Below are 56723 nucleotides of genomic sequence, written 5' to 3' on the forward strand. Positions count from 1 at the left end.
GTTCGCGCCGTATTTCAGAAACCGGATTCGATTTTCATCGTCATCGATACCGGACAATCCAAGGATGGCGAGATCATCGCGACCGTACTTGCGACGAAGGGCTTTCAAAAAGGCAAATCCGTCTTCACCCGGCATCACATAATCGAGCAGTAGCAATTTGATTTGCGGATTTTCCTCAAGGATTTTTTGTCCTTCAACGGCGGAGGCCGCCTCGAAGGTTTGATATCGGTGCATTCTCAGCGCTCGGATGATGGACTCTCGCGCTGGTTTGGAATCGTCGATAACCAGAACGCCGGTTTCGGGATTGCTGCGCAACTGCTGGATCAGTTCGCCTAGATAGTCGAGGCTGCTCGGGCTATCCTTCACGATGTAGTCCATGATGCCTTTGCCATAGACGGACCTGCGAATGTTCGCAGCGTAGCGGCTGGTGAAGACAATTGTCGGAATGTCGTGAGATTTGACCAGATCAACAATCTCGCCATCACGGGCATCGGGCAGCGTTAAATCAACCAGAGCCAGAGAGGGACGCACCTTACCGGACGAAAGCAGGCCTTCTGCCTCCTTGTAACTTCGTGCAACGCAAACATCGGTTTCCTCGATGTTTTTCAAGGTCATCATGACCGCTTTTTCGAAGAACGAAGCGTCTTCGACGAGGAGGATACTGTGCATGGCACTCGACACCGATTGGTACTCAACTAACGCAACGGTATCTTAAAGAGGCAAACGAAAGGTTATTAAAAGCACCGAGAATAATATCGGTGCTTTGATTTATTGAATACGTTGATGCGCTCTAGAACTTGGACAGTTCCACACAGTCGTCGGCTGTATTTGCTGCCATGTTGTTGCAGGCTTCGCGCAGTTTGGACACAGTGTCTTCAATATTATCGGCCACCAGATAAGGGACTTCTGTTTCCGGTCGGATGAAGGCTTGAGCCCGCATGTGATCGAGGAGTTCCAGAAGTGGGGACCAAAAGCCGTGTGTATTTGCCAGGAGGACGGGCTTCTTGTGTTGCCCGAGCTGCGCCCAGGTCATCATTTCCACAACTTCTTCCAAGGTTCCTATGCCACCGGGCAGGGCGACAAAGGCATCTGCTTTTTGGAACATCAGCATTTTGCGCTCATGCATGTTCTCTGTGACGATCAAATCGTCGACCTCGCGCAACATCACTTCGTGCTCTTCAAGGAAGCGGGGAATGATGCCGGTCACCTTGCCGCCAGCATTAAGCGTTGCAGAGGCAACGGTGCCCATGAGCCCAATAGACCCGCCGCCATACACCAGCCGAATGTCGTTTTCGGCAAGGATCTGACCAAGTCTGACCGCTGTCGCCTCGTAGATGGGGGCTGCGCCTGTGCTTGAACCGCAATAGACGCAGATGCTTGCAAGGCGTTTTTGAGTGTTTTCTGTCATGAATCCTGTGTGGCACTGGCTGCGACAGCGGTCAAGATAGATCAGCAGTTGGTGACGGCTTCTGCTTTCTTGCTCAGGGTTTAAAAGGGGTTTATTGGTTTAGGCAGCTTGTTGAAATTTTGGATCTTCGGTGGCCATAGGCCATTGTGGAAAATGCGAGGAGGAGTGGAGCGCGCCGAATATGCTGACTGCGCATTCCACCGGGAATTAAATGATGAGGCAGAACGTAATCTGGGCACTTGGGATCGCGTCCGTTGTGGCTGTGGTGGCCATTGGAGTGGGGTACTTCAAGTGGCAAGACGGAACGCCAGAAGAAGTTGCCCTTAAAGCACCCTCGCAGACCGAGACTGTGACGGGTGAAAATTCCGCTGCTGGTTCTTCTGCTTCTTCCGATGGATCAACGTCTTCGAATACTGAGGTTGCAGCGAATTCAGACGGTCTATCCGCGGATCAAAGCGATCAGACTGATGGTGATGAGGCTGCCCCTCGCCGAGAAAATCAGGGCGATGCGCTTTCCTTTGATGTGGTGGGTGTTGAACCGACCGGAGAGGCCGTGATTGCGGGTCGCTCAGATGCAGGTGCAATCGTTGCGCTGAGGGCCAATGGAGACGTGGTCGGCAAGGGTGTTGCCAATAGTGCTGGCGAGTGGACCATAATTCTCGACAAGCCGTTGGGGCCGGGAGACTATGACGTCGCTCTGGAGATGCAGAGCGAAGACGGCGAGACAAAAGCCGCTTCATCAGAACGGTTGGTGGTGTCTATCCCTGAAGGGGGACAGGATCAGCCGCTGGTGGTTTTGAACTCACCAGACGCGCCGTCCAGCATTTTGCAAAAGCCTGAACAGCCGAACACCGCTGTTGCGGCTGCCGAGACGCCTGAGCCAAAATCAGCTGTTGTTGAGGCAGCTGAAGACCTTAAGGAAACTGTGGCGTCGGGTGTTGAGCAGGTCGAAGATGCTGCTGAAACCACCGTTGCAGCTGTTGAGGAGACCGTTGGAGAAGGTGCCGAGGCCGTGGCTTCAGAAGCTTCCAGCGCTGCTACGGATGTGGCAGAGAGTGTCGAAACTGCTGCTAATGGGGTTGTTTCGTCAGCGAAAGACCTTCTCGCCTCAAATGCGGTGAAGAGTGGTCAGGCTGACAGTCCCTCGCAAGGCGAGACCAGCGAGGTTGTGGCTGTTGATCCGGCTGCAATTCCGGCTGGTGGTGCAGTGACATCTGCATCCGGCGAAACAACTTCTAGCGAAACATCTGTTAATCAGACTGATAATGACACAGATGCTGCAAATGTTGAGGCAACTGAGATTGCAAACGCTTCCGGTCAGCCAGAATCCGGAGCGCCAAGTGAGAGTGCCGATCAGCCGCGGGTCACTGTGGAAGCCGTTGAATCCGAAAAGGGTAAGGTCTTTGTCGCTGGCACGGGCGAGCCGGGCTCCGAGGTGCGTGTCTATGTTGACGACAAGTTTGCCGGTGAGGCCGAGGTCCCAAGTTCTGGTCGTTGGTTGCTGGAAGGAACTGAGGACATTGCAGAAGGCAATGTGGAAGTTCGTGCGGATCTGGTGGAGCAGGGGGCAGACAAGGTTGAAGCCCGCGCCGCTGTAACGTTCGAGAAAGCAGCACCCCAGCAGATCGTTCTGACAAAAGTGATCGCCTCTGGTGAAGTGGCTCAGGAAGGCTCTGACGGGGCGCGTGTGACCAAAGCACTGCCGAACGTGATCATCCGCAAGGGGGATAACCTATGGCGGATTTCTCGCCGCCTTTATGGTGAGGGTATTCGCTATACGACCATCTATCAGGCCAATCAGGGACAGATCCGTAATCCCGATTTGATTTATCCGGGCCAAGTGTTTTTGACACCGGAAAACGATCTTCGCTGGAAAGAAAACAAAACGGACGAAACAGCTACACAATAGGCTTTCCGTACATGTCTTGTTTCGGGAGCGCGCATTGTTTGCGCGCTCTTTTTGTTTTGACCAAATTATTTATACCACGCCCTTGCCTTTGCGGAAATTCATCGCATATCTACGATGAATAACGATGAAGCGACCGTGGGAGAGGGCGCAGCATGGATGCGGGACTGCCAAGTTCTTGCACGGCAGGGTGCCTTGATAGTCCGCGTATAATGACCTTGCGCAGATTTACAGGGCTCTTGGGCATCCTGCCCGCCTTGCCATTTTAAGATGCCTGACTTCTCAAAACGGTGCCTGCTGCGGTGATATCGTCAATCGATTGCCGCTCGCTCAATCTACTGTCTCGCAGCATCTGCAGGTGCTTAAAGATGCGGGGCTCTTGATATGCCAATCTCAAGGCAGATCCTGCCAATACAGGTTGAACAACGACCGGCTGCGGCAAGTTGCCGGGTCATCCGCCGAATTTCTGAAAAGCGTTGCCGATACGGTGGATGTTTCGATGGCGGCAATAGATAGCAGTGACACGCCACCGGACCATATGAGGGAGATTGCGGTTGACTGACCGAACAGCATCGAACAAAGCCCAGTCAGATACAAACAAGGCTCAGTCTTCTCAAAACGGTGCGTCCGGGCAGAAAGTTGTCAGTGCTGATGAGGGATCGACGCTTCAGACCCTCACCAACCTCTGGCCATATATCTGGCCTTCCAACCGACCCGATCTCAAAAAACGCGTTCTTTTGGCCATTGCGGCGCTGGTTGTGGCAAAATTTGTCACGGTGCTGTCGCCCTATTTCTTTGCCTGGGCGTCAGATGCGCTGACCGGCTCAACTGCGGGTTTGCCACCTTATTTGGTGGCGCCGGTTATGTTGGTGCTGGCCTACAATCTGGCACGGGTTCTGGCTGTCGCCTTCAACCAACTTCGGGATGCGTTGTTCGCGCGGGTTGGGCAACATGCCGTGCGACAGCTATCGATCCTGACCTTTCGCCACTTGCACCAATTGTCGCTGCGTTTTCACTTGTCGCGGCGAACCGGAGGGCTGAGCCGGGTCATCGAGCGTGGTGTCAAAGGCATTGAATCGATTGTCCGATTTACGATTCTCAATGGCATCCCGACGATCCTCGAGTTTGCCATTATGGCGGCGGTGATCTCTTATCAGTTCGGGTTCAGCTATCTGGTGATCGTCACATTGATGATTGTCGCTTATGTCTGGTTCACCATAAAGGCATCCAATTGGCGGATTGCCATTCGGAGGGAGATGAACCAAAGCGATACGGACGCGAATTCAAGAGCCATCGATAGCCTATTGAATTTTGAGACGGTTAAATATTTCGGCAATGAGGACATGGAGGCCCGCCGGTTTGATGTCTCCATGGCACGATATGAAAAGGCTGCGACCAAAACATGGACCTCGCTGGCCTGGCTCAATCTTGGTCAGACAGTCATTCTCGTTATCGGTATGGCCGCCTGTATGGTGTTGTCCGCACGGGCTGTAATGGCCGGGGAGCAGACCATTGGTGATTTTGTTCTGATCAATGCGCTCTTGATGCAGATTTCTATCCCGCTGAACTTCATAGGCTTCTTGTATCGGGAGATCCGGCAGGGATTGGCCGATATCGAATCCATGTTCGATTTGCTGGGGGTTCCGACTGAAATTGAGGACAAGCCGGATGCGCAGCCCTTAAAGGCCGTTGAAGGCCGCATTCAGTTTCAGAATGTCTATTTCCATTATGACGTGGATCGGCCAATTCTGAAGGGTGTTGATTTTGAAGTGCCTGCAGGCAAGTCGGTCGCTATTGTCGGGCCATCAGGTGCGGGCAAGTCGACAATCTCGCGCCTGTTGTTCCGGTTTTATGATGCCACGGGCGGCGGGGTGTTGATTGACGGGCAGGATGTGCGCGATGTGACACAAAAGAGTGTGCGTGGAGCCATTGGGATGGTGCCGCAGGACACTGTGCTCTTTAACGACACCATTGCTTACAACATCCGCTATGGTCGCCCGGATGCCACGGACGATGAGATCCGTGAAGCCGCGCGTATGGCGCAAATCCACGACTTCATTGAGGCGTTGCCGCAAGGCTATGACACGGAAGTGGGGGAGCGTGGTCTGAAACTCTCGGGCGGCGAGAAACAACGTGTCGCCATTGCCCGGACGATTTTGAAAGCCCCGCCCATCCTCATACTGGACGAAGCGACTTCTGCGCTCGACACCCATACCGAACGCGAAATTCAGACAGCACTGGATCAAGTTTCCAGAAACCGCACCACGTTGGTGATTGCACACCGTCTTTCCACTGTGGTCAATGCGGATCAAATCATCGTGTTGAAAGACGGCGAAATCGCCGAACGGGGCACGCACTCAGAGCTACTGGAGGCTGGCGGGCTATATGCGTCCATGTGGACACGCCAACGGGAAGCTGACGAGGCAGAAGAACGCCTCCGGGCCGCAAAGGAAAGCGATGATATGGGCATCGTGACCCGCGGACCGAAGGCGGACACGACCTTTTCCTGACGGATCAGGCCGCGAGCGGCGAAGAAGTTGCCAACGTGCTGTCGTTGCATGGCTGGCAGAGTTGTGTGCTTGCAGGCTCTTCTGTTTTCTGCGACTGGGCGCGGAACAACGACCAGAACGACTGGCTTCTCAGCGTGCGGGCGCGGGTATCATAGTGGGCTAACAGCTCTGGGGTCAGGGTGATCGGTGTGTCGTTCAGATTTGTCATCTTCGAGCTCCGTTGTTTGGTTGAGCTGAATATGGCTCTTTCCGATCTTTCGAAGAATTGGGCTTGTCTTGAAGTCACCTTTCGATAATTTGGAAGAATGAGACTTGAAGATCTGAACTTTTTTACTCGTGTTGCCGAACTGGGCAGCCTCTCTGCAGCCGGACGGGAGTTTGGCCTGTCACCATCTGCGGCAAGCAGCCGATTGACCAATCTTGAAAAGGAATTGGGCAGTCAGCTAGTGGCCCGCACCACCCGACAGGTGAGCCTGACGGAAGCAGGCAAGATCATGTTAGAACATGCCCGGGCTGCGCTTTCGGAAATAGACCAGGCACGCTCGACGATTGACGCCGCACAAGATGCCCCGCGCGGTGTGTTGAGGATCTCGGCGAATGTGTTTTTCGGAAGAAAACACATTCTGCCCTATTTAGGGGAGTTTCGTCAGCTTTACCCGGATTTGAAACTCGACATCGACATGTCGGACCGTTTGGTTGATTTGGTCAACGAGGGTTACGATGTGGCTATCCGCGGAGCGCCGTTGCCTGATTCCAGCTTGATGGCACGTAAGCTTGGCGGGAATCCGCGCGTTTTATGTGCAAGCCCTGACTACATTGCGCGAAAAGGCGCACCTTGTTCTCCTGATGACCTGCGGAACCACGATTACATTGGCTTTGATCCAATGCCGGTTTGGCATTTCTCTGGGCCAGACGGGGAAATCGCGTTTAACCTCGATGATCCGGTCATTTCGGGCGACAGCGGCGACTTTGCCTATGAGGCGGCGCTGTATGGCCTCGGCCTAACCGTCAAATCCTCTGCTCATGTATGGGAAGACCTGCGTGATGGCCGCCTTGTCGAGGTTATGATGGATTACCCGATTACCCGAACCGGTAACATCTATGCGGTTTATCCGCCGGCGAAATTTCTCGCCCCCAAGGTCAGTGCTTTTGTTGATTTTTTGATCTCGAAATACGGGCGTCCGCCATATTGGGAGACGGACTATCGCCTTGCGCGCAAGAGCGCAGTTGTTGAGAGTGCGGCAAAATCAGCATAATGCCCGCAAAAGGTGTTCTCAGCGGCATGAAAAGCCACTAGAAGCGAGGGAAAGATCAAGCGCACGCGCTGCGTAGATCCCATTGTTATCGGGCAGCGTTGCCGTGAACCTTCGCAACTGTTGCCGCTTGCAGGACTGTGAAATGTCGATCGTCGATTCCGTTACCAAGGCCTTTGTTCCAATTCACCGTGAAGGTTGGCCGTTCATTGCCATTGCATTTGTTGCAACCATCGTTGTTGGCTGGTTCATAGACCCGCTGTTCTGGATCGGTTCGGCGCTGACCGGATGGGTTTGTTACTTCTTCCGCGATCCGCCGCGTGTGACGCCCATTGGTGACGGTTTGATCATTTCACCGGCTGATGGTGTCGTCAGTCACTGTGGTCCGGTTTTGCCTCCCAAAGAACTGGACCTCGGCGACGAGCCAATGATGCGCGTTTCTATTTTCATGAATGTGTTCAACGTGCATGTGAACCGCGCGCCGATGGATGGCAAAATCACGCGGATTGCCTATATTGCCGGAAAGTTTCTGAACGCAGAACTGGACAAGGCGAGCGAACACAATGAGCGCAATGGCCTTGTGATCGAAAATGGCGATCAGAAGATCGGTGTTGTCCAAATCGCAGGGCTTGTTGCACGCCGGATCGTCTGTTTTGTGCGCGAAGGGGAAACCCTGTCGGCGGGTGAGCGTTTTGGCCTGATCCGCTTCGGCTCCCGCCTTGATGTCTATTTACCAGAAAACGTCCAGCCGAAGGTTTTTCTTGGTCAGACCATGATTGCTGGAGAAACCATTTTGGCCGACTTGAACGAGACAAAGTCAGACACCCAGCCAGTCACACGGGTGGGGTAAGGATTAGAAGGTGAGCGCTTCAACAGAACAGGCCAACAACAAAAACGCGAGCTCGCAAGGTGCGCCTTCGGACAAGCGCCGACGTCGGTTTGGCAAAGTGCCTATTCGAGTAATCCTGCCGAATATGGTGACATTGTTGGCCCTGTGTTCAGGACTCACAGCCATCCGCATGGCGTTTGAAGGACGTTGGGAGTTTGCGGTTGGGGCAGTTCTGGTTGCAGCTGTTCTGGATGCGGTCGATGGCCGTGTTGCGCGGCTTTTGAAGGGAACATCGCGTTTCGGCGCCGAGCTCGACAGCCTTGCCGACTTTGTCAATTTCGGTGTGACTCCTGCGATCATGCTCTATGTCTGGATTTTGCATGAGATGGGCAATCTCGGCTGGATCGCTGCTCTGGTCTATGCCATCTCCATGTCGCTCCGCCTTGCCCGGTTCAATGTGGCGCTTGATGATCCGAACAAACCTGCTTGGGCGGCAAATTTCTTTACAGGCGTTCCAGCCCCGGCTGCCGCGCTGACCGTATTGGTGCCACTTTATCTCTCATTTCTCGGCTTTCTGCCGCAATGGCCCGAGTTTGCTGGGCCGATAGCAATTTACGTGTTGCTGATCGGCTTTTTGATGGTCAGCCGAATTCCGACCTATTCTGGCAAAACGCTGGGCACGCGCATTCGCCGCGATCTCGTCCTGCCACTGATCGTGCTCACTGTTTTGATCGTCGCACTGACCGTTAGTTATCCGTTCAAGGTACTCGCGGTTTGTTCGCTGGCCTACCTTGTATCCATTCCGTTTGCCTGGCGAGCGCACCGCAAATGCGTCAAAGGCGAGGATTGCGCGGTTTGCGAAGCTGATGAGGACGACGGAGAGGAAGTGGACCTCGACAGCATTGGTGAGCGTAACAAGGGTGATGATGACTGACTGTCTTTTTGAGGGGCAAACATGAGCGACTTTGACATTCGTTCGACCAATCCAGCGGATATTGAAGCGCTGGAAACGCTTTATCTGGCAGCTTTTCCAGAAGAGGACTTGGTATCGCTGGTTCGTGAATTGGTGGGTGGGCCAACGCCGGTCATCTCTCTTGCGGCAGCTAAAGACGGTCAAATCGTCGGCCATGTTGTTTTCACACCCTGTGGCGTGAGTGGAAGCGATGAAAAAGCTTCATTGCTCGGGCCGCTTTGTGTAACCCCGATGCTTCACAAACAAGTTATTGGATCTGCCTTGATCAAGGCTGGGATGGAAGAAGCGCACAAGAGTGGTACGCGCCAGGTTCTCGTTCTTGGTGACCCAGCATATTACGCTCGATCCGGTTTTAAACCTTCTGCCGCTATCGAAGCGCCTTACCCATTGCCCGAAGAGTGGCTGGCTGCTTGGCAATGGCAAATGCTAGATGACGGGGAGCCACTTACAGGCCAGCTTGTTGTGCCCGGCCCGTGGCAATCGGCAGCCCTTTGGGGCGAGTAAAATGCGCGGGCTTAAGGCCGTTTACGTACGAATTTTTGCTCCGTGACGGCCTTGCCCCACTGATCACCGGCATACTCGTCTGCCAGCTCAAATCCGTTTTTCTCATAAAGCGTGCGCGCAGCGTCGAGCCCTTTTAAAGTCCAAAGGTGGATTTCGTCGAAGCCATGATGGTCACAATGATTGAGCGCTTTGTGCAGTAGTACGCGACCCCAACCACGGCCACGCAGTTTCTCAGACAGAATAAACCAGCGCAAATGCGCTATATTTCCCTTTAGGTCTTCGCCATCAATACTGATGGACCCGATGACCTTAGAGCCATCCAGGAGGCTCCAGCTGTTGTTTGTCGTATTTTCAATGCGAGTCATGAATTCAGCCATTGCAGCTGAAACGACGCTTTCAAATGTAGGCCCCATGCCGATGATCGGGCCATGTGTTCGCGCATGTAGGGCTGCAATATCGCCAATCATGCCGGTCTGATAGCCTTCAACGATTGTGTTATCCGTTGCCATTAACTGTTCGGTCGTCTTCGGCATCAAGGCTTCTGAATAGGCGGTGAGGGCTTCCGCAACAGCTACAGGAGACGGATCATCCAGAACACTCAGGGCCCGTCGTACTTGATCGTCCCCAAATGCGTCGATTTCAGAAAAGAGGAGGTGCCCCTCATTGCTGAGGTGTAGTGCTTGCGAGCGACCATCACTTTCAACAGCCTTTACAATGAGCGCACCGCGCTTATCGAGGCCTTTTAGCATCCGGCTGACTGTTGATTTTTCCAGCTTGAGGCGCTCACCAAGCTCACGCGCTGTCAGTCCGGGTGTAAGCCCAATCTCCAATATGGCGTGAACCGAAGAGGCAGAGAGGTCCGTTCCGGCGATCGTCTTGTCCAAGAAGCCCAGCCCGCGAACCAGATGGCGCGAGGCTGCACGGATGTTAGAAACAATGGTGTCAGAAACAGCAGACATGGTGAATTACTCATTTAGTTGTATAATGCAACTATGTGAGTAGCGATTAGCTGCGATGGCCGCAACAAAAAACCGCCGGAGATATCCGGCGGTCTCGATTTTCTTTTTCTGAAGTTATTCAGCAGCTTCCGGAAGTGAGCTTGGCGGCTCCTTCGGTTTTGCCGGTTTGGTCATCTGAACCACCTCTGCAGAGGGGCGTTCGCCTCCACCTGTTTTTCTTACGTCTTCTGGGGCGGGTGTTTCTGAGGTGGCACCTGTATCTGAATGACCTTCTTCTTCGGATCGGATTTGCACTCCAGGTGTTGTTTCGGCTGCTTCGGGAATGGTTTCTTCAACCGGTGCAATTCCCTCAATATCTGCCTCGTTCATAACTACGGCAGCTCCAGCAACAGCAAGTTCAGAAGACCGGTTCTGGAAGTGTGTTTGGAGCCAGTTCCAAACTGCTCTGAACAACCTTAACCAAACGCTTGGCATCGCAATGGCGACTGGCACTACGATCAGCGTCAGGAAGGTGGAGAAGGCCAAGCCTGCAATGACAGCCGTCGACAACTGAACCCACCAGACCGCTGTGATCCCGCCATAGGCTGTGACCTGATTGAAGAAATCAAAGTTGATCTTCGTTGCCATCGGGATCAAGCCAGCGATGGTGGTGACGGTCGTCAGTAGAATTGGACGCAGACGCTGACTTGCAGTTTTCAGGATCGCATCCAACGGTTCCAGCCCATCCCCGCGGAAGCGGTTATAGGTGTCGATGAGAACAATGGCGTTGTTCACCACGATACCGGCCAGTGCCACGACACCCGTTCCCGTCATGATGATGGAGAATTTCTGACCAGTCAGAAGCATGCCAAGCAGAACGCCAAAGACTGACAGCACCACCGTGGAGAGGGTGAGGAATGTCTGGTAGAAGGAGTTGTACTGCGTCAGCAAAATCAGGAACATCAGGAAGAGCGATGCGACCATCGCCTTTATCAGGAATTCACCTGATTCCTTCTGATCTTCATCAGCGCCGCGGAATTGCAGGAACACATTCTCCGGCCAGGTTTGCGTGTCGAGCCATGCTTGCAGTTCCTTCACCTTGTCATCCGGAGTAGCTCCAGATGTCGGGTCGACACTGGCTTTCACCATCATGGAATACAAGCCGTCGCGGCGAACGATTTCGGACACTTTCTGCGCTGGACTACGATCGACGAAATTTGCCAAAGGCACGAGCCCGAGCGGTGTTTGCAGGCGCAGCTGATCGAAGCGATCAACGCTCCGCTGGTCTTCCGGTAGACGAACGCGGATATCGACTTCGTCCTCGGAGTCGGATGGGCGGTATTTGCCAATCATAACGCCGTTTGTAACGAGCTGAACCATGTTGCCGACAGAGGCAATATCCGCCTGAAAACGAGCAGCTTGTTCGCGGTCAATATCCAGACGCCACTCGATGCCGGGCAGGGGACGGTCGTCCTCCTGATCCATCAAGCCTTCCATCTGGTCTAGATGCGCGCGGACACGAGCAACGTTTTCAACCAACGTGTCGTAATTGGTGGATTTCAGTTCCAGCTGAACGTCCTTGCCGGTCGGAGGGCCGCCTTCGATCTTGCGCGGCTCAACCTTTATGCCGGGCAGCGAGGCGGTCAGCGTCCGAATATCTGCAGCAATTTGTTTGTACTCGCGGCGACAACAGAAATCGGCGAGCTCCAGCTGCAGCTCACCAATGACATCGCCGGGCTTGTCCTGAACGCCGCCAAGGGACACGCCACCGCCACCACCACCGGGGGCTTTGGCAACAGTTACGACGTTTTTGATACCTTCAATGTTGAGAACGATTTTTTCAACGTCCTGCACAATGGCAAGGGATTCAGCGGCTGAGATGTTGCCTCGACCGGACACAAGCACGACGGCCTGATCAGGCTCTTCATCCACGAAGAACTCAACGCCCGTTGGGTTGGCCATGAAGGCTTGAACGATGGACATACAGCCGACAACCAGAAGCCCAAGGGCGACCAAGTTGCCAACCGGGTTCCGGGCCAAAAGGTCCAGTCGGCGGATGTAGTAGCCGGTCGCTCCCGGCACTTCCAGCGGGTTGAAGTGCCAGGCCTTGTCTTTTGCAGGGGCTTTTGGAGTGCGTCCGAACAATGAGGCAATCTTGTTGCCAAGCCATGCAAATACGGTCTCCAGAAGCCAGACAACCGGTTTGAACAGGACAACGAGTGCCCAGATTGTTGCCGCCACGGTCAACGCGATCAGGAAGTATGTGAAGATGTCGCCCACGATAAGCGGCAGCTGTTTTCCGTTTTGACCAATTGCGGCGTTGATGAGGTTGAGGGTGCCAGTGGATGTGTTGCTCAAAAGCGCCGGGGTCTTTTCAAGCAGTGAGAGGCCGAAGAATACGGCGAGCACAACAGCCAGGATCTCTGATGCAAAGCTGACAAAGGTTGCGCGCTTGTAGAGTTTAGCCGGGCGAGCTTCTTCTTCCTCGATCTTTCGAGCAGCGGCACGTTGACGCCAGCGCACGAAGGGACGCAGGACGAAGAAGGATCCAATTCCCGCGATCAGGAAGGCGGCAACGGTGGCCAGAAGACCGATGATCGAGAACGTTTCTGGCAGGGCGGTTGCAGGAGCAGTGATACCGGCAACAGCAGCAGCTGTAACAAGGGCCAGCAGCCATGTTGCGTTCCTCTGAACCCACTTGGTAGTGAGGGCCATTACGCCGCCTGTGACCGGGATGAACACCATGGCAGTCACGAGCGAAGCGGTCAGAACGATGATCACCATAATCGGCAGATAGCTCATGAACTCCCCGGCGACACCCGGCCAGAGCAGCATGGGCAGGAACGCCACGAGCGTCGTCGCCGTAGATGAGACAATCGGCCAGAACATGAGCTTGGCTGCGCGAATGTACGCTTCGCGGTCTTCCATGCCGTCCTGAACCTTGCGGTCAGCATATTCGGTCATCACGATTGCGCCGTCGACCAAGAGGCCAACGGTTAGCACAAGGCCGAACATCACCATGATGTTGACCGTGTACCCAATGCCCCCAAGGATCAGGAAGCCGACCATGAAGGACGTTGGAATAGCAAGGCCAACCAGCAAGGCAGATCGCAATCCAAGTGCGGCAAGCACCAGGATCATAACAAGGAAAATCGCGGTCAGAATGGAAGATTGCAAGGAGCCGAGAATCTCGAAAATGTTCGAGGACGAATCCAGCATGATGTTGACGTTGATTGAGTCGGGCCAGTCCTTGGACGCGTTTTCGACAACGGCGCGGACCGCATTGTTGTTTTCGATGATGTTGGTGCCGATGCGCTTGGTGATCTGCAGCGCAATTGCCGGCTCGCCATTCACCCGTGTGTAGGCGCTGGCATCTTTGAAGGTTCTGCGAATGTCAGCAATGTCGGAGAGCGTTACAACGCCTTCACCGCTTTGCTTGATGGGCAGAGAGTAGATGTCTGCAGCTGTTTCGACAAGACCAGGAACCTTGACGTTAAACCGGCCCGTGCCACCATCCAGAAAACCGGCAGGAACCAGTCGGTTGTTGGCGGTCAGCGTGTTGAACAGTTCTGCTTGAGTGATCGAGTAAGCTTCAAGTTTCTGTGTGTCGATCAGGACTTCAAGCATCTCCTCGCGGTGACCTGAAAGGTCTGCAGAGCGAACCGTATCAACGGCTTCGATCAGGTCTTTCAAACGGCGTGCATGCTGATAAAGGGTTCGTTCTGGAACATTACCAGAGAGTGAAACCCACATGACCGGAACAAGTGCGAAGTTTGTCTCCGAGATGGTCGGTTCTTCCGCATCTTCCGGCAGTTCGCCTTTTGCTTGATCCACTTTGTCGCGGACATCCGCCAGCGCCTCGTCCTTGTTGAACGAGATGTCGAATTCCAGAACGATCCCGGCATGGCCTTCAGAGGCTATTGCCGTGATTTCTTTCAGCCCATCGAGACCGCGAAGTTCTGTCTCCATGGGGCGAACGAGAAGGCGCTCCGCGTCCTCAGGCGAAATGCCCTGCTGTGCAATGGAGACGTAAAACACTGGGACATCAATGTCCGGGTCACTTTCCTTCGGGATGGAAATATAGGTCATGACGCCAGCGGCAATCAGCGCCAGCATCAAAACGAAAACAGTTTTGGGACGTCGCAGGACGTCTTCAAGCATCGATATCATTGGGCCACCTCGGCCATTTCAAATACAGGAGAGACCTTCTGGCCGTCCTTGACATAATCTTGTCCGACAACGATGGCGGTGACTTCTTCCGGAAGTCCGCCAATCCACGTGCCGTCTGGCTCTCCGCCAAGAATTTCAACGGGGTAGAACACGGTACGGTCATTTTCATCAACGGCGCGAATTCCGACCTGCCCATTATCATTAAGTGTCAGGAAGGCCGGTGTGATCTTGTGGGCGCGCTGTGCGGGAAGGGGCAATCGGGTGGTCGCTGTCACCCCATCACGCGCCTTGCCGTCTTCATTCGGCAGTTCCACCTCAATGCGGAAGGTGCGTGTGTCTGCGTCAGCTGCTGGCGAAATGTAGCGCACCTTGCCTTGCATCTTTTGGCCGGTAATCAGTTCAACATCGGCTTCCATGCCAACGGAAATGCGAGCGACATTGATTTCGGATACCTGACCTATCGCGATCAGCGGGTCGGATTTCACGACGGTCGCGCAAACGTCGCCGCCTTGTAGATAGTCACCGACATTCGCCATTGAGCTTTGGACCGTGCCTGTGATGGGAGCGCGGATAATTGTCCGGTCAAGTTCCAATTTCGCTTCCTTGACGCGGGCATGAGCTGCGTCGAGTTGAGCCTTCACGGCTGCAGCTCTCGTTTGCGCTGTGAAGCCTTTCGTTACCAGCTGGCTGGCCGCGTCATGGTCCAGTTCCGCTTGAGCCAGATTGGCTTTGGCTTCCAGCAGTTTGGCTTCGCGGGTGCCCTTGTCCAGCTGGCATAGAATGTCGCCTGCTGCCACTTCGGCGCCCTCGGTTGCCGGGCGGTGAACCACGTTGCCTTTGGTTTCCGCACGAACGGCAACCATCGCTTCAGCCTCAGTTCGGCCGCGGATTTCCAACACAGCCTTGCGATCTTGTGCCGTCAGCTTTTGAACTTTCACCCGAAACAGATCAGCCTGTGTCTCTTGTGCCCGCGCTGCGGGCGGCGGTGTTGCATGAGCGCTGTCGCCGACGCCGCCAATCACAACTTCGCCGCTGTACATCCAATATCCAATTCCGACAGCAAGACCGGCTGCCAGCACATATGAAAAATTCAAACGCATTTGTAACTCCGGTAGATATCTCGGCTATTCGGCAGCTTCTTGCTGAACATCGCCTTCACCGCTTGCGATGCGGATGAGGTGTTCACCATGCTTGTCCAGATAAGCCAGAGTGAATGTCATGTAGGCGCGACCGTAATCGCGTATCCAGTTTGATCCCGGGTGCGGCGGCTCATCGCCGCAGTCTTCCAGCATCTTCAGTTCTGCAAGCACTTGCTCTTTACGGCGGTCCAGAGCGCGCCGGATGACATCCGGGCCAAGGTCTTTCGCGTAAAGGGCGATGAGCAGAAAGGGGGATTTAAAAGTGTCGGCGGCCTGTGGCTCGCAAAGGGATGCGAGGAACTCATCACGACCGGCTTCCGTGATGGAATAGACTTTTCGAGCGGGTTTGCCCTGCTGCTGTTCTTCGCGAACGGTCACCATGCCGTCGGCTTCCAGACGCGCAAGGGCCGGATAGATGGAGCCAAAGGATGCGTCGTCAAAATAGCTGAAGCGCCCTTCTGTAGATTCTTTCCGGATTTCGTAACCGGTTGCGTCTCCGAAGGTCAGTATCGCAAGGCAAAGGGTTCTGACGCTCATGCGGACAGTCCTTTTTGCGCGCTTGGTCTAGTGATCATTGGTCAGACCTGAAACTGGTGCATCGGACCCATCAGACTAAATAAGGCGAGTGCCATATGCATGTACGATATATATCGTATCTATATATTGGATCGATATATCTCAAGAGGAGAGGCGCGAAAAAATTACAATACGGTAATGTTTGGTAACCGAGTCGTCAGTGCAACTCCGACAAACTGACGGATGTAGGATGGCTGCGCTGATCTGCGCACTCTGAGGAGCGTAGAAAGTAAGTTAGAATTTAGGCAGGTAGGAGGTCGGAAATGAAATTCGGAACCAAAGGGTACAAAACGATCCTGAAACTTCCGGCTTTTATCCGTGGCCCGAGCAATCCGTTACTCAGGCTACTCTATATCAATGGCCTGATCGGTGTCGGCATATCCGGGCTGTTGCTTGGCGGAATATTCTTCAGCAACATTGGAAACCTTCGCACGCTTGTCATGAACGCGGATGATCCTGTTTTACCGGTTGTGATGTTGGCATTTGCCCTAGTGATCACCATCGGGTCTGTCGTGATGGGGACTGCTGTGATGATGCTCCGTGATGACAGCAAAGATATTAGTGGTGGTGGCGGAACACGGAATCATATCGACAGCTTACCGTTTGGCTCACAGCCAGCTCTCGTGCCCGCCCGTATTCGTCAGTGAGTGACGACTTCCATCGGCCCAATTGCCGATGGTTTTGCCATGACAAATGCCTTGTCATTTGCCGATGACGGTTGAGCAATGCTCGCGGTGATCATCAGTCCCGCTGACAGAAAAAGGCAGATGAAACCAGCTGAAGAGGCTTTCATTATTATTTCCTCGCATTCGAATTATTGCGAGTGTTTTAGCGAGGAAGTTCTAAATCCCCGAAAAGCTGGTCGATAAAATTTGATCTTTCTGTGTGATTTTTTTCTTTTGGTCCAAATCAGCCGAATGGCTTCCTGTTGCCGAATTTAGAAAGTTATTAAAAACAATGTTCTATGCAAGTATTCTCGTGTTTTGATTCATGTGTAGGGTCTGTTGCCCGGTCGCGGCATGGGGCGACCGGGCATAATAATTCAGTTCAAACCGCTTCCAGGGCGATTGATATGCCTTGGCCGACGCCGATGCACATGGTCGCCAGCGCGCGTTTTCCACCTCGTACCTTCATTTCCAATGCTGCCGTTCCCGTGATCCGGGCACCAGAAGCGCCAAGCGGATGGCCTAGTGCAATCGCTCCGCCGTTCGGGTTGATATGCTCTGCGTCTTCAGGAAGACCAAGGTCGCGAAGGACTGCAATCCCTTGGGCTGCAAAGGCTTCATTCAATTCCACGACATCAAAATCAGACGGCGTAATGCCGAGACGAGCACAGAGCTTGCGCGTTGCAGGGGCAGGGCCAATGCCCATGATCCGTGGAGGGACACCTGCGGTCGCGCCGCCTGTGACCCGAGCAATTGGGGTCAGGCCGTATTTTTCAACCGCAGCTTCGCTGGCGATCAGAAGCGCTGCTGAGCCGTCATTGACACCAGATGCGTTTCCGGCTGTGACTGACCCGTTTTCGCGGAACGGTGTGCGTAATTTGCCAAGTGCCTCAAGCGTTGTTTCCGGGCGAGGGTGCTCATCTGTTTCTATGATTTTGGGGTCGCCCTTACGCTGGGGGATCGTCACGGGAACGATTTCGGATTTGAACCGGCCGCTTTCCATGGCTTTTCCGGCGCGTTGTTGACTGCGGTGAGCGAAGGCATCCTGATCCGCGCGAGAGACATTGAAGTCTTCGGCGACGTTTTCAGCGGTTTCCGGCATGGAATCGATGCCGTATTGGCGTTTCATGAGCGGATTTACGAAGCGCCAGCCAATCGTGGTGTCATGAATTTCTGCATTGCGGCTGAAAGGCGTGTCCGCTTTTGGCAGAATAAAAGGAGCGCGCGACATGCTTTCCACACCGCCGGCAATTACGATGTCCATTTCGCCCGCGATAATCCCGCGGGCGGCCAAGATAATTGCGTCCATACCTGAACCACACAGGCGGTTTATAGTCGTGCCGGGCACGGCATCAGGCAGGCCTGCCAACAGGGCGGACATGCGCGCCACATTGCGATTGTCTTCACCAGCCTGGTTTGCGCAGCCGTAATAGACCTCATCCAAGGCTTCCCAATTCACGCCGGAATTGCGTTCCATCAGGGCTTCGATGGGTATGGAGCCCAAGTCATCTGCGCGAACAGATGACAGACAGCCGCCGAACCGGCCAATTGGTGTGCGGACATAATCGCAAATGAATGCGTGACGCATGAAATTGTCTCCCCATCACACAGCTTCGTGTTTACGCAGCCGTTTTCATATCGTTCCGCTCGGGCGAAATACGCTTTGCGTTTTCAGAGAAAAGGAGCGGTGTCCCCTTTTCCGTGAACCACGTTCGGTGGGAAGTCAAGCATCATTGACCGATCGGTCAGTCTTAGTTGTGCCGGATGATATCGTCTTCTGAAAGGTAGGTTCCGGACTGAATCTCGATCATACGTACCGGGATTTTGCCGCGATTGTGCAGTTTATGGGTTGCGCCAAGGGGAACATAGGCGGATTGGTTTTCCGTCAAAAGCCGTGCTTCGCCATTGATTGTTATCTCAACAGTCCCTTCAACGACCACCCAGTGCTCGGCCCTGTGCATGTGGCTTTGCATGGAAAGGTGTTGTCCCGGTTTGATCATCATGGACTGAACCGCGAAACGGTCACCTGCATTGATGCGTTCCGTATAACCCCAAGGGCGATAGGAGCGAAGGTGGGCGTCGACTTCTCCGCGTCCTTCCGCTTTCAGGCTATCGACAATCTTCTTGACGTCCTGCGCCTTATCCTTGTGGGCCACAAGCACACTGTCGCGTGTCGCCACGACGAGAACATCTTCGAGGCCGATGACAGAAACAAGCCCGTCGTCCGCATAAGCAAGGCAGTTGCGGCTTTGAAGAAACCGGGTGTCGCCCAAACCGCTGTTGCCATCGGCATCTTTGCCCAAAACATCCCAAATGGCAGACCATGAGCCAAGATCATTCCAATCCGGATTGACAGGAACGCAGGAGATGCTGTCCGCTTTTTCCATAATCGCATAGTCGATGGAAATATCGTCCAGCTTTTCAAACTCTGAGACGTCGAGGCGGGTGAAGTCGAGGTCTTCGGTACGTGTGGCCAAGACAGCCTTAGCCTGAGCCAGCAAGCCCGGCTGATGTTTGGCGAAAGCTGCGATCATTGACTTTGCAGAATAAAGAAAGATGCCCGCGTTCCAGACATAATTTCCGTCGGCCAGAAAGGCTTCTGCCTTGTCCAAGTTTGGCTTTTCCACGAAGGCGTCAACGGCGCGAACAGTTGTCTGTCCGCTCTTCAACCGGATGTAGCCATAGCCTGTATTGGGCTCGGATGGCTCAATGCCGAATGTGACGATTTCCCCTTTGTCGGCCGCTTCTTCTGCGGCCTTCACCGCATCAAGAAAGATATTCTCTTTGCCAATCAAGTGGTCTGATGGGGCAAGCAGTACGAGCGCATTGTCCGCCTGTTCTTCTGCAATCAGAGCCGCAATGACTGCAGGGGCTGCTGTATTACGCCCTACAGGTTCGAGTATGATGGATGCTGCGGACAGCCCGATTTCATCCAGTTGTTCGCCGATCAGGAAGCGATGAGAGTTGTTGCCAATTACTATAGGCGCTTGAAACCCGTTTCCCTGAACGCGCTTGCAGGTTTTTTGAAAAAGGCTTTCGCCGTCAAAAATTGGAAGGAACTGCTTTGGACGGTCTTGGCGAGATAGTGGCCAGAGTCGAGATCCGACACCGCCGGAAAGAACGCATGGGAAAATGGCTGTCATTGAACTTCTCGTGAGGGAAACATAATCGCCGGGATACTAAGCAGTTTCTGCCTGACAAACTGTAAAGTCTCACGAGTGAGTGTAAACCCGCGACTTACAATCTCTGGAAAATATTGAAGTGCCGGATAAGGCGGATTATACTGGTGTTATAAAGTAACGATTGTGGTGGTCTTTGACCTTGGCAAATGACATGAGTGAGCCGCTTGTCCGACTTCAGGGCGCTGGCGTACAGAGCGGGGGCTCCTGGCTGGTCCGCGGGGTTGATCTATCTGTTTCATCTGGTGAGATCGTGACCCTGATTGGACCAAACGGGTCTGGCAAGTCGACGACTGCAAAAATGGCGCTCGGGATCCTTAAGCCGACAGAAGGTAGCGCGCACAAACGCGTTCGCCTCAAAATCGGCTACGTCCCGCAAAAACTGATGATTGACTGGACGATGCCGCTCAATGTCCATCGTTTCATGCAGCTGACCGCGAGGCCCTCTCAGACACAAATTGACAAGGCGCTGGAGCGCACCGGTGTCGGCCATCTCAGGAAATCCGAAGTCCGTCATCTGTCTGGAGGACAAATGCAGCGGGTGATGCTTTCCCGGGCCATTGCCATGAAGCCAGATCTTTTGGTGCTGGACGAGCCAGTGCAGGGCGTCGATTACTCGGGCGAGATTGCGATCTACGACCTCATTGCGAATATTCGCAAGGAGCTGGGATGTGGCATTTTGATGATTTCGCATGACCTGCACGTGGTGATGGCGGCGACTGATCAGGTTGTCTGTCTGAATGGGCATGTGTGCTGTCAGGGCAGCCCTCGGGATGTTTCGCAAAGTGCGGCCTTCAAAACTCTTTTCGGAGAGAGGGCTGCAGGGGCGCTCGCTGTTTATGAGCACAATCATGATCATGTGCATCTGCCAGATGGGCGGGTACAGCATTCTGATGGCTCGATCCATCAGAACTGCTGCGATCATGTGCACGGCTCCGAGCCATCCTCAAGTGACGAGGAGCAGCGCCATGTTGGATGACTTTTTTGTTCGCGCACTCGTTGCCGGAATAGGGGGTGCCGCAGTTGCCGGGCCGCTTGGGTGTTTTATCGTGTGGCGGCGGATGGCCTATTTTGGCGACACACTCGCCCATGCAGCGCTTTTGGGAGTAGCGCTGTCTCTATTGTTGGAACTCAACACAACGATGACCGTATTTGGCGTGAGTGTAACCATCGCTCTCACGATGCTTGGCTTGCGCCGAACACAGACGTTGTCATCTGATGCATTGCTTGGGCTCTTGTCGCACTCAGCCCTCGCGCTTGGCCTTGTGTGCCTTGCCTTCATGACCTGGGTGCGTGTCGATCTGACCGGGCTCTTATTCGGAGATATACTGGCCGTCTCCAAAACCGACATTCTAACGATTTATGCTGGTGGTTCGGCTGTGCTCGTTTTTTTGTGGCTTATCTGGCGGCGGTTGTTTGCGGCAACGGTCAATCCGGATTTGGCGGCGGCCGAAGGAATGGAACCGGAAAAGGTCAATATCGTTTTCATGTTGCTGATGGCGGCCGTGATCGCCATTGCCATGAAGGTTGTTGGTGTTCTTTTGATTACCGCACTGCTGATTATTCCGGCAGCTTCTGCGCGGCGGATTGCCGTTGGCCCGGAGCATATGGCCGTCATCGCTTCAGTGATTGGAGCGGTTGCCGTGGTTGGTGGTTTGCAGGCCTCACTGCGTCTCGACACTCCGGCGGGGCCAAGTATTGTTGTTGCGGGGACGATTTTGTTTCTCGTCTCAATCTTGCCTTGGCCAGGGCTCAGAAGCATATCTGGAGCGAATGAAAGGGAACGTAAATCGTGAACAAGGCAGCGCACAAGGAACTGACAAAAAATCAGGGTTTGGTATTTGGCGCGCTGACGAGTGCTGAGGGGCCACTGACAGCTTATGCGATCTTGGATCAGCTACGAGATGACGGGTTTCGCGCACCCCTGCAGGTCTATCGAGCCTTGGAAAAACTATTGGAGGTCGGGCTGGTGCATCGGCTGGAGAGCCTGAATGCGTTTGTGGCTTGCAGTCATCCGGGTTGTTCGAGCCACCACGCGGTTGCCTTTGCAATTTGTGAAACTTGCGGACACGTGTCGGAGTTTGCCCCCAACGCTGCTCTTGCTGATCTGTCAAGCTGGGCTGAAAAGGCCAAATTCCGCCCATCAAAAACAACTATCGAATTGCGCGGAACTTGCGCGAACTGCTCCACGCAATCTGCGAATTAGCCGGAACCCCTTTCAGTTCGCATAGGGGAGCAACAGGCTCGCCACAACTGCCAGCGTGACCGGGACACGCAGTTTTGGATACCATTTTGGCATGTGGCCTTGCTGCACGCAGATGATGTCGTAAGCAAGCGTCAGAAGAAGACTGACTGAAAGACCGACCGCGCCGTAGGGCTGCGGCAAGGCCAAGCTGCCCCAGGCAGCTAACGAAGGTAGAACACTAAGGCCGAGTCGCTTGAAACTTGGGTTATCAGTCCCTTCGGACTTTCTCGCCATTTCATAACCCCAATGGATCCCGCCGAGGAACGACAGGATCACAGCACCATAGAGGAGCAGTGTGATCTCCAGCTTGTGTTGATGCATCGGCGGAGCTGCGACTGTTCCAAGGCTAAACAGCGCGAATGGCAGAAAACCAGCTGCGGTGAGCCAGAGGGCTGCCGCGGGGATTTTGGTCGTGGGTGTTTCGGTAGATGGGGCGTTTGCAGTCATGAATTCAGGTTTCTTTGATGGTGGGACGTATTAGATCACGACTGCTGCTGCATGTTTTGAAGCTGAGTTTCAATGGCCCGGCGCACCTTTTTGGCAGTTGGGCGGGTTGGTGTTGAAAACCAGTTGACCAACGTTCCGTCAGGGGCAACCAGATATTTGTGGAAGTTCCAGTAGGGGCGGGCCGTCATGCCAAATTGGGTCACTGCCCATTTGTAAAAGGGGTGGGCGTTCTCGCCATTTACTACAGATTTCGCTGTTAATTGGTAAGTTGCGCCGTATTTCGCGGAGCAATAGCCTTTGAGTTCCTCACCAGCGCGTGGTTCCTGTCCGCCAAAATCGTTGGACGGGACGGCCAGAATCACAAGCCCGCGCTCCGCATAGTCGTCCTGAAGCGTTTGAAGGTCGCCAAGTTGCCTTTTAAAGCCGCATTCCGTTGCTGTGTTCACAACAAGGATTGGTTTGCCCTTGAATTTGGCCAGAGGCAGAGGGTCGCCGCCGGGCAGCTGGAACTCAAAATCATATGCTGTTTTGTTGGCCAAGGGAATCTCGTCTGAAAGGGTGGGCTGACCAAGAAGCAAGGTTATCACTGCTGCTGATAGAAAGGTGGTCAGTGCAATGCGCATGTTTTAGGCCTTGGGTCTGCTTGAATTCTAAACCTATACGCCTCAGCGCCGCATCGGTTCACTGGATGGGGCAAAATGCAGGCTGGGCTGAAAACCCACGGCGAATTTTGCAAGAAAGCGGCTGTGCCCTTGTATTTTAAAACCAAACCATGTTTGACGTATCGTCATCTTCTTTCAATGTCAGGATGTCGTATGACTTCGATTTCTTTCCAGCTTTTCAGTGCACGCAACGCTCCCGATTTTGCAGGGTTGCTCTCTCTGTTGTCTGAGACCGGATATGAACAGGTTGAAGGATATCCGGAGCATTATTCAGATCCGTCTGCGACACAAAAAGCGCTGTTGGCTGCCGGTCTTTCCATGCCATCCGGCCATTTTCCATTGGATATGCTGGAGGACACGCCGGAGCGAGCAATCGAGATTGCCAAGACGCTGGGAATTTCTCGGATCTATTGCCCATATCTGGAAGAGACTGATCGTCCAACAACGGAAGACGGATGGAAAGACCTTGCACAGCGCCTTAGCGTGATTGCTGACAAGATGATTGCGGCGGGCTTTGTCTTTGGCTGGCACAATCATGATTTTGAGTATGTCAAAGTCTCAAGTGGTGCGGTTCCAATGGCGATCTTGCTGGACACTGCGCCGAACATGACGTGGGAAGCAGATGTAGCCTGGATTGTGCGGGGCGGCGAAAATCCGCTGGAATGGATTGAGCGATATGGTGATCGCCTGAGCGCTATTCATGTGAAAGACATCGCGCCTGCAGGCGAGTGCGCAGACGAAGACGGCTGGGCGGATGTTGGTCACGGTACGATGGACTGGCCGACGCTCATCACCGCGCTCAAGAAAACACCTGCTGCGCTTTTTGTCGTTGAGCACGACAATCCATCTGATATCGCTAGGTTTGCCAAACGTGCGCTCACCAGTGTTCAAGAATATCTCGGATAAGGATCGCCTCCATGTCAGAAGTCCTTGGCGTCGGCATCATTGGATGCGGCAACATTTCCAAAACCTATTTTGAACTCGCACCCCTGTTTAAGGGCATAGAGGTGCGTTACTGCGCAGACCTTTATGCTGATGTTGCTCGCGCGCGAGCCTCAGAATACGGGGTTATGGGCGGCACGGTCGACATGCTGTTGGCGTCAAACGACGTCGATATTGTCGTGAACCTGACGGTCCCCGATGCGCATTGGCCAGTATCGCGGGACATCTTGAGCGCTGGCAAACACGTTTACTCAGAAAAACCGCTCGTTCTTTCCCTTGAAGACGGCAAGGCCATGCAAGCCTTGGCGGCCGAGAAAGGGCTGAGGGTTGGTTCTGCTCCAGACACATTTTTAGGTGGCGCCCATCAAGCTGCCCGAGCGGCGATTGACTCTGGAGAGCTTGGTAAAATCACATCTGGAACATGTCAGGTGATGAGCCATGGCATGGAGGCCTGGCATCCAAACCCGGATTTCTTCTTCAAGCCTGGAGGTGGGCCTGTTCTGGATATGGGGCCGTATTACATCGCCAATCTGATCAATCTGATCGGCCCGGTGAAACGGGTTGCAGCCTTAACCTCCATGGCAACACCAACCCGGACCATCTCCAGTCAGCCAAGGGCGGGTGAAGAAATCACCGTTGAAACACCGACCACCATTCAAGCGCTTCTTGAATTCCAATCCGGTGCCACAATCACGTTTATTGCCAGCTGGGATGTTTGTGCGCACCGGCATCATCCAATGGAGCTTTACGGCACCGAAGGGTCGATCTATGTGCCTGATCCGAACTTCTTTGGCGGGTCGGTTACAGTTGTTGATCAAACCGGAGAGGCTAAAGAGCTCGACGTTGCCGCTCACCCGCTGGGGCAATGCAATCAGGGCGATGCTGAGAATCGCTTCGCCAACTATCGAACTGCCGGTCTTGCAGACATGGCTCAGGCAATCCGCGAAGGACGTGATTTCCGGTGCTCCTTTGACCGGGCAGTCCACGCTGTCGACGTTATGATGTCGATTTTGAAATCTGGTGAAACAGGCAGCTTCGTGGAAATTGTGACAACCTGCACAAGGCCTGAAGCGTTTGGTGCTGATGAGGCGGGCGCTCTGTTGAAATAGGGTAACTGCTTTTTGGTGTGGGCATACGAGTAGTCTGCTGGAAATCCTTGACGCACTGGACTTGCTTGCGCACTCTCCGGCCCGGGAGAGTGCCTTGGCAAATGTGCCAGCAGCATTAAAGGCGGGATGCGATGACGTTGTTTCTGGTTGGACTGATCATTTTTTTCGGGCTTCATTTTCTGCCCATGGCAAGCGGGTTGAAGGCTTCAGTGGTCGCGCGCCTGGGGGCAACGCCCTACAAAATCGGATACTCGATCCTGTCCATTGTTGGGCTTGTGCTGATGATCCACGGATATGGCGCGGTTCGGATGGGGGACAATCCGGTGCTCTACACCCCGCCGGAGTGGACGCGCCATCTTACCATGCTGTTGATGGTGCCGGTCTTTATCTTGTTGATTGCTGCTTATGTTCAAGGGCGTATCAAGGCTCGATTCCGCCACCCCATGCTGGTGGCTGTTAAAATCTGGGCGCTTGCGCATTTGCTGGTTCGTGGTGACCTTGCCTCTGTCATGCTGTTCGGCAGCTTTTTAGTTTGGGCTGTTGTTGACCGAATTTCGCTGAAACGTCGGGCGGATGGGGAACCATCTGTTGCGCTTCATCTGCCTGCCGAGCGCAAGATGGCAGATGTATTCATCATTTTGGCCGGACTTGCGATCTATGGATGGTTTGTTTGGCAAGGCCATGCGCTTGTCATTGGCGTTCCATTGTCTTAATCACGTGCACCAACAGGGCAATTTGCGCGGTTAGAAATCTGCGGTTGCCTCACTTGCGCCATTTTGGCGTTGATTAACAGGCGTGGTTTTTTCCAAAGGCCACAGGAATAATACGGGCCAACGGCGTAAGGGGTGTTTTTGCTTCTTCGTCATCGGTCCGGACAACAAGAATTCGGGAACGAGACACGCATGTCCGATATCTTTCGTGAAGTCGATGAAGACATCCGCCAGGAGAAATACCGTCGGCTTTGGGACCGGTTTGGCCCTTGGGTGATTGTAGTTGCCGTTTTGATTGTTGTGGGCACAGGCGGCTATCGCGGCTGGCAGTATTGGCAGGAGACTCAGGCTCAGGAAGCTGGCGATAAGTTCATGGCCGCAGTTGAATTGTCGGAATCCGCCAATATTGAAGGTGCCATCGAAGCTCTGGACGCGCTGGGCGAGGCTGGTGGGGGTTATCCGCAACTTGCCAAGCTGCGGGTCGCAACGGAGCATATCAAGGCAGATCGCAAGATTGAGGCCTTGGAAGCTTTTGATCAGGCTTCTCGCGATCCATCCGTTGAGGCCTCCCTGCAGTCCATTGCAGCTCTGCGTGCCGGATACCTTGCCGTTGATCTGGAAGATTATGCAGGTGTTGCGGATCGTGTTGAGGGTCTAACCGGCGAAGCTGATCCGTTTCGTGCAGCGGCTCGTGAACTGTTGGCTCTGGCTGCCTGGAAAGCTGGCAATGCAGAAGATGCCCGCAAATGGGTGTCAGCGATTGAAAATGATACAGAGACCCCGGCTGAGGTCTCCCGGAGAGTTGGTATTCTCTCTGAAGTGATCCGCTCGCAATTTGGCGCAGCGGACGGTGAGGCAACAGGAGACGCCCAGTGACCCGTTCCCTTTCGTTGGGCGCATTTCGCTCTGCTGCAGCCGTCTGTGTGACGGCGGTGCTGCTCGGCAGCTGCAGCAGTGTTTCTGACTTTGCTGACAGTGTGAACCCGTTTGGCGGCGAGGATATTCTTCCCGGAGAACGCCAAGCGCTGTTTGATACAGCAGATGCTGGAGTAGTCGGAGAATCCAAGCCAGCGTCTATCGGTTCTGCGACCGGCGGAACGTCGTGGCCCAATGCGGGCGGCGGCCAGAGCAATGATCCGGGCAATGTGGCTGTCTCGGTCAGCGGGTCACGTGCCTGGAGCAGCCGTGTCGGAACGTCCGGAGGCGGTTTTGGTGCTTCGGCCTTGCGCATCTCTGCGCGCCCGGTTTCCGACGGCAGCCGAGTTTTTGTTTATAAACCCAATGGCGAGGTTGTTGCCTTGTCGACGGGTGGTGGTCGCGCTTGGACGCAGAATTTGCGCCCTGAAGGCGAAAAGGACACGGCCTCTGGCGGCGGTGTTGCGACAGCATCTGGCCGGGTGTTTGCAGCAACCGGCTATGGTCAAGTGTTCTCGCTTGATGCAGGGTCCGGTCAAGTTGCGTGGACGGCTGATCTCGACAGTCCTGCACGTGGTGCCCCAACAGCTGGAGCCGGGCACGTTTTTGTCGTGACCCAGAACAATGAAGTTGTTGCGCTTAACCAGTCCGACGGCACCCTTGCTTGGAGCTATGTCGGCATTGAAGAAACCGCGGGTCTTTTGTCTGCAGCCAATCCGGCTGTTTCCGGAAACCGTGTCGTGGTACCGTTTTCATCCGGTGAAATCATGGCCCTCGACATCAAGAAGGGTGAGCCGGTCTGGATTGATGGTGTGACCCGCGGCCTGCGGACCATGGCGCTCTCCGGGTTGGCCGATGTTTCGGCAAGTCCTGTGATTGCCGGTGGCACGGTCTACGCGACGGGTGTTTCCGGTCGTACGATTGCATCTTCTTTGAAGACAGGCCAGCGCATCTGGGCGGTGGATTTGGGCAGTGTTCATACGCCGGTTGTTTCCGGAAGTGCCGTCTTCATGGTTGATCTCGATAACCGCATGGTTGCGTTAAATCGCAAAACAGGCGATACGCTCTGGACAACGGTCCTGCCGCGTTCGGAGAAAAAGAAAAAGCGCCGCAACTGGGCAGGCCCGATTTTGGCTAATGGAACATTGGTGGCCTTTTCCAGCGATGGTGACATCGCAAGGGTCGACGCTGCATCAGGCCGTATAGTCGGCACAAACGACGTGAACACGGACGTCTTCGTTACCCCGATCGTTGCGGGTGGACGGGTTATCGTGCTCCACGGGGACGATGGCGTGGCTGCCTTCAACTGACCGGATAACCGGTCAGTCATTCAGGAGTACGGAACGTGGGCGCTACTGTCGCCATCATTGGACGGCCGAATGTCGGCAAGTCTACGCTGTTCAATCGCCTTGTTGGCAAGCGCCTGGCGCTTGTTGACGACACGCCGGGCGTAACCCGGGATCGGCGTCCGGGAGAAGCACGTCTGGGTGACCTGCGCTTCACCATCGTGGACACGGCTGGTCTTGAAGATGCAGATGCTTCTTCTCTGGAAGGCCGGATGCGCAAGCAGACGGAAGATGCAATTGAAGAAGCAAACGCCATCCTCTTCGTGATCGATGCGCGCGCGGGCGTCACCCCGCTAGATGCGCATTTTGCTGCCATTGCGCGCAAGACCACAACACCTGTCATCCTTCTGGCCAACAAGGCCGAGGGGCGGGCAGGCGAGAGCGGCCTTTACGAATCCTATTCTCTGGGACTGGGCGAGCCGATTGCGGTGTCCGCCGAGCACGGAGAAGGCCTTGCAGATCTCTATGACGCGCTGAAACCTTATGTTGATGCGATCAATGAAGAAGAAGAGGCGCTCCGGGACGAAGCGCGCACCAGCATTGAACTGAAGTTCGATGAGGATGGTGAGCTTATCGAGGAAGAAGACGATCCGGTTGGTACCAAGGATCGCCCCTTGCGGGTGGCGATTGTTGGTCGTCCGAATGCAGGCAAGTCCACCTTGATCAACCGCATGCTTGGAGAAGACCGCATGTTGACCGGGCCGGAAGCGGGCATTACGCGCGATTCCATCTCCGTTGATTGGGAATGGCGGGAGCGGCACGTCAAACTCTTTGATACGGCTGGAATTCGCCGCAAGGCACGGGTTCAGGAGAAGCTGGAAAAGCTCTCCGTTGCCGACGCGCTTCGGGCGATCAAGTTTGCTGAGGTCGTTGTCGTTACGCTGGATGCGACGAACTCCTTCGAAAAGCAGGACCTGCAGATCATCGATCTGGTGGCGCGCGAAGGTCGGGCGCTGGTGATTGCGATCAACAAGTGGGACTTGGTGGAAGACCGTGAGGCGGCATGGAAGAAAATTCGCGATGCCAATGAACGCTGTTTCAACCAGATCCGCGGCGTCCAGATTGCAACGCTTTCCGGCATGCAGGGGCAGGGCATCGACCGCCTGCTGGAAAGTGTCTTCACCGCTTATGAACACTGGAATGCGCGGATATCGACATCGCGCCTGAACCGCTGGCTGGAGAAGGTGACGAACAATCACCCGCCGCCCGCTGTGGCCGGTCGCCGCGTGCGTCTTCGCTACCTGACACAGCCAAAGACCCGGCCACCGCATTTTGTGGCCTTTTGTTCCCGTCCGGAGCAATTGCCGGAAAGCTACACCCGCTATCTGGTGAACAATCTGCGCGAGGCGTTTGATATTCCCGGATCGCCGATCCGGTTTTCCTATCGCAAGGGTGAAAACCCTTATGCGAAGGCGAAAAAGAGAAAAATTCAATAAAGGCGGATTTTACCGCCGCATGTCCGGGCCCTTTCAGTGGCCCGGATTTTTTATGAAGCAGGAGGATTTTTTGATGGCTCATGATCGGTATGATTTTGCATGTGCTCTGGCCCATAAAGCGGGCAACCTTGCAATGGAGTATTTCAGGAAACTGGATACGCTGACGATCACCTCCAAAGGCCATCAGGACCTCGTATCCGAAGCGGATCGGGATGTAGAAACTCTTATCCGCAAGGAATTGCAGCCCGCTTTCCCGAGACGCATTGTGGCGAGAGCATGGCACCGTTGAGGGCTCATCAGCTACACATGGGTATGACCCGATGACGGTACGGCAAACTTCGTGTCCGCTATCCCCAATGGTGCGTGATCCTGGCTTGTGTCCGGGACGGGGAAACCGTGATCGGCGTGATCCGCGATCCGAACTCCGGCGAGACCTTCAAGGCGGCGCTGGGGCAGGGGGCTTATGTCAATGACCGCCCGATTTCCGCATCCGATTCCACCAGCATCTCGGTCGGCTCCACCGGTGTCGGCTTTAATGGCCGCACGGCAGCAACGGATGTGGTCAACGCAGTCGGCGCACTGATCTCCAAGGGTGGGATTTTCTTCCGCAATGCGTCCGGCGGCTTGATGCTTGCCTATGCAGCCTCTGGTCGCCTGATCGGCTATATCGAGCCGCATATGAATGCTTGGGATTGTCTAGCGGGTATGCTGATTGCCACAGAAGCAGGTAATCAAATGGAAGAGATTGATGTGCGCAGCGCTCTGGTGCGCGGTGCCCGCGTCGTCGTCGGAGCCCCCGGCGTCTATGACGATCTCAAAATGATCGCCGACACCTCCTTCGCCCCGCTGAAGGTGAGTGAAGTGGCTTGATCGGAGCTGATCCCAAGTTGCCCAGGATCGAACTGACATCTTGATTGCCTGATTAAGAGCCGCTACCTTTTGGGTCTGAACCAGACAGAGGGCGATGATTTGCTGAGTCGATTTTTGACAGGGACACAGCGCGCTGTATTGCCGCCCTTTTGTGTTTGTCGTTTTTTATTTGGTCAGTCACACCTTCGGCTTCCCACGTTCCAACAGTATTTGAAACAATCCAGAATCATCTTGAGATGATCGCGGATCATGGTCATTCGCATCGGCTGGAGAAAGGTCTGTTATGGGCCTTGCATGGGCATAGCCATGATGCAGCCGATCACGATCACAACCAAAACCTTGTTCTGAATTCGTACGCCATCGCCCCCGTGGCCGATCCAGAGGAGAGTTGGCAAGCGCTGGTTCCTGCTTACCCCCTGAGGGGTCAGTTTCGAATTGAGAGACCTCCGCGATTGGCATGACTTAGCGCTGTTTGCGTGTCCGTCTTAAGTCAATCTATTCGGAGGTATCCATGAAATCATTTCTGCGAGGTGAAGGGTGCAGGCTCGGCCGCGTCCCGCTCTTCTTGTTATCCGCGCTGCTGTTATCCGCCAGTGCGGCCCTGTCACATGATGTGACGCCCGGGGATGCGGGTTACATACAGGAAATCTGGGGCGTTCATATTGTCCCCTTCATGTATCTTGGTGCCAAACATATGGTCACCGGTTATGACCATATCCTCTTCCTGTTGGGGGTCGTTTTCTTTCTCTACAGGATGAAGGACGTTGCATTATATGTCAGCCTGTTTGCGATCGGACATTCGATCACGATGCTTGCCGGTGTCTGGTATGGTTGGGGAATAAGCTCGTATATCGTTGACGCGATTATCGGGTTTTCGGTTGTCTACAAGGCCCTGGATAATCTGGGAGCCTTTCAAAGATGGTTCGGTTATCAGCCAAATACCAAGGTTGCGACCCTCGTTTTCGGTCTGATCCATGGAACCGGTTTGGCGACCAAGATCCTCGAATACGAAATCCCGGAAGACGGTCTTCTCGCCAATCTATTGGCCTTCAACGTCGGTGTTGAAATTGGTCAACTCCTGGCCTTGGCGGTCATCCTCATTGTCATGGGTTATTGGCGTAAAAGCGCCAACTTCTTCAGTCAGGCCTATACGGCCAATGTCATCATGATGTGTCTGGGCTTCATTCTCATGGGCTATCAGATCACCGGCTACTTCGTTGCTGCTTGAAAGGAAACCAGATGTTTAATGCAGATAAACCGAGCCTGGAAGATTTGCCGAGTTCTGCGCAACTTCTCCGGTCCACTGTTTTGGCAGCTGTCAGCGCAGTACTGATCCTCGTCACCGTCGTTCTGCCGGCAGAGTACGGCATCGACCCGACAGGCGCTGGCCGTGTGCTCGGCTTCACCGAAATGGGGGAAATCAAGCAGCAACTTGAGGAAGAAGCCGAACAGGACCGTCAATTGCACGGTCAAAGCTCATCAAACCTGTTGGACGCCGTCTTTGGCGCCCTTGTCGGAACAGCCCACGCACAGGACGCATGGCGAGACACCGTCACGTTTACTCTGGATCCTGGCGCTTACATCGAGATCAAGATGGTCATGCAGGAAGGTGACCAGGCGCAATACTATTGGGTCGCCGAGGGCGGTCGCATCAACTTTGACCTTCATGCCCATGGTGGCGGCAAATCCGTCACCTACGAAAAGGGCCGTGGGGCGACCGGTGGGGAAGGTGGCATTCTAGCCCCGTTTGCTGGTGAGCATGGTTGGTTCTGGCGAAACCGGGACAAGTCGGAGATCACCGTTACCCTTCAATTGAAGGGTGACTACAGCGAAATTGTCCGAAGCGAATGAAAGCCTGCCGCCCTCTCACATCTGATGGGGCGGCATTAAGTCGATTGGCTATCTGTGTTCAGGTTTTCGCCGTTTGTTTGGGAGCGATCAATCCCAAGCCCCCTTCACCCGATCAAACATCCTGCCTGTTTCCGCTACATCGGTCCCGACTAGTTTGACAAGGTCCGTGGCGACGGTCTCGGCGGTTGGGAGAGTTTCAGGGTCTTCGCCGGGCATGGTCTTGGCTCTGAGCCCCGTGCGGACGGGGCCGGGGTCGACGAGATTAACACGCAGAGGCGTTTTTTCGGCCTCAGCTGCATAGGTCTTCACCATGGCTTCCAGAGCGGCCTTGGTGGTTGCCTGAAGGCCCCAGAACGGCGTTGTGGTGTGCAAATGGCCATCGGTGAGGAACAGGGCGCGTCCGGCGTCTGACTGGCGCAGGAGCACGTCCAGAGAGCGTAGCAGGCGATAATTGGCGGTGACATTGGTTGCCATCGCCTCGTCAAAGGTTTTCACCTTGATATGGCTGACGGGCGACAGTGTGACCGCCATTGCCGCATTGCCGATCAGGATATCGAGCTTTTTCCAGCGTTCGAAAATCGCAGCCCCAAGACGGTCCAGCGCATCGAAGTCTTTCAGGTCAACGGGCACCAGCGTAGCGGATGGACCGCCTGCCTTGGTGATCGCATCGTCCAACTCTTCAAGGCCGCCAACGGTCCGCGCAAGGGCGATAACCTGTGCGCCGCGACTGCCAAGCTGTCTTGCTAGTTCAAAACCAATCCCGCGAGAAGCGCCGGTGACCAGGGCTACGCGCCCCTCGAAATCCTTTTCCATGCTGTTCGCCTGCCTTACTGAACTTCTACGAGACGCGGCGGGCGCACGAAATCCTGATCCTCTGCCAGATCGGTCAATGGTGTCGGATAATCGCCGGTAAAGCAGTGGTCGGTGAATTGTGGCTGATCCTGATCGCGCCCTTCATAGCCCATTGCCCGGTAGATGCCGTCTACGGACAGGAAGGCGAGGGAGTCGGCGCCGATGTAGTTTTTCATCTCGTCGAGATTGTAGCGCGCGGCCAGCAAGCGTTCCCGCTCCGGCGTATCAATGCCGTAATAGTCGGAATAGCGGATCGGTGGGCTGGCAAGGCGGAAATGAACCTCCGATGCGCCGGCATCGCGGATCATCTGCACGATTTTGACCGATGTGGTGCCACGCACAAGGCTATCGTCAATCAAGGTGACGCGTTTGCCCTGTATCTGCGCCCGGTTGGCCGAGTGTTTCATCTTCACGCCAAGGGCGCGAATGGATTGCGTCGGCTCAATGAAGGTGCGGCCCACATAGTGGTTTCGGATGATGCCGAGTTCAAACGGAACGCCGGATTCCTGACTGTAGCCAATCGCAGCTGGAACGCCGCTGTCCGGTACGGGCACTACGACATCGCACTCTGCGTGCGACTCAAGCGCCAATTGGCGACCCATCTCGCGGCGCACGTCATAAACACTTCGACCACCGACAATGGAATCTGGCCGGGAGAAGTAGATGTACTCAAAGATGCACGGGCGGGCCGGTTTTTTGCCGAACGGGAAGTAGGATTCGATCCCGGTCGAGGTGCAGACGATGACCTCGCCATTTTCCACTTCGCGGATGAACTTTGCGCCGATGATGTCGAGCGCACAGGTTTCCGAGGCCAGGATCGGCGCACCGTTCAAGTCTCCGAGAACCAGCGGGCGAATGCCGAGCGGATCGCGTGCGCCGATCAGCTTCTTCGCTGTCAGCGCAATCAGCGAATATGCGCCTTCCATCTTGGTGATAGCATCGATGAAGCGGTCTACAATTTTGGCTTCGCGGGAGCGGGCAACCAGCTGCAGAACAACTTCAGAGTCCGACGTTGACTGGCAGATTGCACCGTCGCGGATCAGGCCCTGACGAAGCTTCAGCGCGTTTGTGAAGTTGCCATTGTGGCAGATCGCGATGCCGCCGCCATCCAGTTCTGCAAAGAGCGGCTGAACGTTCCGCAGGATGGTCTCGCCGGTGGTGGAGTAGCGCACATGGCCAATAGCAGCCCGGCCTGTCAGGCGTCCGATGGTGTCGGCGTTGGAGAAGTGATCTCCCACAAGGCCCAGATGCCGTTCTGCGCGAAACTGGTCATTGTCGAAGGTGACAATCCCGGCAGCTTCTTGTCCGCGGTGCTGCAGAGCGTGCAGGCCAAGGGCTGTCAGCGCACTGGCATCCTCATGACCCAGAATGCCAAAAACACCACATTCTTCCCGCAGACGGTCTGCGTCCGGGTCAAACGGCTCATCCAGTTGGGCTTCGCCAGCCATGGTGAGACTCCTTGTCAGATTACCGAGAAACCGGGTGCCCCGGTTTTGTTTCAAGCGGTCAGGCGATCAGTTTGACTGACTGGTCAAGCGATCAAGTGCCTGTTGTTCAGACGCGCTATACTCAGGCTCATCGGTTTCTGCAACACCTTGCTGCGATGGAGCAGATGTGCTTTCGCCGCGCAGCCGGTCAAGGATTTCCTTTTCCGGATCTTCCGGCAGCATGCTGACCAAGCGTTCTCCAACCGATAGCAGGATTGGGCGCGATTTAGCGTCTCTAATCCAGTTCGGCTGCTGGTCCGGAACAACGAACCAATTGAAGAACATCATGGCCACCACGACCAAAAGCATGCCGCGCGCGGCACCAAACAAAAACCCGAGTGTACGGTCCAATGCACCAATCCGGCTGTCGAGAACGAAGTCGGAAATGCGCATCGTTATGTAGGAGACCACCAGAAGCGTTACAAGGAACACCGCTGCGACTGACGCCCCAAGGGCGACCATCGGATGGTTGATGTATTGTTCGGCGAAGGGGAGGACCTGATCGTAAAGGGCATAGGCGGCCACGGCAGCTGCCAGCCAGGAGGCGATCGACAACACTTCCCGCACAAAGCCACGTATCATGGCTAGGACGGCCGAAACCAGCATGATGGCGAGAAGGATTCCGTCCAGCAGCGTGATCGGCATCGGTATGTTAGATCCTCTGTTGAGCTCGCGACATTAGCGACCAGAATGCGTCAGTCTTGTGGCGACGCACCAGCGCGAACCGCGAGTTTCGCGACAAAGTCCCCAAGTTCTGCAAGACCGGTCGCTGTGAAGCCGTTTGCCGTCCTGTCCTTCAGATTGCCTTCGGGACAATAGGCTTGTTCAAAGCCCAGTTTCTGGGCCTCTTTCAATCTGGAGGGAGCCTGTGCAACGGGCCGAATTGCTCCCGACAAACTAATCTCGCCGAAATAGACGCAATTGGAACGAAGAGCAAGACCACTCAGTGATGAGACAAGGGCTGCTGCAACCGCCAAATCCGCCCCTGGTTCATTGACCTTCAATCCCCCGGCGACGTTCAAATATACATCGTGTTGGGAAAAGCGCACACCACAGCGGGCCTCAAGAACCGCCAAAATCATGGATAGGCGTGCTGTATCCCAGCCGATGACGGCCCGGCGCGGCGTTCCAAGAGAGGATTGCGCCACAAGTGCCTGAATTTCAATAAGAAGTGGCCGTGACCCTTCAAGCCCTGCGAAGACGGCAGCACCCGGTGCTGTGGTGTTTCTATCCCCAAGAAACAGCGCGGATGGGTTGGCAACCTCAACCAAGCCCTTGCCGGTCATCTCGAAAACACCGATTTCGTCGGTTGCTCCGAAGCGGTTTTTGACCGACCGCAGAATACGGTACTGATGCGCGCCATCACCCTCAAAATAGAGGACTGCATCGACCATATGTTCCACAACTCTTGGGCCTGCGATCTGCCCGTCCTTGGTAACGTGGCCCACGAGAACCAGCGTTGTGCCGTTTTTCTTGGCATATCGAACCATCGCCTGTGCCGAAGCGCGGACCTGCGTCACCGTTCCGGGAGGCGATTCGACCTGATCGGTCCACAGGGTCTGGATGGAGTCCAGAATGAGAAGGGCAGGGGCAGGTCCTGATTCCAAAGTGGCGAGAATGTCTTCAACGCTTGTTTCCGCTGCAAGGGCAACGGGCGCGCTGGCCAATCCCAGACGTTCCGCGCGCAGGCGCACCTGCCCAATGGCTTCCTCGCCGGAAATATAGACAGTGCGGTGTCCGAGATTGGCAAGAGCGGCGGCTGCCTGAATGAGCAGGGTTGATTTGCCGATGCCCGGATCGCCGCCGACCAGCAGGGCCGATCCCTTGACGAACCCGCCGCCTGTTACGCGGTCGAGTTCAGCCACCTTGGCCTGAATGCGCGGCGCTTCCTTGGCGTCGCCCTGAAGGCCGACCAGTTCAACAACTCGGCCTTTGGAGCGCGGGGCCTTGCCCGGTCCCCCGCCGATGCCGCCACCGGACTGTTCCTCGACAATGGAGTTCCATTCCCCGCAAGATTCGCACCGTCCCGTCCATTTCGCGGTGATGGCGCCGCAGGACTGACAAATAAATTGGGTGGACCGGCGGGCCATGGATCAACAGTCTCCGGAAAGGTCAGGTGAGGGACGCGTAGCGGCGAAGGAACCTGCGTCCGAGGTTGGTCAGATATTCATAATCGATGGTGTCCGCATACGCTGCCAGATCGCTGGCCGCAAGCTGTGGCCCCATCATTTCCACGAATGCTCCACGTCTCGTGAGGTGGGGCGAGATGTCCGTGACATCAAGGGTGATCATGTCCATCGAGACCCGCCCGAGCAACGGGGCTTTATGACCTTCGATCATGGCATAAGCCCCGGGCGCAATGTCTGTCGATCCGGCGCGGCGCATCATTCCGTCGGCATACCCAGCGGCAACCACGGCAACCCGCAGATCGCGTCTGGCTGTTTGCATCGCGCCATACCCAATCGTGTCACCTTGTGGCACTGAGCGAGCCATCATGATCCGCGCTTCCACCTTTACGGCTGGTTGCATGGGGTTTGGCATTGTGTCCAGCGCTTTGCCGCCATAGAGCGAAATGCCGGGGCGGACCAAATCAAAATGGTAGTCTTCACCCAAAAAGACGCCAGCTGAATTGGCCAAGGATTTGGGAATGTCGGGGTAAGCGCTTGTTAGATTTTTAAAGCGCTTCAGTTGCTCGGAATTCATCGGGTGTTCGGGATCTGCGCCACACGCCAGATGGGACATGATAAGGGAGGGCGTAAACACCTCCCGTATGTCTCCATTCAGCATGACTTCTTCAAATTCGGCGGCGGAAAGACCGAGTCGGTGGATGCCGGTATCAACATGAAGGGCTGCTGGATGGTGTTGGCCCGTCTCTCTGCAGAAGGCCGCCCATTCCTGCACTTCGTCTGTGGATGCCAGAACGGGGCGAATGCCGTTTTCTGCAAGTGTTTTGGCAGTGCCGGGAAATAAACCATCCAAAACATAGATCGTGGCATCAGGCATGCCCCGGCACAGCTTCAAGGCTTCAACAGGCAGTGCGACGAAGAAGGTACGGCACCCGTCGTCGTAAAGGGCTTTGGAAGCCTGTGTGAGCCCTGTGCCATACGCATCGGCTTTTACCGTTGCTGCACACTCAGCCCGATCTGAAAGCTTGTTTTTCAGAATGGTCCAGTTTGCGGTTATCGCCTTCAGATCAATGGTCAGGCGACCGCCAAAAAGAGAGTCGGATGCATCGGTCATTTTTCGGACTATGGCGAACTCTCGCGCCAAGTGCAATTGGGCGGCGGGCTGGCACAAAATAAAACAGCCGCCCATTTGGGCGGCTGAAGGCGTTGACCTTGGTTATTCCATACGTTCTGGCAAATGATCTTCCTCGGCCAGATCGGAGAAGCGGGTGTATTGGCCCTCGAAGTGCAGGTTCGCTGTGCCAGTCGGACCGTGACGCTGCTTGGCGATGATCACTTCGGCCTTGCCTTTTGCCGCATTGTGCTTGGCTTCCCAAGCCGCGTATTCGGGTGTATCCGAGTCCGGCTCAGTCTTTGAGAGGTAGTACTCCTCACGGTACACGAACATCACAACGTCCGCGTCCTGCTCGATGGAGCCTGATTCACGAAGGTCGGAAAGCTGCGGACGCTTGTCGTCGCGCGATTCCACCTGACGAGAGAGCTGGGAGAGGGCGATGATCGGAACATTCAACTCCTTCGCCAGCGCCTTGAGGCCTGTTGTGATTTCCGTGATCTCCTGAACGCGGTTGCCACTGTTCTTTTGGGACCCGGAAAGAAGCTGAATATAGTCGACCACGATAAGATCGAGGCCGCGTTGACGTTTCAACCGGCGCGCTCGGGCAACGAGCGATGCGATCGAAATGCCACCGGTCTGGTCAACGTGAAGCGGAACAGACTGCATGGTTTGTGTGCAGGCAACGAGCTTCTCGAATTCGGCTTCTGAAATATCACCCCGGCGGATTTTGGAGGACGAAATTTCAGCCTGTTCGGAGATGATACGAGTGGCCAGCTGTTCAGCCGACATTTCGAGCGAGAAGAAGCCGACAACCCCGCCATTGACGGTTTTCAGTGTGCCGTCGGGCTGCTCTTCTGCCTGATAGGCTTGTGCGATGTTGTAGGCGATGTTGGTGACCAGCGAGGTCTTTCCCATTGCGGGACGACCAGCAAGTACGATCAAGTCGGAATGCTGTAGGCCGCCCATCAATCCATCAAGTTCGCGTAGGCCTGTTGAGATCCCGGACAGCGCGCCTTCACGATTATAGGCCGCATGAGCCATTTCGATGGTTTCGGTAAGCGCATCACCAAAACTGACAAACCCGCCTTCACTGCGGCCTGTTTCCGCGAGTTCAAACAGGCGGCGCTCTGCATCATCAATCTGCTGGTTCGGCGGAACGTCGATTGGCGCGTCAAAGGCGATGTTGACCATGTCTTCGCCGATGCGGATCAGGTTCCGGCGCAGGCAGAGGTCGTAGATCGTGCGGCCATAATCTTCCGCGTTGATCACGGAAGCGGCGTCGGCTGCCAAGCGAAGCAGGAATTGTGTTGCCGTCAAATCGGCAATTTTCGCGTCCGCCGGATAAAAGGTTTTCAGCGTGATCGGGGAGGCCGTCTTTCCTGCGCGGATCAGATGGCCGATTTTCTCATAGATGTCCTGATGCGGTGGCACGAAAAAATGGTGCGGTTCCAGGAAGTCAGAAACACGATAATAGGTTTCGTTGTTCACCAGAATAGCGCCGAGAAGCTGGCGTTCAGCTTCCGCGTTGTGTGGCGCAACCTTTTGTTGCGACGATTCAGAATCAACCGTCTGCAAAGTGCCCTTCATATTGTCCCCCGAAGACCCAGCCATCCATGAACTATCGCCAAGAACGACACCGCTTCAAGGCTTGACGAGTATGCAAGAGTGATTCCCACCGAGTGGTTAAAATCAGCGGGGAAAGATTGGAAAACTCCTTGACGTGGGGACTCAAACCGGACTCAGAGGCGGCTAGGCTCTATTTGTTGAAATCTCAATGGTTTCTGCGGTTTTGCAGGGAGAGGCCTTGGTGAAACTCTGATGAGTCTTGATGAATGTGCCAAAGTTGATTGAGCGTGAAGAATTAACTTTTCAGGCGAGAAAGTTTATCAGGCAAACAAAAAACCGGCGACCAAATGGCCGCCGGTTGAAACATGCTGTGAAAGCAAAAGGGCTGGGATCAGACCTGCTCTTCAGAAGCGTCTTCTTCGGTTGCTTCTGCGTCTGCATCACCCTCTTCGGCCTCGTCTTCTTCTTCAAATTCAAAGACATCCATTTCAGGAGTGGTGAGGTCTTCACCAGCTGCCTGACGGGTGGCTTCGTCTTCAGAACGAGCAACGTTGATGGTCACACCAACTTCCACTTCCGGGTGGAGGCGGATTTCGACGTTGTGCAGGCCAATCGTCTTGATCGGAGAGCGAAGTTCGATCTGGCTGCGTGCAACGGTGAAGCCGGTTGCAGTCAGGCCTTCAGCGATGTCGCGAGTTGAGACTGAGCCGTAAAGCTGACCAGTTTCACCAGCGGAGCGGATCATGACGAGAGATTCGCCATCCAGCTTGGAGGCAACAGCTTCAGCTTCCTGACGGCGCTCAAGGTTACGTGCTTCCAGTTGGGCGCGTTGTTGTTCAAAGCGCTCAAGGTTTGCCTTGTTGGCGCGCAGTGCCTTGCCTTGTGGCAGAAGGAAGTTACGGGCGTAGCCGTCACGTACGCGAACTGTGTCGCCCATCTGGCCAAGCTTGGCGATGCGCTCAAGTAGAATGATTTCCATTGGACTTCTCCATACTGTCCCGCAATTCGTGCGGTTAGAGGCTGGTATTTCACAGCCCCAGTTCGGAAGGTTTCGCAGGCGCGAAACCTTCACTCAATGTCCAGCTACTTAGCTGATGACGAACGGCAGAAGGCCGAGCAGGCGAGCGCGCTTGATGGCGCGGGCCAATTCCCGTTGCTTCTTTGCAGAAACGGCGGTGATACGGCTCGGGACGATCTTGCCACGCTCGGAAATGTAGCGCTGCAGAAGACGGGTGTCCTTGTAGTCGATCTTCGGCGAATTCGCGCCAGAGAACGGACAAGTCTTCCGGCGACGGAAGAACGGACGGCGAGTTGGAAGTTGTGCGATATCTACCATTCTTCTTACTCCCCTTCGGTCCGGCGCGGTGCACGCTCACCACGACCACCGCGATCACCACGGTCGCCGCGACCAACACGACGGTCGTCACGGTCGCGCTTTTGCATCATTGCAGACGGCTCTTCTTCATGCTCTTCAACCTTGAAAGTCATGAAGCGGAGGATGTCTTCAGAAAGACCCATTTGGCGTTCCATCTCTGCAACAGCTGCATGCGGTGCAGTGATGTTCATCAGAGTGTAATGTGCCTTACGGTTTTTCTTGATGCGGTAGGCGAGGGAGCGCAGGCCCCAGTTTTCGATTTTGCCAACGGAACCGCCGCCAGCTTCGAGAACGCCTTTGTATTGCTCAACAAGTTGTTCGACCTGCTGGGCCGAAACGTCCTGGCGCGCCAGGAATACGTGCTCATAAAGAGGCATGAAACTTGTGCCCTTTCTAGTGTTGCCATCGGGAACCGGCGCAAAGCCTCCTCGCATCCTTCGGAAAGGGACGAGAATTCTAACGAGAGCGGAGACACGGGAAGACGGACGTTTTGAGGTGTCCTGACCAATTGGCCCTTCCGTTCAGCCCCCAGCCGAGTACCCAAGCGAGAGGCGCTTCATACCTGTTTTTCAGGAAAATGCAAGCGGAGTAGACCAAATACCGACGTATTTGTAGCGTTCGCGAGCCTTACAGAAGTCTCTGGCCTCTCTTCGCGAAAAAGAATGTCTCAGTAGAGATGAATGGCGCCAATTCCCACTTGAAAAAATATCGCAGAACTGTGCGGCTCTTGACAGGGGGGGCGCATCCGTACGATAGCCTCGCGCCAGACTAGACGCAGATCTGTACTTGCGGACCTTCGCTCGGTTTTTCTTTCGAGCCTTTTGGGGGCCGAAGCAAAATACAGACCCTGCGGTCTTCATCTTATCTCCGGAGGCTTTTTCCAGATGACCATTGCATTCACCTTTCCCGGCCAGGGAAGTCAGGCCGTTTCCATGGGCAAGGAGCTCGCGGATACATTTGCTGAAGCCAAGGCTGTGTTCGATGAGGTGGATGATGCGCTGGACCAAAAACTGTCCACGCTGATGTGGGAAGGACCGGAAGCCGATCTGACGCTGACTGCCAATGCCCAGCCGGCTTTGATGGCTGTAAGCTTGGCAACGATGCGGGTTCTGGAAGCGCGTGGCCTCGATCTGGCCAAGTCTGTTTCTTTTGTTGCTGGTCATTCTCTAGGTGAATATTCGGCGCTGGCAGCAGCTGGCAGCCTTGATGTGGCGACTGCTGCCCGGCTGTTGCGTGTACGAGGCAATGCCATGCAGACGGCTGTTCCTGTCGGGCAGGGCGGTATGGCTGCCTTGTTGGGTTTGGACTTTGCGGAGGCGGCGAAAGTTGCTGAAGAGGCCGCTCAAGGCGAAGTCTGTCAGGCTGCCAACGATAATGCGCCGGGGCAAGTTGTCGTGTCTGGCAATATGTCTGCTGTTGAACGGGCTGTCGAAATTGCGAAAGCCAAAGGCGCGAAACGCGCCATGATGTTGTCCGTCAGCGCGCCTTTCCATTGCGCTTTGATGGCGCCTGCGGCCGATGCGATGGCGGAAGCTCTCGCTGGTGCGGAGATTGTTGCCCCGAAAGTGCCGTTGGTTGCTAACGTATTGGCGTCAGCCATCACGGATCCTGCCGAAATTCGTAATCATTTGGTGGAACAGGTCACTGGCACAGTTCGCTGGCGCGAATCCATGGGCTGGTTGGTTGAAAACGGTGTCGACACCTTTGTTGAGGTCGGGTCCGGAAAGGTTCTGAGCGGCATGATGAAGCGCATTGAGCGCTCCGCGAAAGTGCAGCCGGTCAATACTCCGACGGACATTGACGCATTGTTTGAACTCTTGAATAGCTGATTGCTGAACGCACATAGACATTGGCCGGTTGCCCTTTTGGGCAGGACGCGGTCCCAGAAAACGAGGAAACGCCATGTTCAATCTTGAAGGCAAGACCGCGCTTGTGACCGGCGCAACTGGTGGGATCGGCGCCGATATCGCCCGGACCCTTCACGCGCAAGGTGCAACGGTCGCCATTTCCGGCACTCGGGCAGAAAAGCTCGAGGCTCTTGCGGCTGAACTTGGCGAACGTGTTCACGTTACCCCAGCAAACCTGTCTGACCGTGAAGCCGTCGCTGGTCTTGTTCCAGCTGCAGAAGCTGCGATGGGATCGCTCGACATTCTGGTCAACAATGCGGGCATTACCCGCGACAACATCTTCATGCGGATGAAGGATGAGGAGTGGGATCAGGTTCTGGAAGTGAATCTGACTTCTGGCTTCCACATTTGCCGTGCAGCGATCAAGGGTATGATGAAGCGCCGTTCGGGCCGCATTATCGGGATTACTTCCGTTGTTGGCGTCACCGGCAACCCGGGTCAGGTAAACTATTCAGCGGCCAAAGCCGGTATGATCGGCATGTACAAGTCGCTTGCACGTGAAGTTGCCAGCCGCAACATCACTGTGAACACGATTGCGCCGGGTTTCATTGAAACAGCCATGACAGACGCGCTGAACGAGAAGCAAAAGGATTCGATCCTCGTCTCTGTTCCGGCGGGCCGTTTGGGCACTTCTGGCCAAATTGCCTCTGCTGCGCTTTATCTTGCAAGCGATGAGGCTGCTTATGTTACCGGTCAGACGCTTCATGTGAACGGCGGCATGGCTATGATCTAAAACGCTTTTTTGCTGTGCAGGCAAAAATTGTCCCGATGGAAAAAGTGCTGTCGGGATTGGCTGGTCAAGGTGTCCAAAGTGTGATACCTACCCGCCGATTGTTCAAAAAGGGTGAGCTTTCTTAACAAAAGGCAAGGGCTCAACCTGGACGTGCTTTTCGGCCGCGAGTTCGCACCGGAACAGAAAGACATGTTTCGGACGTTACGGGTGCTTCGCGTGGACGGGCGAGAGTAGTAAATCAAGGAAGTGAAAAATGAGCGATATCGCGGATCGTGTAAAAAAAATCGTCGTTGAGCACCTCGGTGTAGACGCTGAAAAAGTTGTTGTAGGTGCAAGCTTCATCGACGATCTGGGCGCTGACTCCCTCGACACTGTTGAGCTGGTCATGGCTTTTGAAGAAGAATTCGGCGTTGAGATCCCGGACGACGCAGCTGAGACAATTCAGACTGTTGGCGACGCTGTAAAGTTCCTGGAAGCCAACCCGGCCTAGTTGCCCGGAATTCTTCAGGTTTCTTTTCGACAGGCGGGGCGTTCAGCCCCGTTTGTGCATCAATAAGTGCAGGTATATGAGAAGAGTCGTTGTTACTGGTATGGGTATGGTGTCTCCGCTGGGCGGAAACGTCGATACCACCTGGAAAAACATTCTTGCGAGCAAAAGCGGCGCCAGCAAAGTCACCAATTTCAAGGTTGATGACATTGCGTGTCAGATTGCATGCCAAATCCCGATCGGGGATGCCGCAGAGGGCAAGTTCAATCCGGATGACTGGATGGATGCCAAAGAGCGGCGCAAGGTCGACAACTTCATCGTATATGCTGTAGCGGCTTCTGATCAGGCCATGGCTGACGCTGGCTGGAAACCTGAATCCTATGAGGATCAGGCGCGTTCTGGCGTTCTTATCGGTTCTGGTATTGGTGGTCTTCAGGGAATTGAAGAAGCAGCTCATATCCTGCGGGACAAGGGGCCGCGCCGGGTTAGCCCGTTCTTTATTCCTGGGCGTTTGATCAACCTTGCAGGTGGGTACGTTTCCATCCGTCATGGTTTGAAAGGTCCGAACCATGCGGTTGTGACCGCGTGTTCGACGGGCGCGCATGCTATTGGCGACGCCTCTCGTCTCATCGCGTATGGCGATGCGGACGTGATGGTGGCTGGTGGCACGGAAAGTCCGGTTTGCCGTCTGTCTCTTACCGGTTTTGCGGCTTGTCGGGCCTTGTCCACGGGTTTCAATGATGAGCCGGAGCGGGGCTCACGCCCTTATGACAAGGACCGTGATGGCTTTGTCATGGGTGAGGGCGCTGGTATTGTCGTGCTTGAAGAATACGAGCACGCTGTTGCTCGCGGCGCGCATATCTATGCTGAAGTGATTGGCTACGGCCTGTCGGGTGATGCATATCATATCACGGCACCGTCTTCTGATGGTGATGGCGCTTATCGCTGTATGTCGGCTGCTCTCAATCGGGCGGGCATCAGCGCATCTGACATTGACTATGTGAATGCCCACGGAACATCCACACCACTCGGTGATGAAATCGAGCTTGGCGCTGTAACCCGGTTGGTCGGGGATTCTGCAAGTTCCATCGCAATGTCCTCCACGAAATCCTCCGTCGGGCACCTCCTTGGTGCAGCGGGCGCTGTAGAAGCGATTTTCTCAGTTCTGGCGATCCGTGACGGCATAGCGCCTCCGACGATCAATTTGGACAATCCTTCGGTTGAAACCGAGCTCGACCTTGTGGCTCACAAACCAAAGGAAATGGACATCAACGTTGCGTTGTCCAACTCTTTCGGATTTGGCGGGACCAATGCGTCTTTGATTTTCCGCAAAGTTGCCGCATAAGTCGGTTTAACTATGGGCGGTGCGGTGGTACAGGTCCCGCGCTGCAATCAGGCTTGAAGGGCGTCCCAGGGCGCCCTTTTGCCTCTTGAGAATCGGCTTTTTGGAGGTCGTCAAACTATGCGCATCAAACCCAAGAGCCCGCGGGAAGCATTGCAGCCTGAAGTCGCTCCCGGGCCACCACCGCGCTCTCGTCATGTTCGTAATCCTCTTGTGATCCTGACGAATATGGTAATTTCGCTGGCTGTTTTTGGATTTCTTGCTGCGGGTGGGGTGCTCTATTTTGGCAAGCAGAGCTTTGAAAAGCCTGGGCCACTCACTGATAATGCAACTGTCATCGTTTCCTCCGGGTCGGGCCTTTCTGGCATTACCGATCGCCTCGCCGCGCAAGGTGTTATTGCGGACGACTGGATGAACGATCTGATCTTCAATCTTGGCGTTCGCTTTCATAAGAACGAGAAAAAGTTGAAGGCAGGCGAATACGCTTTCGCTCCCGGTGTATCCATGCAGGAGGTCATGACAGATCTGGTTGAGGGCAATGCTATCAACCATGCGGTGACGATCCCGGAAGGTTGGACGACAGCACAGATCATTCAACGGGTGAAAGACAATCCAATCTTGGTTGGAGACATCACAACATCACCTCCTGAAGGTGCGTTGTTGCCTGAAACCTATTCCTTCACCCGAGGGACAACTCGCCAACAGATCATTGATCAAATGCAAAAGGCGCAGAGTGATGCGCTTGCTGAGATCTGGGAGCGGCGCGTTGCGGATCTTCCGATCAAAACGCCTGAAGACCTCGTGATCCTTGCGTCTGTTGTGGAAAAAGAAACCGCCAAAGCGGACGAGCGTCCACGCGTTGCCGGTGTTTTTGTCAATCGCTTGAACAAGGGCATGCGCCTTCAATCTGATCCGACAATCCTTTATGGATTGTTCGGAGGCGAAGCCTGGATACGTGATCGTTCCGGTATCACAAGGTCGCAATTGCAGGCCAAGAACCCTTACAATACATATCAAATTGATGCTTTGCCGCCGGGGCCAATTGGTAATCCGGGCCGCGCTGCCATGGAAGCGGTTGCCAACCCGTCACGTACAAAGGATCTCTTCTTCGTTGCTGATGGAACGGGTGGACACGTATTTGCTGAAACTTACGAACAGCATCAAGCGAATGTCCGCAAATGGCGCAAGATTGAACGGGAGCGCCGTCAGGCGGAGCGGGATGCCGCGGCTGGCGAAGCGTCTGGAAACTAAATGATATTGTGAGGAGGGCTTCGGCTCTCCTTGCCAGTTTTGGGGGTACTCTCATGGCCTTGGCCAGCATGACCGGATTTGCGCGCGCTTCAGGCGAAGCGGGACCTGTGCATTGGACGTGGGAGCTTCGATCCGTCAATGGCAAGGGTCTGGATATTCGCGTGCGTATACCTACAGGCCTTGAAGGTTTAGAGCCGAAAATCAAGGAACGGGCCGGCAAGCTGCTCAAGCGCGGCAGCGTGAATATTGGTCTATCCATGAAGAGGGACCAGTCTGAAGCCACGTTGGCGATAAATGAGACCGCCCTGGACGCTGTTCTTTCAGCTGTTGATCTCTTGAGAATCCGTATGCCGGATCTGCCACCACCGAGCCTGGATGGCATTCTGGCCCAAAAAGGTGTGTTTGAGTTTCAGGAGCCGGAAGATGACGACGACTTCAAGAAGGAGCTTCAGGCAGCTCTTTTAACGACGCTGGATTCAGCATTGCTTGATCTTGTTGATATGCGCCACACTGAAGGCGGTGCAATTACCAAGCTTCTCTCTGAACAACTTTCCCGGATCGAAGACCTAACGGCTGCTGCAGAGGTGCTTCCAGCGCGCCAGCCAGAGGCGATTAAGGCTCGGTTGGCCGCTCAAGTTGCGGAGTTGCTGGAAAGTTCGTCAGGTCAGTTCGATGAGCAACGACTGCACCAAGAGGCAGTGCTTTTGGCAACTCGCGCTGATATTCGCGAAGAGCTGGATCGCCTTGTCGCGCATGTGAAAGCGGCGCGCGATCTTGTTTCCGGTGGCGGAGCAGTTGGGCGCCGACTTGATTTTCTCGCGCAGGAGTTCAACCGAGAGGCCAATACCCTGTGCTCTAAATCCAATGATGTTGAATTGACCGCAATTGGTCTGGATCTGAAAGCTGTTATCGATCAGATGCGCGAACAGATCCAAAATCTGGAGTGATTCATGAGCGATAGCATCGCCCCCTTGAGCGGAACCAGTGTCAGCGCAGATCAGGCTGAGGCGCAACGTCGTGGCTTGATGTTAGTCCTGTCGTCGCCATCCGGTGCTGGCAAGTCAACGATTGCCCGTTTGTTGTTGGAGAAAGAAACCAATCTTTCTTTGTCCATTTCCGTCACGACCCGTCCGCGTCGTTCCAGCGAAGTCGACGGTGTGCATTATCACTTCTTGGACAATGCCCGTTTTGACCAGATGAAGGAACATGACGAGCTTCTGGAATGGGCGCAGGTGCATGAGAATTACTATGCGACACTGCGCCGTCCGGTAGAAGATGCGCTTGAAGCAGGTCAGGACGTTCTCTTTGACATCGATATCCAGGGCACCTTTCAGCTCTATGAGAAGATGCGCTCCGATGTTGTGTCCATATTCATTCTCCCGCCCTCTATCGCGGAGATGAAGTCCCGTTTGCGCCGCCGCGCAGAAGATTCTGAAGATGTCATCATGCGCCGACTGAAAACCGCCGTTGGCGAGATGCGGCATTGGTCAAAATATGACTATGTTGTCGTGAATGATGACCTTGAGCGTGCCTACGAGAGCGTGCGTGCCATATTGCGCGCTGAACGTCACAAGCAGCATCGGTCTCCAGCTATCGCGCCTTTGATCGACGGGATGGTTGGCGATCTTGAGCAGTCTCTGTCTGAGCAAAGTTAGTCGAGAGGCTTTGAGGAGTGTGAAGTGAAGGCTCGCCAGCGGCGGGCCTTTTCCGTTCAAGAGGCAGCGTACGCATTTGCGATGCGGACAAACCCTTCCACATCAACCTGCTCTGCACGTGTCGTCGGTTCAATTCCGGCAGTTTCCAGAAGAGGTTCGGGTGGCTTGCCAAGGCTTTTCAAACTGGCACGCAGCATCTTGCGCCTTTGGCCAAATGCCGCGGCTGTAATCTTTTCCAGAATGTTTAAATCACATGGAAGCGGAGAGTGGGTCGGCACAAGATGCACCACGGCGGACGTGACCTTAGGAGGCGGGGTAAACGCCTGAGGTCCGATGTCAAACAGCATCCCGCTTTGGCATCTCCAACTGGCCAAAACACCAAGACGACCATAGGCCTTGCTACCCGGTTTCGCGACAATTCGTTCGCCAACTTCTTTTTGAAATAGCAAAGTGAGGGAGGTCCAGAATGGTGGCCAGTTTTCGGTCGTGATCCAGTTGATCAACAATTGTGTGCCCACATTATATGGCAAATTGGCGATGATCTTGATTGGCCCGCTAATGCCGAGGCTCGTTGGATCAATTTTCAGCGCGTCTTCGCTGATGACTTCCAGCTTGCCATCATAGTGATTGGATATCTCTGCAAGTGCTGGAAGGCACCGTGTATCTTTCTCAATTGCAATAACTCGGTCTGCACCGGCGGCCAGTATGGCGCGGGTCAACCCACCCGGACCAGGACCAACCTCAAGAACCGTGACCCCATTCAAATCGCCTGCGGAGCGAGCAATGCGGGAGGTCAGATTAAGATCGAGCAGAAAATTTTGGCCAAGAGACTTCTTGGCGTCGAGACCATGTGTGGCAATGACCTCGCGGAGAGGGGGAAGCGTATCAATTTGCGCCATATGGCAGCCTGTTATGTTGCGGATGGGTCAGCAAGCACCGCAGCAAATCGAAGGGCTGCTGCAAAGCTGTCAATTTTCACCTGACCTGTTCCAGCAAGCGAATAGGCTGTTCCATGATCGGGTGAGGTTCGGACAAAAGGAAGGCCGAGTGTTACATTTACAGCCTCATCAAAGCCAAGAGTTTTCGCCGGGATCAGAACCTGATCGTGATACATGCCAATTGCGCAATCGTAGGTTTTTCGAGCGTCGCCGTGAAACAGTGTGTCCGCAGGATGTGGCCCGGAGACCCTTACGCCTTCGCTTTGCAATTGTGCCAGAGCAGGTGCAATGACCTCCCGATCCTCTGTGCCCATTGTGCCACTTTCGCCAGCGTGTGGGTTCAGCCCGCAAATGGCGAGGCGGGGGTGCTGTATTCCAAATCGGGTTTTCAGATCCTTGTCGGTTGTGCGAACAACATCAAGGATCAGCTCTTTGGTCAGGGATGTTGGTACTTTGGAAATCGGAATGTGAATGGTTACCGGTACGACCATCAGATCCGGTCCGGCAATCAGCATTACTGGTTTGGGCCTTGTGCCCCAATACTTCTCAGCCAGAGCGCCGAGATACTCTGTATGCCCGGGGTGTTCAAAGCCATGGCTATAAAGCGCGGCTTTGTTGATTGGATTTGTGACAACAGCGGCCGCAACGCCACTGTTAACATCGGCCACAGCCTGTTCAATTGAGGACAAAACGGTCGCAGCGGTAACCGAATTTTCTAGGCCGGGTGTGTCTTCCACTGAGCCACCCGTTTGTACAACAGGCAAGGCCTTGTCAAAAACCGCATTTGCTTCGGTCGCATCACATTCTTGAACTAGGACTTTGAGGCCCAATTGGCGCGCGCGCTCCGTTAGAAGGGAAACATCTGAGCGAATATAAAAATATGGCAGTTGGAGTTTACGTCGGTTGGCCCAGGCTAGCAGGGTAATGTCTGGGCCAATTCCGGCTGGTTCGCCGCTCGTAACGGCTAGAGGCTTTGGTATGTGAACCATCAAGTCCTTCAGGGGTAAACAATGCTTGCGCGACGCCGTAGGTCCATCAGATACCGTCGGGTTAGGGCTTCGCCTTCTTTTGCACGGAGTTCGTTTTCAAGTTCTGTACGTGCTGCGATGTCCGACGCAATTTCCCGCTTGCCGCACACAGCGATCATCTCAAAACCTACCTCTGTCTTGCGAGGAGAGGTTAGCTTGCCAGGTGTCGTCTTACTGATTTCCTTGCGCATCGGTTCTGGCAATTCGGTTTCCAGACGACGCCCTATCGGCTGCACGACAACTTCGCTGTATTTTCCAAAAACAGCACCAGCGCTGTCGCAGGCCGTCACGGCTTTGCGAATGCTGTTGCTTTCAGCCAAACGCTTGTTTCGGAAGCCCTTGGAGGACTTCTTTGGAACCACCACGATGACGCGCTGAAGGTTGTACTCAACACTGATGTTTTTGTTCTCGTCATCCGACTTGCGAAGCGCGTTGATAATATCGGATTCATCGACATCAACCTGACTGTTAAACCTGCGGCGGACGCTTTGCTGAAACGCAAGTTGGGCTTTCAGTCTGTCCTTCAAGGTCTGAGGGTTTACGCCGCTTTGACGAAGTCCGGCAGTCAGCTTGGCAGGTGTCAATTTCACATTGCGTGCAATATTTGCGTATGCGTTATTGACTTCTGCTTCGGAAATCTTGACGCCAATTCTTGAGGCCTCTTCCAGCCTAAGCCGGTCATCGATCAGCTCTTTTTCGGCTTCACGACGAGATGCGGCGACCGAAGAGCGCTGGATGAGGCGGATTAGCTTCGCACGTTGATTGATGTCATAGGTGGTAATCGGCTTTCCATTCACGACCACCTTGATACCAGCGGATGCAGGCGTCAATCCAAAGCCACCCATCACTACTAGGAGGGTAAGAAAGATCGGAAGTACTCGTTTCCGCATAAGGTGTTCGTCCGTCGTTGGCAGTAAACGCGATTTTAGTTTACTTATCTTGATTGCCGCGTCTTATAACGCAACGCTTTTCAGGTCTTGGTAGACCATCCAATTGTAGCGTTAAAAAGGCGCTGATTTCCAGACACAATCGACGTTTATTGGCCTAAGCCCTGAAACAGTTGGAAGTCGCCGATTGTTCTCAAGCCAAAGCGGAAGTAGACAGTCTTGTTCGTGGCTTCCCCATCGTTCCGGCTTCTATCTTCGAGATAAGACAGTGACATGGAAAACCCTTCGTCATCGTAGCCGATGCCGATACCATCTTGAACGATGTTCTCATTCTCGATGTCATAACGGAACGAACCATATGCGCGCCAGTTCTCAAGCAAGCGTATGCTCGCAGACCCAACCAGTTCCTCACGTGGTTCATCGATTCCAAGATTTGGCTGCTCACCCAAAAAGGCATAAGTGAGTGAGGAAACGACCGGACCGTAACTGGCGAGCGCCTGAGCTTGTAGTCGGTTTACAGACAGGTCTTCATCGTCAAAGCGGGCTTGAGCACCAACCTTGACCCCGAAGCGGGTGTCAAAATAAAGACTGCCGACATAGTCAGATTCGCGGCTTTCCAGACCAGAGTCCAATGAGGAGCCGAGAAGGTCGGCTTTCTCGAAGGAATTCTCACCGGACAGCTGGATCGAACGGCCGAACAGGGCGCTGATGTAATAGCCCTCGTTGAGTTGCAGCTTGTAACTCATGCCAAGGTTCAGGCGGGATCCACCTTCTGCACGGTCAAAACCGGAGAATTTATCGTAATCAAACAGGGTCGTTGTATCAAACACAAGGCTCTGCGCATCATCATTTGGCAGCTCGCCGATCCGCTGCTCGTCTGGCCGCACAATGACTTGTGCAATTGGTTCGATGATTTGATTGCCGCCCTGGAATGTCGCGACAATCGGGTAACGATATTCCAGACCTGCTGCTGGCATGGCGCGTCCGGCAAAGTCTTCATTCGCCAAGCGATTTACATCGCGATCAGCGCCTGCCTGCCAGAATAGGTCACCGCGCACATAGGCAAACGGTGTGAAACTTTGACCAATTGGGTCAATGAATGTGCGTCGCCATTCTGCTTCACCAGACAAGCGAGAGAATGTGCCATCAATACCGCGAAAGCGCGATGTCGTTCCGCCATCTGGTGAGAAAGCGTCAGTTTCTGAACGGGTGAGCGAGCTGAAGTTGGCTTTGAGTGAAAGCTCGCCATCAACGATTGGATCGCTGAAAACATAGTCATAGTCGACAATGGGCAGAACAAACGCTTGCTTATCTTGGAGCTTGTCGCCTACCGGAGAAAAACCCGGTGCATCAAGATCCTCATTTCGATAATCTTCCTGCGAAATCGAGTAAGCAAGGCCCTTGAAGGTAAGGCTATTTCGGTCGGTGTAGCCATCTAGATAAATGTTAGATCTGTTGGCACCGCCCATACTCGTCCAAGTATAGTCAGCAAGCACAGATCTGTCTGACTTGTAAACAAGATCCCAGCCGTAAGACCAGAAGTTGTTCAGTGAGAAGCTACCGGTTGTTCTTACCGCGCCGCGCAATTGTTCATCGCCACTTGTGCCGGAGAACTTCGAGCGGTCCATCTGACTGATACCGGCGGCAGAGATAGTGTAACTACCGTTTTTCAACTGGTGCCGGAAACTCACATCACCCAGAACACCTTGTCGGGTTAGCGGTGTCAGTGTTGTGGTAAGATCATAGTGAGGACTTAGCGCCCAATAATATGGGACCGAAACACCAAAGCCGAGCTTGCTGGATAGAATATAGTTTGGAATCAGGAACCCGGATTTCCGTTTAACCGAAGGGTCTGGCATCGAAAGAAACGGTACATACGCTATAGGCACACCAAAAAACTCGAACCGGGCGTTTTCATAGCGGATCGTCTGAGCTTTTTTATCGTGAATGATCGTGGCGGATTTAATGCGCCAAAGCGGTGGCTTTTCCGGCGGGTGTTTCGGGCCGGTGTAAACGCTATAGGTGCCGTTCTTGAATGTTGTTTTGTTGCCGTTCTGGCGCTCTGCGCTGTCAGCGATGATCCGGGTCCGATCAGCGGTTTCAACCCGAAGGGCGCGCGCAAAACCGTTGGCCAAATCATCGGAAAGCGTAATTTCTTCCGTTTGGATAACGTTGCCCTCAGGTTCCGTCAGGATGACATTGCCATGCGCAGTAAGCTGCCCGTTCGCGCGGTCAAAGGTGATCTTTGCAGCTTCGACGGTGATCCCATCGTAGAAAACCTGAACGTTTCCTGTCGCGATGATCAAATCACGATCAAAATCATAGGTCAGATTATCGGATTCCAATGCCATCTCGGCATTCGGATCCAGATCGCCTGCAAAATTCGCTTCCAAAGCTTCTTGTGCAGCCGCTGGTGATGACCAAATGGTGCCTTGAAGCAGCGCAATAGCTGCCACGGTTCCAAGCATTTTTGCAAGGAGACGCAACTTCCTGTGACACTTAGAAGTGCCATCGACCGGTAAGGTTGTGACGATACGCTTCACTTCTTCTTACCCGTCTTCCTGTTTCAGCAGGATTGTCAAACCCATTAGTACCCCAAATATCCCCGGAGCCCACGCAGCAACAATCGGAGGCACGATTCCAGCCCCACCGAAATCCTTCGCTAGCTCGGAGAGAACGTAAAGCACGAACCCGGCTACGATTCCACCCAAAATCATACTCCCAAGGCCACCAAATCGAGATACCCGAAGGGAAACCGCCGCTGCAATGATTATCATTGCTGTTAAAAGCAGAGGTCTGGCCAACAGAGTCTGATACTGAAGTGTATAGCGATAAGCTGGCAGGCCGGCATTGCGGGCCAGCTCGATAAACCTCGGTAAGGACCAGAAGGAAATTGATTCTGGAGACCCAATGCTCTCTCGAACCTCTGTGGCCGTCAGATAAGTGCTGACTTCATAACGGCCATATTGTTGTGGGTCGCGTTCTGTCGTGTAGACCGTTACATCTTCCAAAAACCAGATTTGGTCTCCAAGGCGCGCAGTAGCCGCTTCGACCCGTTCCTTGAAGGATCCTTCCTTGTCGAAGGCAAAGATAGTGACATCAAGAAGTCGAGTGCCGCCATCCAAAAGCTGCTTGGCAAGCAAAACAGATTCGCCGTCCAAGCCGTCTTGCCGTACCCAGACGTCCTGAGTTGTTTGCAGAAGGAAACTCTGCTCAGAGCCGAACAGACCTGCCGCCGCTTCGTCCGAGCGATGCTGGAGCCAGACTGCGAGCGGATTGTAGGCGACGACGGACAGAGTTCCAATAATCAAACCTACAACTACGGCGGGGGCTGCGAACTGCCAGACGGATATGCCGCTGGCGCGAGCAACCACCAGTTCCAGCGCACGGGAGAGGGTGACAAAGGCCAATATTGAGCCGAACAAGACGGCAAAAGGGATTACTTGTTCAAGAAGCAGGGGAACACGCAGGATTGAGATCAAGGCGACCCGTACAACGGTGAATCCTTCCTGATCGCCGCCGCGACGCACCAGCTCCAGAACATCGAACAAGAAAATGAGCACAGCTGCGAGCAGAAATAGCCCAAGGATAGACTTAAAAAAACGTGCGGAGAAATAGATTGCAAGTGTGCGACCCAAGATCATGAGGCGCCACCTTGTTGATGACCGCTGAAGCGGGATTGCAGCCGTTCTATCAGTTGGGACATACGCTCATTGAGGTCAATGAGCCACTTGGGGGCAGGGCCTCTGTCATCTTGCATGATCGACCAAACGGAAACTGCCATAGCAGCTATTGGAACCACATAGAGAAGTAGGAGAAGCCCCGTAAAGCCACTGGCGATAGCCGTTACCCCAAAACCGGCTGTACGAAGCAAAATGCATGTTGTGATAGCGCCGAGGATCGCAATTCCGCGCCCCTGCCGCGTTGTTCTGGCTTTGCCGAGAAAGGCAAAGACCACCAAAGCGAAAGCAAGACAATAGAGCGGTTGACTGAAACGCTCATGCAGTTCGGCCAACAGCTTGTCCGGATGCTGCAGGGCATAGGCATCGTTCGGCGGTGGGTTGAGCAGGTTCATCGTTGACCGCTCACTGGCCTTGTACACAGGTTCCGAGGCTTCCGGGATCAGGTTGGAAAGGTCAAACGCATAAGACTGGAAACGGACAATCGAGATTTCTCCAGCACCTTTCGGCTTTCTCTGGATCGTTCCGTTTTGCATGACCAATAAGGTGCGGTCGGCCACTTCAACGATGTGTCCGGTGTCAGACTGATAGGTGAATGCGGTGTCCTTGTCGCGCACATCATGCAGAAGCAGACCGTCAAGCGTTCCGTTGCCAGAGCGATTACGAATGTGGAAGGTGAGCCCCGCGTCCATATTGATGAAATGGCCCGGCTTGACGATATTGGCCACCAAATCGGCGCGCACGCGGGTGATTTCTTCTCTAAGCTCACCCAGGCCTAACGGTGCGACATAGATTGAAAGCGTGGCTGTGAGAGCGGTGACAGCTGCGGTAAAAATCAACACCGGCTTCAATACCAGAAATCTGGACCCACCGGTTGCATCGATCACGATCAGCTCACTGTCGCCGGAAAGCGCGTTCAGGACCAGAACAAGGGCAATCATCAAGGCAAAGGGGGCTACGATCACCAGCAAGAATGGCAGCGCCAACATGGTGATGCCAATAAATTGGACAATGGTTTGCCCCTTTGATGTCACAAGATCCAACTGGCGCAGGGCCTGCGTTGACCAAACCACCCCGGCCATGGCCGCCATGGCCATAAAGAAAACGCCTATCGCACGTTTAAAGATGTAGCGCTCGAGTGTTTTCATACGGTGAGGGAGAACCTAAGAATTTGATTCATTTGCCTGTCCGGCGGCTCATAATAAGCCACGGTTTTGGTGAACATCTCACCAATAAAGATGGTTAAAATATTATGCAATCGGGTTTTTGGGTAGGGAGAAGGAGCTTGCGGCGTCTTTGGAAAAAGCGGTTTATTTCCCAATCAACGTGTGCAAGCCTTTGGCACATTCTTCATGCAATCGACTGGGATTAAATAATGACAACGCTCAAGAAAGTATCCTTTGGAAAACTAGTTGCCCCAAAGGATGGAACGGTTATTGCGTTTGTGGATGAAAACCTCGCAGGCGGTAGCTTTCTGGAAGGTCTTTATGGTGGCACGCTTGATGCCTTGGGCAAGGCTGCCGAAATCGCCGGCTTTACCGGTAAAATGGCAGCTGCGTTGGATCTGATCGCGCCTGCAGGTTTGGATTTGGAGCGCCTGATTGTTGTTGGGCTTGGAAAAACTGACGAGCTGAGCGAGCTCGATTGGCAAAACCTAGGCGGCACGGTCTATGGGCTCGCTCAAAAGGCCAGTGCCGACAAGGTGTTCATCG

General features: G+C 54.4%; 56 protein-coding genes (1 of these 56 running past the window's edge). 29 read left to right on the plus strand and 27 right to left on the minus strand.

The genetic code is table 11. The features are described from left to right. Both TRICHSKD4_RS30975 and TRICHSKD4_RS23955 read right to left on the minus strand, forming a co-directional pair. A partial coding sequence (locus tag TRICHSKD4_RS30975) for a response regulator (protein ID WP_040617383.1) occupies nt 1-669 on the minus strand: 669 nt, incomplete at its 3' end. A 121-nt stretch (nt 670-790) separates the two neighbouring features. Further along, nucleotides 791-1408 carry a TIGR00730 family Rossman fold protein gene (locus tag TRICHSKD4_RS23955; RefSeq protein ID WP_009759821.1) on the minus strand — a complete coding sequence of 206 codons (618 nt, stop codon included), beginning with the start codon at nt 1406-1408 and terminating at the stop codon, nt 791-793. 211 nt (nt 1409-1619) lie between these two features. On the opposite strand from TRICHSKD4_RS23955, the gene TRICHSKD4_RS23960 reads away from it, so the two are divergent. From TRICHSKD4_RS23960 to TRICHSKD4_RS23965, 3 genes are all read left to right on the plus strand, one after another. Next, a complete protein-coding gene (locus TRICHSKD4_RS23960; protein ID WP_040617384.1) occupies nt 1620-3317 on the plus strand; it encodes a LysM peptidoglycan-binding domain-containing protein in 1698 nt (565 codons plus the stop codon). 223 nt (nt 3318-3540) lie between these two features. Beyond that, nucleotides 3541-3876 (plus strand): metalloregulator ArsR/SmtB family transcription factor, encoded by a 336-nt coding sequence (locus tag TRICHSKD4_RS29715; RefSeq protein WP_083782864.1) that lies wholly within the window; start codon nt 3541-3543, stop codon nt 3874-3876. Further along, nucleotides 3869-5824 carry an ABC transporter ATP-binding protein/permease gene (locus TRICHSKD4_RS23965; RefSeq protein WP_009759825.1) on the plus strand — a complete coding sequence of 652 codons (1956 nt, stop codon included), beginning with the start codon at nt 3869-3871 and terminating at the stop codon, nt 5822-5824. The genes TRICHSKD4_RS29715 and TRICHSKD4_RS23965 overlap by 8 nt, the downstream gene beginning before the upstream one ends. A gap of 4 nt (nt 5825-5828) precedes the next feature. Here TRICHSKD4_RS23965 and TRICHSKD4_RS23970 read toward each other — a convergent pair whose 3' ends face one another. Continuing rightward, the gene (locus TRICHSKD4_RS23970; RefSeq protein ID WP_009759826.1) at nt 5829-6032 is read right to left on the minus strand and encodes a hypothetical protein; all 204 of its coding nucleotides are present in this window, start codon (nt 6030-6032) and stop codon (nt 5829-5831) included. Nucleotides 6033-6129: 97 nt separating this feature from the next. Here TRICHSKD4_RS23970 and TRICHSKD4_RS23975 point away from each other — a divergent pair, with 97 nt between their 5' ends. From TRICHSKD4_RS23975 to TRICHSKD4_RS23990, 4 genes are all read left to right on the plus strand, one after another. Further along, nucleotides 6130-7080 carry a LysR family transcriptional regulator gene (locus tag TRICHSKD4_RS23975; RefSeq protein WP_009759827.1) on the plus strand — a complete coding sequence of 317 codons (951 nt, stop codon included), beginning with the start codon at nt 6130-6132 and terminating at the stop codon, nt 7078-7080. Nucleotides 7081-7222: 142 nt separating this feature from the next. Continuing rightward, on the plus strand, nt 7223-7927 hold the full coding sequence (locus TRICHSKD4_RS23980; protein WP_009759828.1) for a phosphatidylserine decarboxylase: 705 nt from the start codon (nt 7223-7225) through the stop codon (nt 7925-7927). Nucleotides 7928-7937: 10 nt separating this feature from the next. Continuing rightward, on the plus strand, nt 7938-8840 hold the full coding sequence (locus tag TRICHSKD4_RS23985) for a phosphatidylcholine/phosphatidylserine synthase (protein ID WP_009759829.1): 903 nt from the start codon (nt 7938-7940) through the stop codon (nt 8838-8840). A 21-nt stretch (nt 8841-8861) separates the two neighbouring features. Beyond that, on the plus strand, nt 8862-9383 hold the full coding sequence (locus TRICHSKD4_RS23990) for a GNAT family N-acetyltransferase (RefSeq protein WP_009759830.1): 522 nt from the start codon (nt 8862-8864) through the stop codon (nt 9381-9383). 11 nt (nt 9384-9394) lie between these two features. On the opposite strand, the gene TRICHSKD4_RS23995 is transcribed toward TRICHSKD4_RS23990, so the two are convergent. From TRICHSKD4_RS23995 to TRICHSKD4_RS24010, 4 genes are all read right to left on the minus strand, one after another. Beyond that, on the minus strand, nt 9395-10342 hold the full coding sequence (locus tag TRICHSKD4_RS23995) for a helix-turn-helix domain-containing GNAT family N-acetyltransferase (RefSeq protein ID WP_009759831.1): 948 nt from the start codon (nt 10340-10342) through the stop codon (nt 9395-9397). Between the two features lie 114 nt (nt 10343-10456). Next, a complete protein-coding gene (locus TRICHSKD4_RS30425; RefSeq protein WP_009759832.1) occupies nt 10457-14491 on the minus strand; it encodes an efflux RND transporter permease subunit in 4035 nt (1344 codons plus the stop codon). Further along, a complete protein-coding gene (locus TRICHSKD4_RS24005; RefSeq protein ID WP_009759833.1) occupies nt 14488-15591 on the minus strand; it encodes an efflux RND transporter periplasmic adaptor subunit in 1104 nt (367 codons plus the stop codon). The genes TRICHSKD4_RS30425 and TRICHSKD4_RS24005 overlap by 4 nt, the downstream gene beginning before the upstream one ends. A gap of 24 nt (nt 15592-15615) precedes the next feature. Beyond that, entirely contained in the window at nt 15616-16167 is a 552-nt protein-coding gene (locus TRICHSKD4_RS24010) for a PadR family transcriptional regulator (RefSeq protein ID WP_009759834.1), read from the minus strand. A gap of 302 nt (nt 16168-16469) precedes the next feature. On the opposite strand from TRICHSKD4_RS24010, the gene TRICHSKD4_RS24015 reads away from it, so the two are divergent. After that, nucleotides 16470-16853, plus strand: a complete 384-nt coding sequence (locus TRICHSKD4_RS24015; protein WP_009759835.1) for a hypothetical protein — start codon at nt 16470-16472, stop codon at nt 16851-16853. On the opposite strand, the gene TRICHSKD4_RS30980 is transcribed toward TRICHSKD4_RS24015, so the two are convergent. The 3 genes from TRICHSKD4_RS30980 to TRICHSKD4_RS24025 all read right to left on the minus strand — a co-directional run bounded on the left by TRICHSKD4_RS30980 (nt 16847) and on the right by TRICHSKD4_RS24025 (nt 20014). Then, nucleotides 16847-16999: a hypothetical protein gene (locus TRICHSKD4_RS30980; protein ID WP_009759836.1), complete on the minus strand. Its 153-nt coding sequence runs from the start codon at nt 16997-16999 to the stop codon at nt 16847-16849. The two genes, TRICHSKD4_RS24015 and TRICHSKD4_RS30980, sit on opposite strands and share 7 nt — an antisense overlap. Before the next feature lie 254 nt (nt 17000-17253). Further along, nucleotides 17254-18459 (minus strand): 3-oxoadipyl-CoA thiolase, encoded by a 1206-nt coding sequence (pcaF, locus tag TRICHSKD4_RS24020; RefSeq protein WP_009759837.1) that lies wholly within the window; start codon nt 18457-18459, stop codon nt 17254-17256. 163 nt (nt 18460-18622) lie between these two features. After that, entirely contained in the window at nt 18623-20014 is a 1392-nt protein-coding gene (locus TRICHSKD4_RS24025; protein WP_009759838.1) for a mannose-1-phosphate guanylyltransferase/mannose-6-phosphate isomerase, read from the minus strand. A 190-nt stretch (nt 20015-20204) separates the two neighbouring features. Between TRICHSKD4_RS24025 and TRICHSKD4_RS24030 the strand changes: the two genes are divergently transcribed. From TRICHSKD4_RS24030 to TRICHSKD4_RS24040, 3 genes are read left to right on the plus strand one after another with little or no spacing between them, the layout of a single operon-like run. Further along, nucleotides 20205-21029, plus strand: a complete 825-nt coding sequence (locus tag TRICHSKD4_RS24030; protein ID WP_009759839.1) for a metal ABC transporter ATP-binding protein — start codon at nt 20205-20207, stop codon at nt 21027-21029. Further along, nucleotides 21019-21846, plus strand: coding sequence for a metal ABC transporter permease (locus TRICHSKD4_RS24035; protein ID WP_009759840.1), 828 nt, complete (start codon nt 21019-21021; stop codon nt 21844-21846). Before TRICHSKD4_RS24030 ends, TRICHSKD4_RS24035 begins: the two co-directional genes overlap by 11 nt. Continuing rightward, nucleotides 21843-22256, plus strand: coding sequence for a Fur family transcriptional regulator (locus TRICHSKD4_RS24040; RefSeq protein ID WP_009759841.1), 414 nt, complete (start codon nt 21843-21845; stop codon nt 22254-22256). Before TRICHSKD4_RS24035 ends, TRICHSKD4_RS24040 begins: the two co-directional genes overlap by 4 nt. A 12-nt stretch (nt 22257-22268) precedes the next feature. Here the strand turns inward: TRICHSKD4_RS24040 and TRICHSKD4_RS24045 are convergent, their stop codons facing one another. Further along, complete coding sequence (locus TRICHSKD4_RS24045) at nt 22269-22742, minus strand: DUF3429 family protein (protein WP_009759842.1); 474 nt, start codon at nt 22740-22742, stop codon at nt 22269-22271. 35 nt (nt 22743-22777) lie between these two features. After that, nucleotides 22778-23365: a glutathione peroxidase gene (locus TRICHSKD4_RS24050; RefSeq protein WP_009759843.1), complete on the minus strand. Its 588-nt coding sequence runs from the start codon at nt 23363-23365 to the stop codon at nt 22778-22780. 192 nt (nt 23366-23557) lie between these two features. Between TRICHSKD4_RS24050 and TRICHSKD4_RS24055 the strand changes: the two genes are divergently transcribed. The 10 genes from TRICHSKD4_RS24055 to TRICHSKD4_RS24100 all read left to right on the plus strand — a co-directional run bounded on the left by TRICHSKD4_RS24055 (nt 23558) and on the right by TRICHSKD4_RS24100 (nt 32583). Beyond that, on the plus strand, nt 23558-24310 hold the full coding sequence (locus TRICHSKD4_RS24055; RefSeq protein ID WP_040617385.1) for a sugar phosphate isomerase/epimerase: 753 nt from the start codon (nt 23558-23560) through the stop codon (nt 24308-24310). An 11-nt stretch (nt 24311-24321) separates the two neighbouring features. After that, on the plus strand, nt 24322-25455 hold the full coding sequence (locus TRICHSKD4_RS24060) for a Gfo/Idh/MocA family protein (RefSeq protein ID WP_009759845.1): 1134 nt from the start codon (nt 24322-24324) through the stop codon (nt 25453-25455). 131 nt (nt 25456-25586) lie between these two features. Beyond that, nucleotides 25587-26168, plus strand: a complete 582-nt coding sequence (locus TRICHSKD4_RS24065; RefSeq protein WP_009759846.1) for an NnrU family protein — start codon at nt 25587-25589, stop codon at nt 26166-26168. Nucleotides 26169-26357: 189 nt separating this feature from the next. Continuing rightward, nucleotides 26358-27041 carry a tetratricopeptide repeat protein gene (locus tag TRICHSKD4_RS24070; protein WP_009759848.1) on the plus strand — a complete coding sequence of 228 codons (684 nt, stop codon included), beginning with the start codon at nt 26358-26360 and terminating at the stop codon, nt 27039-27041. Beyond that, entirely contained in the window at nt 27038-28390 is a 1353-nt protein-coding gene (locus TRICHSKD4_RS24075) for a PQQ-binding-like beta-propeller repeat protein (RefSeq protein WP_009759849.1), read from the plus strand. The genes TRICHSKD4_RS24070 and TRICHSKD4_RS24075 overlap by 4 nt, the downstream gene beginning before the upstream one ends. Before the next feature lie 35 nt (nt 28391-28425). Beyond that, nucleotides 28426-29862: a ribosome biogenesis GTPase Der gene (gene der, locus TRICHSKD4_RS24080; RefSeq protein WP_009759850.1), complete on the plus strand. Its 1437-nt coding sequence runs from the start codon at nt 28426-28428 to the stop codon at nt 29860-29862. 73 nt (nt 29863-29935) lie between these two features. After that, nucleotides 29936-30151, plus strand: a complete 216-nt coding sequence (locus tag TRICHSKD4_RS32470; protein ID WP_009759851.1) for an inositol monophosphatase family protein — start codon at nt 29936-29938, stop codon at nt 30149-30151. Between the two features lie 107 nt (nt 30152-30258). Further along, nucleotides 30259-30732, plus strand: coding sequence for an inositol monophosphatase (locus TRICHSKD4_RS32475; RefSeq protein ID WP_371256903.1), 474 nt, complete (start codon nt 30259-30261; stop codon nt 30730-30732). 511 nt (nt 30733-31243) lie between these two features. Continuing rightward, nucleotides 31244-31960 (plus strand): HupE/UreJ family protein, encoded by a 717-nt coding sequence (locus TRICHSKD4_RS24095; RefSeq protein ID WP_009759854.1) that lies wholly within the window; start codon nt 31244-31246, stop codon nt 31958-31960. An 11-nt stretch (nt 31961-31971) separates the two neighbouring features. After that, the gene (locus TRICHSKD4_RS24100) at nt 31972-32583 is read left to right on the plus strand and encodes a hypothetical protein (protein ID WP_009759855.1); all 612 of its coding nucleotides are present in this window, start codon (nt 31972-31974) and stop codon (nt 32581-32583) included. An 87-nt stretch (nt 32584-32670) separates the two neighbouring features. Here the strand turns inward: TRICHSKD4_RS24100 and TRICHSKD4_RS24105 are convergent, their stop codons facing one another. The 9 genes from TRICHSKD4_RS24105 to rpsF form a co-directional block, all read right to left on the minus strand. Next, on the minus strand, nt 32671-33396 hold the full coding sequence (locus tag TRICHSKD4_RS24105) for an SDR family NAD(P)-dependent oxidoreductase (RefSeq protein ID WP_009759856.1): 726 nt from the start codon (nt 33394-33396) through the stop codon (nt 32671-32673). A gap of 14 nt (nt 33397-33410) precedes the next feature. Continuing rightward, a complete protein-coding gene (gene purF / locus TRICHSKD4_RS24110; protein WP_009759857.1) occupies nt 33411-34883 on the minus strand; it encodes an amidophosphoribosyltransferase in 1473 nt (490 codons plus the stop codon). Between the two features lie 66 nt (nt 34884-34949). Beyond that, entirely contained in the window at nt 34950-35567 is a 618-nt protein-coding gene (locus tag TRICHSKD4_RS24115) for a CvpA family protein (protein WP_009759858.1), read from the minus strand. A gap of 50 nt (nt 35568-35617) precedes the next feature. Then, nucleotides 35618-37012 carry a DNA repair protein RadA gene (gene radA, locus TRICHSKD4_RS24120; protein WP_009759859.1) on the minus strand — a complete coding sequence of 465 codons (1395 nt, stop codon included), beginning with the start codon at nt 37010-37012 and terminating at the stop codon, nt 35618-35620. A gap of 22 nt (nt 37013-37034) precedes the next feature. Then, nucleotides 37035-38162: an alanine racemase gene (alr, locus tag TRICHSKD4_RS24125; protein WP_040617387.1), complete on the minus strand. Its 1128-nt coding sequence runs from the start codon at nt 38160-38162 to the stop codon at nt 37035-37037. A 102-nt stretch (nt 38163-38264) separates the two neighbouring features. After that, on the minus strand, nt 38265-39749 hold the full coding sequence (locus TRICHSKD4_RS24130) for a replicative DNA helicase (protein ID WP_040617540.1): 1485 nt from the start codon (nt 39747-39749) through the stop codon (nt 38265-38267). 370 nt (nt 39750-40119) lie between these two features. Then, a complete protein-coding gene (gene rplI / locus TRICHSKD4_RS24135; protein ID WP_009759862.1) occupies nt 40120-40707 on the minus strand; it encodes a 50S ribosomal protein L9 in 588 nt (195 codons plus the stop codon). A 108-nt stretch (nt 40708-40815) separates the two neighbouring features. After that, entirely contained in the window at nt 40816-41064 is a 249-nt protein-coding gene (gene rpsR / locus TRICHSKD4_RS24140; protein WP_009759863.1) for a 30S ribosomal protein S18, read from the minus strand. A gap of 5 nt (nt 41065-41069) precedes the next feature. After that, nucleotides 41070-41480, minus strand: a complete 411-nt coding sequence (gene rpsF / locus TRICHSKD4_RS24145; protein WP_009759864.1) for a 30S ribosomal protein S6 — start codon at nt 41478-41480, stop codon at nt 41070-41072. A gap of 507 nt (nt 41481-41987) precedes the next feature. On the opposite strand from rpsF, the gene fabD reads away from it, so the two are divergent. The 7 genes from fabD (at nt 41988) to gmk (ending at nt 48478) form a co-directional block, all read left to right on the plus strand. Next, nucleotides 41988-42932, plus strand: coding sequence for an ACP S-malonyltransferase (gene fabD, locus TRICHSKD4_RS24150; RefSeq protein ID WP_009759865.1), 945 nt, complete (start codon nt 41988-41990; stop codon nt 42930-42932). Between the two features lie 73 nt (nt 42933-43005). Beyond that, nucleotides 43006-43743, plus strand: a complete 738-nt coding sequence (gene fabG, locus TRICHSKD4_RS24155) for a 3-oxoacyl-[acyl-carrier-protein] reductase (RefSeq protein ID WP_009759866.1) — start codon at nt 43006-43008, stop codon at nt 43741-43743. Nucleotides 43744-43996: 253 nt separating this feature from the next. Continuing rightward, entirely contained in the window at nt 43997-44233 is a 237-nt protein-coding gene (locus TRICHSKD4_RS24160) for an acyl carrier protein (RefSeq protein WP_009759867.1), read from the plus strand. Between the two features lie 76 nt (nt 44234-44309). After that, nucleotides 44310-45575: a beta-ketoacyl-ACP synthase II gene (gene fabF, locus TRICHSKD4_RS24165; RefSeq protein ID WP_083782865.1), complete on the plus strand. Its 1266-nt coding sequence runs from the start codon at nt 44310-44312 to the stop codon at nt 45573-45575. 117 nt (nt 45576-45692) lie between these two features. Continuing rightward, on the plus strand, nt 45693-46823 hold the full coding sequence (gene mltG, locus TRICHSKD4_RS24170) for an endolytic transglycosylase MltG (protein ID WP_040617388.1): 1131 nt from the start codon (nt 45693-45695) through the stop codon (nt 46821-46823). 53 nt (nt 46824-46876) lie between these two features. Further along, nucleotides 46877-47770 carry a YicC/YloC family endoribonuclease gene (locus TRICHSKD4_RS24175; RefSeq protein WP_009759870.1) on the plus strand — a complete coding sequence of 298 codons (894 nt, stop codon included), beginning with the start codon at nt 46877-46879 and terminating at the stop codon, nt 47768-47770. Nucleotides 47771-47773: 3 nt separating this feature from the next. Continuing rightward, nucleotides 47774-48478 carry a guanylate kinase gene (gene gmk, locus TRICHSKD4_RS24180; protein ID WP_009759871.1) on the plus strand — a complete coding sequence of 235 codons (705 nt, stop codon included), beginning with the start codon at nt 47774-47776 and terminating at the stop codon, nt 48476-48478. A gap of 56 nt (nt 48479-48534) precedes the next feature. Here gmk and rsmA read toward each other — a convergent pair whose 3' ends face one another. From rsmA to lptF, 6 genes are all read right to left on the minus strand, one after another. Continuing rightward, nucleotides 48535-49377 carry a 16S rRNA (adenine(1518)-N(6)/adenine(1519)-N(6))-dimethyltransferase RsmA gene (rsmA, locus tag TRICHSKD4_RS24185; RefSeq protein WP_009759872.1) on the minus strand — a complete coding sequence of 281 codons (843 nt, stop codon included), beginning with the start codon at nt 49375-49377 and terminating at the stop codon, nt 48535-48537. 11 nt (nt 49378-49388) lie between these two features. Further along, nucleotides 49389-50405, minus strand: coding sequence for a 4-hydroxythreonine-4-phosphate dehydrogenase PdxA (gene pdxA / locus TRICHSKD4_RS24190; RefSeq protein ID WP_009759873.1), 1017 nt, complete (start codon nt 50403-50405; stop codon nt 49389-49391). 8 nt (nt 50406-50413) lie between these two features. Then, nucleotides 50414-51334, minus strand: a complete 921-nt coding sequence (locus tag TRICHSKD4_RS24195; protein WP_083782866.1) for a peptidylprolyl isomerase — start codon at nt 51332-51334, stop codon at nt 50414-50416. A gap of 146 nt (nt 51335-51480) precedes the next feature. Then, on the minus strand, nt 51481-53874 hold the full coding sequence (locus TRICHSKD4_RS24200; protein WP_208993170.1) for an LPS-assembly protein LptD: 2394 nt from the start codon (nt 53872-53874) through the stop codon (nt 51481-51483). Between the two features lie 6 nt (nt 53875-53880). Next, a complete protein-coding gene (lptG, locus tag TRICHSKD4_RS24205) occupies nt 53881-54975 on the minus strand; it encodes an LPS export ABC transporter permease LptG (RefSeq protein WP_009759876.1) in 1095 nt (364 codons plus the stop codon). Then, the gene (lptF, locus tag TRICHSKD4_RS24210; protein WP_009759877.1) at nt 54972-56159 is read right to left on the minus strand and encodes an LPS export ABC transporter permease LptF; all 1188 of its coding nucleotides are present in this window, start codon (nt 56157-56159) and stop codon (nt 54972-54974) included. The genes lptG and lptF overlap by 4 nt, the downstream gene beginning before the upstream one ends. Before the next feature lie 227 nt (nt 56160-56386). Between lptF and TRICHSKD4_RS24215 the strand changes: the two genes are divergently transcribed. Then, nucleotides 56387-56723, plus strand: the beginning of a protein-coding gene (locus tag TRICHSKD4_RS24215; protein ID WP_009759878.1) for a leucyl aminopeptidase. 1169 nt of this gene lie beyond the right edge of the window; only the first 337 of its 1506 coding nucleotides appear in the window; its start codon is at nt 56387-56389; its stop codon lies off the right edge, out of view.

The sequence above is a fragment of the Roseibium sp. TrichSKD4 genome (assembly GCF_000148725.1).
In the GTDB taxonomy this organism is placed as follows: domain Bacteria; phylum Pseudomonadota; class Alphaproteobacteria; order Rhizobiales; family Stappiaceae; genus Roseibium.

Coding starts and splice junctions, on each gene's coding strand:
- radA (WP_009759859.1), bottom strand. CDS start 37,012: ATGGCCCGCCGGTCCACCCAATTTATTTGTCAGTCCTGCGGCGCCATC.
- TRICHSKD4_RS24025 (WP_009759838.1), bottom strand. CDS start 20,014: ATGACAGCCATTTTCCCATGCGTTCTTTCCGGCGGTGTCGGATCTCGA.
- TRICHSKD4_RS24010 (WP_009759834.1), bottom strand. CDS start 16,167: ATGAGCGTCAGAACCCTTTGCCTTGCGATACTGACCTTCGGAGACGCA.
- TRICHSKD4_RS24130 (WP_040617540.1), bottom strand. CDS start 39,749: ATGAAGGGCACTTTGCAGACGGTTGATTCTGAATCGTCGCAACAAAAG.
- TRICHSKD4_RS24065 (WP_009759846.1), top strand. CDS start 25,587: ATGACGTTGTTTCTGGTTGGACTGATCATTTTTTTCGGGCTTCATTTT.
- alr (WP_040617387.1), bottom strand. CDS start 38,162: ATGACCGATGCATCCGACTCTCTTTTTGGCGGTCGCCTGACCATTGAT.
- lptG (WP_009759876.1), bottom strand. CDS start 54,975: ATGATCTTGGGTCGCACACTTGCAATCTATTTCTCCGCACGTTTTTTT.
- TRICHSKD4_RS24115 (WP_009759858.1), bottom strand. CDS start 35,567: ATGCCGATCACGCTGCTGGACGGAATCCTTCTCGCCATCATGCTGGTT.
- TRICHSKD4_RS23975 (WP_009759827.1), top strand. CDS start 6,130: ATGAGACTTGAAGATCTGAACTTTTTTACTCGTGTTGCCGAACTGGGC.
- TRICHSKD4_RS23980 (WP_009759828.1), top strand. CDS start 7,223: ATGTCGATCGTCGATTCCGTTACCAAGGCCTTTGTTCCAATTCACCGT.
- TRICHSKD4_RS30980 (WP_009759836.1), bottom strand. CDS start 16,999: ATGAAAGCCTCTTCAGCTGGTTTCATCTGCCTTTTTCTGTCAGCGGGA.
- fabF (WP_083782865.1), top strand. CDS start 44,310: ATGAGAAGAGTCGTTGTTACTGGTATGGGTATGGTGTCTCCGCTGGGC.
- pdxA (WP_009759873.1), bottom strand. CDS start 50,405: ATGGTTCACATACCAAAGCCTCTAGCCGTTACGAGCGGCGAACCAGCC.
- TRICHSKD4_RS24015 (WP_009759835.1), top strand. CDS start 16,470: ATGAAATTCGGAACCAAAGGGTACAAAACGATCCTGAAACTTCCGGCT.
- TRICHSKD4_RS24055 (WP_040617385.1), top strand. CDS start 23,558: ATGACTTCGATTTCTTTCCAGCTTTTCAGTGCACGCAACGCTCCCGAT.
- TRICHSKD4_RS23995 (WP_009759831.1), bottom strand. CDS start 10,342: ATGTCTGCTGTTTCTGACACCATTGTTTCTAACATCCGTGCAGCCTCG.
- rplI (WP_009759862.1), bottom strand. CDS start 40,707: ATGGAAATCATTCTACTTGAGCGCATCGCCAAGCTTGGCCAGATGGGC.
- TRICHSKD4_RS24105 (WP_009759856.1), bottom strand. CDS start 33,396: ATGGAAAAGGATTTCGAGGGGCGCGTAGCCCTGGTCACCGGCGCTTCT.
- TRICHSKD4_RS24030 (WP_009759839.1), top strand. CDS start 20,205: ATGAGTGAGCCGCTTGTCCGACTTCAGGGCGCTGGCGTACAGAGCGGG.
- pcaF (WP_009759837.1), bottom strand. CDS start 18,459: ATGCGTCACGCATTCATTTGCGATTATGTCCGCACACCAATTGGCCGG.
- TRICHSKD4_RS24035 (WP_009759840.1), top strand. CDS start 21,019: ATGTTGGATGACTTTTTTGTTCGCGCACTCGTTGCCGGAATAGGGGGT.
- TRICHSKD4_RS24060 (WP_009759845.1), top strand. CDS start 24,322: ATGTCAGAAGTCCTTGGCGTCGGCATCATTGGATGCGGCAACATTTCC.
- fabG (WP_009759866.1), top strand. CDS start 43,006: ATGTTCAATCTTGAAGGCAAGACCGCGCTTGTGACCGGCGCAACTGGT.
- lptF (WP_009759877.1), bottom strand. CDS start 56,159: ATGAAAACACTCGAGCGCTACATCTTTAAACGTGCGATAGGCGTTTTC.
- TRICHSKD4_RS24005 (WP_009759833.1), bottom strand. CDS start 15,591: ATGCGTTTGAATTTTTCATATGTGCTGGCAGCCGGTCTTGCTGTCGGA.
- gmk (WP_009759871.1), top strand. CDS start 47,774: ATGAGCGATAGCATCGCCCCCTTGAGCGGAACCAGTGTCAGCGCAGAT.
- TRICHSKD4_RS24050 (WP_009759843.1), bottom strand. CDS start 23,365: ATGCGCATTGCACTGACCACCTTTCTATCAGCAGCAGTGATAACCTTG.
- TRICHSKD4_RS23970 (WP_009759826.1), bottom strand. CDS start 6,032: ATGACAAATCTGAACGACACACCGATCACCCTGACCCCAGAGCTGTTA.
- TRICHSKD4_RS24100 (WP_009759855.1), top strand. CDS start 31,972: ATGTTTAATGCAGATAAACCGAGCCTGGAAGATTTGCCGAGTTCTGCG.
- TRICHSKD4_RS32470 (WP_009759851.1), top strand. CDS start 29,936: ATGGCTCATGATCGGTATGATTTTGCATGTGCTCTGGCCCATAAAGCG.
- rpsR (WP_009759863.1), bottom strand. CDS start 41,064: ATGGTAGATATCGCACAACTTCCAACTCGCCGTCCGTTCTTCCGTCGC.
- mltG (WP_040617388.1), top strand. CDS start 45,693: ATGCGCATCAAACCCAAGAGCCCGCGGGAAGCATTGCAGCCTGAAGTC.
- rpsF (WP_009759864.1), bottom strand. CDS start 41,480: ATGCCTCTTTATGAGCACGTATTCCTGGCGCGCCAGGACGTTTCGGCC.
- TRICHSKD4_RS30425 (WP_009759832.1), bottom strand. CDS start 14,491: ATGATATCGATGCTTGAAGACGTCCTGCGACGTCCCAAAACTGTTTTC.
- TRICHSKD4_RS24160 (WP_009759867.1), top strand. CDS start 43,997: ATGAGCGATATCGCGGATCGTGTAAAAAAAATCGTCGTTGAGCACCTC.
- TRICHSKD4_RS23960 (WP_040617384.1), top strand. CDS start 1,620: ATGATGAGGCAGAACGTAATCTGGGCACTTGGGATCGCGTCCGTTGTG.
- TRICHSKD4_RS24045 (WP_009759842.1), bottom strand. CDS start 22,742: ATGACTGCAAACGCCCCATCTACCGAAACACCCACGACCAAAATCCCC.
- TRICHSKD4_RS24175 (WP_009759870.1), top strand. CDS start 46,877: ATGGCCTTGGCCAGCATGACCGGATTTGCGCGCGCTTCAGGCGAAGCG.
- TRICHSKD4_RS24070 (WP_009759848.1), top strand. CDS start 26,358: ATGTCCGATATCTTTCGTGAAGTCGATGAAGACATCCGCCAGGAGAAA.
- TRICHSKD4_RS23955 (WP_009759821.1), bottom strand. CDS start 1,408: ATGACAGAAAACACTCAAAAACGCCTTGCAAGCATCTGCGTCTATTGC.
- rsmA (WP_009759872.1), bottom strand. CDS start 49,377: ATGGCGCAAATTGATACGCTTCCCCCTCTCCGCGAGGTCATTGCCACA.
- TRICHSKD4_RS24095 (WP_009759854.1), top strand. CDS start 31,244: ATGAAATCATTTCTGCGAGGTGAAGGGTGCAGGCTCGGCCGCGTCCCG.
- TRICHSKD4_RS24195 (WP_083782866.1), bottom strand. CDS start 51,334: ATGCGGAAACGAGTACTTCCGATCTTTCTTACCCTCCTAGTAGTGATG.
- fabD (WP_009759865.1), top strand. CDS start 41,988: ATGACCATTGCATTCACCTTTCCCGGCCAGGGAAGTCAGGCCGTTTCC.
- purF (WP_009759857.1), bottom strand. CDS start 34,883: ATGGCTGGCGAAGCCCAACTGGATGAGCCGTTTGACCCGGACGCAGAC.
- TRICHSKD4_RS23990 (WP_009759830.1), top strand. CDS start 8,862: ATGAGCGACTTTGACATTCGTTCGACCAATCCAGCGGATATTGAAGCG.